Here is a 57,671-nt window from a genome sequence, read left to right on the forward strand (position 1 = left end):
TAGGTCGTCGCCAGTTTTTATCAAAAGCCTCAAGTGAACAACTTGAGGCTTTTTTTGTGGGTATACGTCGCGCTTTAGACTGAACGTTTTAAGCTTTACGCATCTCCAGACTATGTTTTATAAAACAAGAAGCTTCCAATCAGTAAATAAGAGGCTTCTAATTAGTCAACAAGAAGCTTCTTCTTAATAAAAAGAAAGCTTCCTTTTTACAACTAACTCAGAACTTACAACTCATAACTCGATAACACTCCTTTGTAGATTTTTATTGTCAGTCTTAAATCTTATGTCTTATAACTTATTACTCAAAACTCAGAACTTAAAACCCGCGTTAGGGATAGTAGTGTAAATCCTTTTGTAGGAGTTGGATTTTCTGTAATCACTTCTAATCTTCTTTTACAAAAGATTGGAACGGATAGCCCAACCGAGCGATTTGCATTAGCTGTGTTTGTATTATTTTGGTTATTTTATAAATAATATAAATGGAAGGCAAAGAGCGAGGGAACGCCCAAATAATTACAAAAAAAGCCCAACCGAAGTTGAGCTTTTAAAATATAGATGAAAGGGTAATAATTTACTCGCCTAAATATGAAACTGTCTTAGAATCTCCTTCAACAGTAACTTTAGTCAAGTTATATTTTGCTAAATTTTTCATTGATTTGTCCCATTTTTTACCGCTTAAAGCAGCTTGAGATTTTAATTCATTCAAATCAATGTTTTCGTTAGCTTTTAAAATTTCAATAATTTGAGTTTCTTCTTCTGTCAATTCGTAAGCTGGTGCAGCTTTTTCTGGACGCATTTGAGGGAAGAATAAAACTTCTTGAATAGATGGATTATTTGTTAAGAACATAATCAAACGATCCATTCCGATTCCTAAACCTGATGTTGGAGGCATTCCGTATTCTAAAGCACGTAAGAAATCTTGGTCGATAAACATTGCTTCGTCGTCACCTCTATCAGCTAAAGCCATTTGTGCTTCAAAACGCTCACGTTGATCGATTGGGTCATTTAGCTCAGAATATGCGTTAGCAATTTCTTTTCCACAAACCATTAATTCGAAACGCTCAGTTAATTCTGGATTATCACGGTGTTTTTTAGTCAATGGAGACATTTCTTTTGGATAATCTGTAATGAAAGTTGGTTGAATGTAGTTTCCTTCACATTTCTCACCAAAAATTTCATCGATTAATTTTCCTTTACCCATCGTCTCATCAACCTCGATTCCCATTCCTTTAGCAGCCTCAAATAATTCTGCTTCAGATTTTCCATCGATATCAAATCCAGTGAAATCAATAATTGATTGACGCATTGTTACACGTTTGTAAGGCGCTTTGAAATCAATTTTATGTTCTCCAAAAGTTGCTTCAGAAGTTCCATTAACAGCAATTGCACAATGCTCTAATAATCGCTCTGTGAAATCCATCATCCAGTTATAATCTTTGTAAGCAACGTAAATTTCCATTGCTGTAAATTCTGGATTATGCGTACGGTCCATCCCTTCGTTACGGAAGTTTTTAGAAAATTCGTACACACCATCAAAACCACCAACGATTAATCTTTTTAGGTATAATTCGTTCGCGATTCTTAAATATAATGGAATGTCTAATGCATTGTGATGCGTAATAAACGGACGAGCTGCTGCACCTCCAGGAATAGATTGTAAAACTGGAGTTTCGACTTCCATGTATCCACGATCGTTGAAGAAATTACGCATTGCGTTGAATAAACGTGTACGTTTTAAGAAAATTTCTTTCACGTGCGGGTTTACAACCATGTCTACGTAACGCATACGGTAACGCAATTCTGGATCTGTAAAAGCGTCAAATACATGACCTTCGTCGTCAGTTTTTACAATAGGTAATGGACGTAAAGTTTTTGATAACAGCGTTAATTTTGTTACGTGAACAGAAATTTCACCCACTTTAGTTTTGAATTCATATCCTTCAATTCCAATAAAATCTCCGATATCCATCAATTTCTTGAAAATTGTATTGTACTCAATTCCTTCTTCAGACGAAGAAATATCATCTCTCGAGATATAAACCTGTACACGACCTTCGCTATCTTGTAACTCAGCGAAAGAAGCTTTTCCCATTACACGAACACTCATCAATCGTCCGGCAAGCTTGACAACCTTTCCTTCTTCGTACTTTTCCTTAATTTCTTTAGAATTAGAAGTTACCACGAATTCTTCGGCAGGGTAAGGCTCAACGCCTAAGTCTCTTAATTGTTGTAGTTTTTCTCTACGAATAATTTCTTGTTCAGACAATTGCATAGTGAATATAATTTATATAAAATGAATGCAAAATTATGAAAAATAATCTTGATTCACGAAGTTTTTATGATTTAATAATGTAAGAATTATCAGTATTGATGCGAGTTTTAGTCTACTAACTCAAAACGACGCTCTAACGTGTAATCCGTATCTTGAAATTTCACCTTTTTGGTTTCGATACTATATGAAATCCAACCGTTATCTTTGATACGCGAAGTCGTTTTAACGTAATATTTTATGTCGTCTTTCAATCTTTTTTCAGATGGTTGTTCAGAACCTAATTTCGTTGCCAAATCTTTCAAATAGCTGTACCAAGAATTGGCCAACCAATCTTTATTGGCTTCTTGAAAACTTGACATAATGTAATTGGTTTGCGAAACTCCAATCTCATTCAATTTCAATTCTGTTGTCGCTGGAGTAGGAGAAGTGCTGAATAAATTGTCCATGTACGACTGATAAACAAACGGTGCACTTTCTAAAGTAAAATTACTTTTTCCGTAAAAATGATGAAATTGACGAATGTCTTTGTCAAATAATTTAACAATATTTTCTTCTGTAGAATAGTGTTGAAGATTCTTTTTGATTAACGCAATCGCAGTAGGATTATCCAAATATTTATTCTCTAAATCTTCTGATGATAAAACCAATTGTTTGATCGTTTTATCTAAATCTGTATAACCCAAAAATCGTCCGTCTTGGTCTATTTTAAAGGAAATCGAAACATTATTAACTAAAGAAAAAGGATTATTTAAAAATGATTTTGAATTGAATTGTACATTTCTAAAATTCCACTTTACAATGGTTTCATTTTGATAGACATTTTCAACCTGAATAATAACGTTATAAGTATATTGTTCTTGATGCGAAATTGTATCATCTTCCAACTTCACCTCACTTGTTGTTACATTATATCGTTTCTCGTTTCCAATATTCCAATATGTTTTCGGGAAAATAATCGTTTCCTGAGGCGCATTAAAAATGGTGTCATTTTTAACAACCGGCGAAATTGTATCTTGAATAGGATCTTGTGCGAATATTTTTATCGAAAAAAATAAAAAAAACAGATAATATGTAAAGTTAATTTTCATTTATAAGCAATCAAACTAATTCAAAAATAGAGCAAATTATCTAAAATGAAGTTTGAAATTCGTTAAAAAATAAAACTTAGTCATTTAAAAGTTTTATACTTAATTGATTAACTGTTTTCTTAGAACCAATGTTTAAGCTAAATAAATATTCAGATTTGATTAAAATTGAATTCAAATCGTATGTATTTTCATATTTTACTTTTAATTCAACTGTTTCTGAATATTTTTTGATTTCTTTTTTCACCTGTTCTTGCGACAAATTCAGTTTAGCATCATTCAACATATAATACGCCATTTCTTCCCATAATTTTTCAAAATCATCTTTGCTCAAATTTTGGTCAGAAGCAATTGTATACGTACCTTTTTCTTTGTTGATGTCTTTTAGATAAGTATTTGTTGTAGAAGAAATTGGAAACCCAAAAATATTTTCCTGTACCGATTTTCCTTCATATGTTTCACCTAAACGAAAATATTGTCCATTAAAATAATTGAAAACATGAATTTCTTGCTCAAAAACATACGGAACATACGTTTTTGACTTGACCATTTCCTCGATGTACGCAATATTTGCCTTATAATCATCAGATTTTTTGCGTTGTTTGCCAAGTTTATCAGTTATTTTAAGCAATTTTTCTTCAATCTGAGGAACATTTAATAATTCTAAAAATTCTCCAGAAGGATTTGTTGTGAATTCGTATTCTATTCCTTCAGAATTATTGATAAAATCGCGGTAAAATTCATCAGGATCATTGGATTGATTTTTACCATTTACAAATGTATACTTATTGGCAAAATCATTTTTGTCAACCAATTCCATCGATTTATTTGATTGGTTGATGACTTTAGAAACCGTGTCATTTACAGAAATCGAAAAGTTACGATCTGTAAATGAGTAGTTATATACTTTATTTAATTCTAAATTTGGTTTTACCTGTACAGATTTTTCTTCAAAATTCACCTGCGCAAAAATGGCAGGAGAGTATAGTAAAATCAAGGTAAATAGGCTTGTTTTCATTCTCTCTAAAAGTTGTACAAATATAGAATGATTATTGAATATCCAAGTTATTTATTGAACGAATCATTGTATCAATTGGCTTAGTTTCCGAAATTTCTTTTTCCATCAAAGTTCCACCGATTTCTTTCAGCTTTTTAACCTGCGGAATAAAACGATTTTCTAGTGAACCTATAGCTTTATTGTAACTTTGGGTTGCTTGGTTAAGATTATGACCAACAGTTGCCAAATGTTGTATCAAAACATTCACACGATTGTATAATTCTATCCCTGCATCTCGCATTTGATATATATTTTCCGCAACATTTAATTGTTGCCAGCTAAACGCAATTGTGCGAAGCATTGTAATCAAAGTAGTTGGTGTTGCAATAATTATTCTATTGTTTAGTGCATCTTCTATCAAAGTTCGCTCCAATTCTAACGCAGCACCAAAAGAACTTTCAATTTGTAAATACATCACCACATAATCGGGCGCTTCTGTGTATTGATTCCAATAAGCCTTAGAACTCAAATTCTTTAAATGTTCGCGGACAGCTTTTGCGTGCATTTGCAAATGATGTTTTCTTAAATTCTCATCTTCCGTCTCAAATGCAAGCATATATTGGTTTAACGGAACTTTAGAATCGACAATAACTTTTCTATTTCCAGGAAGATTAACGATTAAATCTGGGCGAAGCAAACCATTTTCTGATTGAACAGAAGTTTGTTCTTCAAAATCACAAAAAGACGACATTCCAGCAAATTCAACCACACGACGCAATCCAATTTCTCCGTATTTTCCTCTTGTGTGCGAAGTTTTAAGTGCAGAAACTAATGTATTGGTTTCTTTTTGCAATTTATCGGTTGTGCCACGCATCGAATCTAAGAAAACTTTAATTTCTGAATAAGCGCCTTCTCGCGCTTTTTCAATTTCGGATATTTTTCCGTCAAATTTATTCAAGCTTTCATTTAATGGTTTGATTAACGAATCAATTGCTTGTTGACGTTTTTCTAAATCATTTTGAGAATTAGAAAAATGTTTATCCAATGTTGTTTTCGCTAAATCAAGAAATTGTTCGTTATTACTTTTCAAAACTTGAGCCGAAAGTGCTTCAAATTGTTCTTTTAATCGTTCATTCGTTTCGAGCATAAACGATTTTTGTTCCTCCACAGCTTTCATTGCTTCTTGATGACGAACCGTTAATTCTGTATTTTTTTCGCGCTCTTTTTGCCATTGATCCAAATTGAAATTAGCATCATCTTTTATTTCGATAAACTCATTTTTTAGCGAATCATATTGTTTTTGAAGTTCTTGGTATTTAATTTCATTTCCAATGATTGCAGAATTTGCTTTCGATTTTGAATATAAAAAACTGATAACGACTCCAATGATAAAAAAAAGGATGGACGAAAGTATGATTGCGCTGTTCATAATCTTAAAATTTAAACAAAGGAACGATTTTATACGACACAATACGTCGTTATTAAAAATAAAATCATAAAAAAACGACTCCTAAGAATCGTTTTTCATCTTAAATTAATTGTTTTGATCTCTTTAGATAATTTTTGTGCCTTTTATAAAATTAATGTTAAGAAAAAAGACAGCTTGAAAAAAGCTGTCTTTGTATGATTATAAATGAATAGAATCTTGGGATTCTGTCCTTAAATTATCTTTTGTTTCGAAGATAGAATTTTTGATGATTTGAGAACTTTCGTTCAAAATTGGTAAAATCTGGCTTTCGTCTTTTGTTTCTTTAAATCCTAATTCTAAAATCGGATCGATATAATACAAAATACTTGATGTTAAAAGTAAAGAGATTATTAATCCTAAAGCCGCTCCACCAAATCGATTAATGATTCCTAAACCAACTGCTTCTACCGTTTTTTGTGTTAAACTTGACGCTAATTTTATCGTGAAAAAAGCAATTGCAAATGTAATAACTAACGCAACCAAAGAAGTTAAGCTATCTGCAACAATATTGTACGAGTCGACATAAACTTCGATGATTTGATAAAATTTAAAACTTAACCAAATTGCTACAAAAAAACCGACTAACCCAATTAATTGAGAAATAAAACCTTTGAAAAATCCGTTGATAAAACCAAAAGCTAATGCAATTAAAATCAGAATATCAAGTTGATTGAAATCAGTCATTAAGCGTTTTGTAATTGATGTTTTTCAGAGATTTTTTTCAATGTTCCAACTAAGACATCAATATCTTCTTTAGATGTTTCGTATGAAAAAGATACACGTAAAGGTGTCATTTGATCAATTTCTTCTTCTGTGTACAATGTTTGCATAACTAATGAAACTTTTGCTGCACCAGAACTGCAAGCACTTCCTTGTGAAACAGCGATACCAGCTAATTCTAATTCGAATCCGATTAAGGCATCATGGAATGGTAATTTGATGCTTAATAATGCATACAAACTTTTGTCTAAATCATCTGATAATCCATTGAAAGAAACGCCTGGAATAGCTGCTTTTAATTGATCGATTGTATATTGTTTAATTTCTTTGATGTGATTTACATGAGCATCTAACTCATCAATCGCTAAATCAAAAGCTTTTGAAAGTCCAACAATTCCGTATACGTTTTCGGTACCAGAACGCATTCCTCTTTCTTGTCCTCCTCCAGCAATCAAGGCTTTTAAATGCGAAGCTTTTTTTGCATATAAAAATCCAGCACCTTTTGGTCCATGAATTTTGTGTGCTGAGCAAGAAGCGAAATCCATTCCCAAATCTTGGAAATCTAAATCGTAATGACCAACTGTTTGCACCGTATCTGTGTGGAACAATGTATTATTTTCTTGACACAATTGCGAAATACGTTTAATATCTGTTAAATTTCCAATTTCGTTATTAGCATGCATCAAAGAAACCAATGTTTTTTTAGATTGATCTTTAACTAATTCCTCTAATTGAGCATAATCAATGTCTCCATTTTTTTGAATATTGATGCGGATTACTTCAACTTTTCCACGATATTCTAAATCTTTGATACTTTCTTGTACGCATTTGTGTTCCATATCCGAAGTAATGATACGTGTAACATCTAAATCATTTACACAAGAACGTATAATCGTATTGTTAGATTCTGTCCCACAAGAAGTAAAATAAATTTCGGCAGGAGAAATATTTAAACGCTGCGCAATGTTCTTTCGAGCCATTTCTATAAGTGCCTTGGCTTCTCTACCAAAAACGTGGGTAGAAGATGGATTTCCGAAAACATTTTTCATCACATTTGCCATTTCGTCAACTACTTCTGGACGAATTGCTGTGGTTGCTGCATTGTCTAAATATACTCTTTGCATTATCGATTATTTACTGTATTGTTGTTTACTTTGAGGTTTTGAACAACAAATTTAAGTAAAATGTAAGGATTGAAAAAGTAAAATGTTATTTAAAACGCATCAAGTCCGAAGACAAAAATCTCCACTCAGGTGTAAGAAGTATGCCTTCTTTTGCAATATACCATGGTGAGATTAAATCGTTGCTTGGATTAGAAAGAATATGAATGTCTTGACTTGGATAATAACTTTGAGCCAAAATGAATATATTATTCCCATTTTTATCTTTCGCTAAATCAATTACCATTACAGCATGACTTTTTATATTTCCCTTTTGAAAAAATACATCGCCAATTTGAATCTCTTTGATAGAGATTGGTTTTAATAATTCAGCAATTGTATTTGAATTTGTATTTTCTAAATAATAGATCAAATATTGCATGTATTTCGTATGAGAATAATCTCCTTTTACATAGTCAGTGTAAGGAATTGGCTTTGTAGAAATTTTAGACAATTTATCTATTTCATTGTATTTTTTCGAACGGAAGAAATACTCTAAACGCAAACTCATCATCGCATTTGCATTAAACTGTACATTTTTTTTGGGTTGTTCTAAATCTAAAACTCCTACATATATATTTGGATTAGATTTTTTTTGACCATCAAAAGAATAAACAGCTGTATTATTGTTTTTGAGCGGAAGGTTATTTATCCATTTACCAAAATCTGTATAATTTTGATTCCTTTCATAATTTGGAGGTGTATCAAATTTTTTGAAAATTTTTAATTCACGAGAATGAATGAGACTATACTCCTCATTTTCTATCAATTCATTATTAGTAGAAGATTTTAGAATATGAGTATTACAGGACGATAAAAGAGTAAATAATATTAAAAATGTAAAACTTAAAAATTTCATTAAAACTAAAAAAAAACGTGCTATTCTTTGGTTAAGAGTTGAATTTGATCTCTTAATTCGGCTGCTTTTATAAAATCTAAATTTTTTGCAGCATTTTCCATTTCTTTCTGCAATTTTTGTACCAATTTCTCTTTATCTTCTGTCGAATAATTTTCATTAATCTCTGCTGCTTGTTGAATCAAATGTTTTTGTTCGTAAGGATTTTCTTCAAAATCTGCTGCAGCTAAACTTAGTTTCGTTATTTTTTTGTTTAAAGCTTGAGGAACTTTATTGTGATCTTTGTTGTATTTCATCTGAATTTCACGACGACGATTTGTTTCATCAATCGTTAATTGCATACTATCTGTAATTTTATCTGCGTACATAATCGCCAAACCATTCACGTTACGAGCAGCACGACCAACCGTTTGCGTTAAAGAACGATGACTTCTTAAAAAACCTTCTTTATCAGCATCCAAAATTGCTACTAGAGAAACTTCAGGTAAATCTAAACCTTCTCTCAAAAGATTAACTCCAACCAAAACATCAAATAATCCAGCGCGTAAATCAGCCATAATCTGAACACGTTCTAATGTATCCACATCAGAATGAATATAACGACATCGAACGCCATATTTTGTCAAATATTTCGTTAACTCTTCCGCCATTCGTTTCGTTAAAGTAGTGACCAAAACACGTTCGTCTAACTCTACTCGTTTATTGATTTCTTCCATCAAATCATCGACTTGATTTTGTGTTGGACGAATTTCAATAATTGGATCTAATAATCCAGTTGGACGAATGACTTGCTCTACAACAACTCCTTCCGATTTTTCTAATTCATAATTCGCAGGTGTTGCCGAAACATAAATCACTTGATTTTGTAAAGCTTCAAATTCTTCAAATTTTAACGGACGATTGTCCATTGCGGCAGGAAGTCGAAAACCATATTCCACCAAATTCTCTTTACGCGAGCGGTCCCCACCATACATTGCATGAACTTGAGAAACTGTAACGTGCGACTCATCAATCACCATCAAATAATCTTCTGGGAAATAATCTAATAAACAGAACGGGCGAGTTCCTGGATCGCGACCATCTAAATATCTCGAATAATTCTCGATTCCTGAACAGTAACCTAATTCTTTAATCATTTCCAAATCAAATTCAGTACGTTCTTGCAAACGTTTTGCTTCGAGATGTTTTCCTATTTCATGAAAATACTCAACTTGTTTTCCTAAATCGATCTGAATATCAGCAATTGCGCCATTCAATGTATCTTTAGAAGTCACAAAAAGATTAGCTGGATAAATATTAATTTTATCTAGTTTAGTTGAAGTTTTACCTGTTTCTACATTGAAAACTGAGATTTCTTCGATTTCATCACCAAAGAAATTAATTCTGATTCCATCATCCGCATAAGCAGGGAAAATATCTAATGTATCTCCTTTAATTCTAAAATTTCCGCGTTGAAAAATACCTTCTGTTCTCGAATATAAAGCTTGGACTAATTTATGCAAAAAAGCTGTTCTCGAGATAATTTGCCCCGTTTCAATCTGAATCACATTTTTATGAAATTCTGTTGGATTTCCAATACCATATAAACACGAAACTGAAGCCACAACCAAAATATCGCGACGACCAGAAAGTAGGGAGGAAGTTGTACTTAAACGAAGCTTTTCAATTTCTTCATTAATTGATAAATCTTTCTCAATATAGGTTCCTGATGAAGGAATGTAAGCTTCTGGTTGATAATAATCATAGTAAGAAACGAAATATTCGACTGCATTATTCGGAAAAAATTCTTTGAATTCCATATACAACTGTGCCGCCAACGTTTTGTTATGTGCCAAAACTAAAGTTGGACGTTGCACATCTTGTACAACATTCGCGATTGTAAATGTTTTACCAGAACCTGTAACACCCAAAAGTGTTTGATAACGATCATTATTTAGAATACCATTTGATAATTCTTCAATAGCTTTTGGTTGATCACCAGTTGGCTTGAATTCAGAATTTAATTGAAACTGCATTCTACAAATTTACAAATTATTCAGATAAAAAAGGATTGTTATGAATTGTGATTTTACATAGAAGTTGATAAAAAATAAAAAGGCGACTTTAAGTCACCTTTTCATCAAAACCACAAAAAAATGAGAAAACTGTTTACTTAGTAAACAAACTTCCTTCCATTATTACAAGCTATTGCCCGCTATAACCATTGCAAATATATGTCGGTTTTCTGTGCGTGCACAATAATTTGTAATACTTTGTTTTATTGGTGTCGATAAAAGTTATTTATAATAGTGTTAAAACGTCTGATTACAACGTTTTCGTTGATTTGAATAAACTTTATAGTGTTAAGTTTACACTAGCGAATTTTCGCTAAATTCCATAATTTATCTAATTCGGAAATGGTTAAATCAGCTATGTTTTGACCATTTTCTTTCGCGATTTCTTCTAATTTCTGAAAACGTGCGATAAATTTTTTGTTCGATCTTTCTAAAGCATCTTCAGAATTGATGCCATTAAATCGTCCATAATTAATTAAAGAAAATAAAATGTCACCAAATTCCATCTCTTTATCAGTAGGATTTTGTTCTTCTTTGAATTCATTAATTTCCTCGATAATTTTATCAATAACTTGATCAGAATTTTCAAATTCAAATCCAACACCTTTTACTTTGTCTTGAATTCGGTATGCTTTTACCATTGCTGGGAGAGAAGTAGGAACGCCAGAAAGTACAGATTTATTGCCTTCTTTTAGCTTGATTTGTTCCCAATTTTGAAGCACTTTTTCTTCTGTATTTACTTCTACATCCCCGTAAATATGTGGATGACGATGAATTAATTTGTCACAAATACCATTTAAAACATCAGCAACATCGAAGTTGTTTTGCTCTGATGCGATTTTAGAATAAAAAACTAGGTGAAGAAAAACATCACCTAGTTCTTTTTTTATTTCATCCGAATCTTTTTCGATGATAGCATCCGAAAGTTCATAAATTTCTTCGATAGATAAAGTACGCAATGTTTCCATTGTTTGTTTACGATCCCACGGACATTTTTCACGTAATTCATCCATTATATCCAACAATCTTTCGAAAGCCTGTAATTGATCTTTACGTGTATTCATCTCTAATTATTCAGCGTCTTTATCTTTTTTTGCTGTTGTTTTTTTAGCAGCAGTTTTTTTAGCTGGTTTTTCTTCAGCCTCTTTTTTGTCAGCAGCCTTTTTAGCAGGAGCTTTCTTTTTTGGTTTTTCTTCCACAACAACTTCTTCTGTAGCTTCTACTTCAGCAACAGGAGCTTCTTGTGCTTGTTGAGCAGCCATTGCAGCTTCTACAGCAGCTAAGTCGATGTTTAATAATCCGTTTTTGTGTAAGATATTATACCATTGGAATAATTTTTTCAAATCAGAATCATAAACTCTTGAATCGTCATATTCTGGTAAAACTTCTTCCATATATTTACGCAATTCTGTACCAGAAGTTTTGTAATCGATCGTTTCTCCTCCGTTTTCTTTTTTGTAAATTCTGAAGAAAACTTCAGCCAAAGGAAATTCTTGTGATACTCCGTAAATAGCAACGTTGTCTAATAAACTAACATTGTAGTTAGAAGCGATTGAGATTTTTTTACCTTTTTCTAAATCTTCAACAACAAAACCACCTCTTGTTTGAGAAACTAAACGGTATAATCCTGGTTTTCCTGAAATTGCGATAACTCTTGATAAATCCATATTCTATTATGTTTAAGGGTCTATGAAGGGAATTTCATTTTGTAACTCGTGTTTACTTTCCCTTTTGTTATATTTTTTAATTTATTACTTATTAATTTCTTTTTAAAGCTCGAAATATAGTCAATAAAAAGCTTTCCTTCCAAATGATCGTATTCGTGTTGAATAACTCGAGCGCGAATATCCGAAAAAGTTTCGGTATGTTTCACCCAATTTTCATCAAAATATTCTAAAGTTACCGATTCTGGACGTGTTACATCTTCGTGAATGTGAGGAATACTCAAACATCCTTCTGTAAAAGCCCATTCGTCTCCTTCTGAACTACTGATTTTTTTTGGATTGATGAAAACTCGTTTGAAATCTTTTAATTCATCTTTTACATCATCATAATCTTCATCTTCTTCGAAAGGCGAGCAATCAACAACAAATAAACGTATATCTTTCCCGATCTGAGGCGCTGCGATACCAACTCCGTTAGAGTCATACATTGTATCGAACATATTTTGGATCAGTTCTTGTAAATTTTTATAATCTTGATCGATTTCTTGTGAAACTTTACGCAAGACAGGATCTCCGTAAGCTACAACTGGTAATACCATTTTCTGATCTTTTTTTATTAATTTAACGGCAAAGATACAATTTGTTATAGTTTATGTGATAAAAATGATTGTAAAATTATTACGGCACTCACTTTATCGACCATTCCTTTTTCTTGACGTTTTTTCTTTTTCATTCCTCCAGCAAACATTGCTTGAGAAGCCATTTTTGAGGTAAACATCTCATTTTCACGATGAATTTTGATCAACGGAAATTGTTCAGAAAATTTTTTCAAAAAAGGTTGAATTTGATTTTCAATCTCATTTAATTCTCCTGAAAAACGAACAGATAATCCAACTACAAGGTCAGAAACGTTTTCTTTCTCGATATATTGTTTCAAGAAATCCATCAATTTTGATGTATCAATTGTATCAACTGGCGAAGCTATAATTTGCAATTCATCGGTTACGGCAACGCCTGTTCTTTTTCCTCCGTAATCTAACGCTAATATTCGTGACATTTGGCAAATTTAAAAAAACGATTCAATAATAAATAATCTCTATGAAATCCCTTGATTATAATTTTTATATTTGTGGCTATTATTAATAAAGATGGAGAATTTAAAACAAATCATAGAAAAAGCTTGGGACAATAGAGAATTGTTACAAGAAGAGTCAACACAAATTGCAATTCGTGAAGTAATTGAGTTAATCGATAACGGACAATTACGTTGTGCAGAACCAGTTGGAGAAGATTGGCAAGTAAACGAATGGGTGAAAAAAGCAGTTGTAATGTATTTCCCAATTCAGAAAATGGAAACTTTAGAAGCTGGAATTTTTGAATACCATGATAAAATGGAATTGAAACGTAACTACGCTGAAAAAGGAATTCGTGTTGTTCCAAATGCTGTTGCTCGTTATGGTGCGTATATTTCTTCGGGAGTTATTTTAATGCCTTCTTATGTAAATATTGGTGCTTATGTGGACGAAGGAACAATGGTTGATACATGGGCTACTGTAGGTTCTTGTGCTCAAATTGGGAAAAATGTTCACTTATCTGGTGGTGTAGGAATTGGTGGAGTTTTAGAGCCATTGCAAGCTGCTCCAGTAATTATCGAAGATAATGCATTCATTGGATCTCGTTGTATCGTTGTAGAAGGAGTTCGCGTAGGAAAAGAAGCGGTTTTAGGAGCAAATGTTGTTTTAACAGCATCGACTAAAATTATTGATGTAACAGGTGACGAACCAATTGAAATTAAAGGTTATGTTCCTGCTCGTTCAGTAGTTATTCCAGGTTCTTACACGAAAAAATTTGCTGCAGGTGAATACCAAGTTCCTTGTGCATTAATCATCGGAACTCGTAAAGAATCTACAGATAAAAAAACTTCATTAAACGATGCATTGCGTGAGCATAATGTAGCGGTTTAATTAGAATAAAATTTTATAAAATATAATCCTCAGCAGTTTTGTTGAGGATTTTTTTATTTTCGAATCAAACATATTTTAGTAGTTTTGCTTTATAACTATGTTTTATGAAAATTTTGATTATCCAACACAAGATGATAGGCGATGTTTTAATCACATCATTGTTGTGCGAAAATATCAAAAAAGCTTATCCAAATGCTATTGTTGATTATTTAATCAATAGTAATACTTTGCCTGTTTTAGAGAATAATCCGTACATCGATCATAAAATTGTTTTTGACGAAAAAGAAAACAAAGGCTTGATGAATTTGATTAAATTCTCGAAAAAAGTTAATCAAAATAGATATGATATTGTAATTGATGCTTACTCAAAATTACAGAGTTGGGTGGATGTTTTTATCAATAATGCACCAAAAAAAATATCATATAAAAAGATTGGAAGAACGTTTTTGTATACAGATAATGTAGAAAAACATGACGAACCAAATTCATATTTAGGTTTAGCAATCGAACATCGTTTGTCTTTATTGAAGCCTTTAGGAATTGAAACGCCTTTGGCTACAGAACCAAAATTATATTTAACAGAAGAAGAAATAAACTTTGCGAAAGATTTATTCACAAAACATCAAGTTGATTCTACTCGTAAAACGGTTATGATTAGTTTGCTTGGTTCTGATTCTTCAAAAACTTATCCGTTGAATGAAATGGCAAAAATGGTTGATTTTATTGGTCAACATTATAATGTCAATATTTTATTCAATTATTTTCCGAAACAGTTACCGCAAGCAAAAGAAGTATATAATCAATTATCTGATGAAACCAAATCGAAAGTTTATTTTGAATTGTTGGGTAATGATTTGCGCGAGTTTATTGCAATTGCAAATGAATGTGATGTGATTGTTGGAAATGATGGAGGTGCAATTAATATGTCCAAAGCTTTAGGGAAAAAATCATTTATTATTTTTTCTCCTTGGATTGATAAAAAAGTTTGGGCAACTTTCGAAGATGGAATTAATCACACAAGTGTTCATTTGAAAGATTATTTTCCTGAAAAACTTGGAGATTTAAACAATCGTCAAATAAAAAAACAAGTTGATGAATTTTATTCAATATTTGATTTCGAGTTGTTTAAAGAAAAGTTAGAAAATTTTCTAAACAATAACTCATTGGATAGGCAATTAATAAGTAATAATAACGTTGAAATAGAAACTAAAAAAGAATATTCTATAGAATCAATGTCTACTAAAATTTCAGCTTTACTGATTACTTATAATGAAGAAAAAAATTTACATCGTTATTTAAATGATGTAGATTTTGCTGATGAAATTATTATTATTGATTCTTTTAGTACCGATAAAACAGAAAAAATTGCTCGTCAAAATCCTAAAACTAAATTTGTAAAACGTAAGTTTGATAATTTTACGAATCAACGTAATTATGGACTTTCTTTGGCAAAAAATGATTGGGTTACTTTTTTTGACGCAGATGAAGGAATCCCACTTGAATTAAAAAAAGAAATTGTTTCGGTTTTTAATCAGCAACCTACTTTTGATGCATATTTTGTTTATCGAAAATTTTTTTTTAATAAAAAACATATAAAATATTCGGGCATGCAAAATGATAAAGCTGTTCGAATTTTTAAAAAATCTAAATCTCAATATAAATCAGATAGAATGGTTCATGAGATTATAGAATGTAATGGTAGAACAGGTTATTTAACAAACAAACTTGATCATTTTACATTTGATAATGAACAAGAATATTTAGACAAACTAAATAGCTATTCTCGTTTGCGAGCGCAAGAGCTTCGTCTTAAAAATTTGAAACCAACATTTTATCATTATACTATAAAGCCTGCTTATCGTTTTTTTAATTATTTTGTAATGAGACTTGGTTTTTTAGATGGAAAAGATGGTTATACAATAGCGAAACTACACGCAATTTCTGTTGCTAATCGCTATAAATATTTAGACGAAATTTATAGAAAAGAAAATCAAAACTTAGGTTAAATAAAGAAGTTTAAGATTTTATTATACATTTGTCATACATTAAAAATAATATAATGAAAGCATATGTTTTTCCAGGACAAGGTGCTCAATTCTCTGGAATGGGTAAAGACTTGTACGAAAATTCTGAAATCGCAAAAGAGTTATTTGATAAAGCAAACGAAATCTTAGGATTTGATATAAAATCAATTATGTTTGAAGGTTCTGCAGAAGACCTAAAACAAACAAAAGTTACACAACCAGCAGTTTTTTTACATTCTGTTATTTTAGCGAAAACTTTACCAGATTTTAAACCGGAAATGGTTGCAGGACATTCTTTAGGAGAAATTTCTGCTTTAGTTGCAAATGGAACTTTAGATTTTGAATCTGGATTAAAATTAGTGTACAAGCGTGCTTTAGCAATGCAAGCGGCGTGTGAAGCTAATCCATCAACAATGGCTGCAATTTTAGGATTAGAAGACAAAATTGTTGAAGATGCTTGTGCAGAAATTGATGGCGTTGTAGTGGCTGCAAATTACAATTGTCCAGGTCAGTTAGTGATTTCTGGAGAGATTGAAGCGGTTAATGTAGCATGCGAAAAGTTGAAAGAATTAGGCGCAAAACGTGCTTTAGTTTTACCTGTTGGTGGAGCTTTTCATTCGCCTTTAATGAAACCTGCAGAAGAAGAATTAGCAAAAGCAATTGAAGAAACAACATTCAATACGCCAATTTGTCCAGTATATCAAAATGTAAGTACAACTGCTGTTACAGATCCTGCAGAAATCAAGAAAAACTTGATTGCGCAATTAACTGCTCCTGTAAAATGGACGCAATCTGTACAAAATATGATTGCTGATGGTGCGACTGAATTTATTGAGGTTGGACCAGGAAACACTTTACAAGGTTTAGTGAAAAAAATAAACAGAGAAGTAACGACTTCTTCGGCACAAATCTAAACGAAATGAAAACATACCGTTCCAATGGAAAATTATTCCTTATCGGGGAATATATTGTAATTGATGGAGCGAAAGCATTTGCATTGCCCACGAAATATGGGCAATGTTTGTTTGTAGAAAATTCATCAGAAACAGAAAATTTAATCATTTGGAAAGCAACGAAATTTGATAATTCTATTTGGTTTGAAACTGAAATTAGATTGAATGATTTAGAAATAATTTCTTCTACAAATGATAAATTAAGTCAATCATTACAAAATATTTTAAAACAAGCTAAAACTTTAAATCCTGATTTTTTTAATTCTAATAATAGTTATCAATGTTTAACGAAGTTAGAATATTCGCAAGAATGGGGATTGGGAAGTAGCTCGACTTTGATTGATTTAATTAGTCAATGGATTGAAATAAATCCTTTTGAATTGAATAAATTGACTTTTAATACAAGTGGTTATGATATTGCGTGTGCTCATCATCATCAACCTATTTTATTTTCAAATAATCCTATTGAAGTTGAAGATTTAGAATTGAATTGGAATTTTAAAGATCAACTTTATTTTGTTTATCTTAATCAAAAGCAAGATACGCAAGCTGTTGTTGGAAATCATTATAAAAACAAACCAAAAGATTGGAAAATGATTCAGGATCTTTCTGATTTGGTTGTAAAAGCAACTAAAGTTGAGAATTTAACTGATTTAGAATCTATTTTGGATGAATATCAAGCTCAGTTAAGCAATTTTATGCAAATTCCACAAGTTAAAGAATTGTATTTTCCGGATTATTTAGGAACTGTAAAAAGTCTTGGTGCTTGGGGAGGAGATTTTGTTTTAGTGACGTATAGAGAAGGAATGCACGATTATTTTAAAGAAAAAGGATATGAGATAATTATTCCATTTTCTGAAATGATAAAATAAAAAAAGCAGATTTGATTTCAAATCTGCTTTTTTGTTATTATTTTTTACCAATCATGGCTTTCAATTTCTTTTTTCGAGCTTGTTTTGTTTGAAATTTATGTTGAAATTCTTGTGTTTTATTCCACATTTCTTCAATTACTTCTTGTTCTGGTTTATTAATAAGTTTCGCATATTCTTTTCCCATAATTTCTATCATTTCTTTTTGAGGAGTTAGACGAGAAAAATTTTTAATTCGAATATCAAAACTCATTGAATTGTGAAAATTCATGCGATTTAAATCAACCAAATAAAACTCATATTGATTTTCTCCAACTTGCTTAATTAAAGTATTTCCAGGAGAATGATCTAAAAATTCAATTCCAGCTTCATGCAAATCAAATGTGAATTTTGTAAATTGTTTCAAGATTTCATTTCGATTTTCCCAAATCGGAATTTCGACTAATTCACGATAAGTCAAATCAGCTTCAACTAATTCACAGAAATAGTAACTATCATTAAAATTTATAAGGGTTTTATTTTCTACAAAAGCAATTGGATATGGTGTCAAAAATCCTAAACCAATCAATCGTTTTGCATATTCATAAGATCGTTCAGCTTTTGATTTTCTGAAAAATCGATATACAAATTTATTGACAATATTCGGAATTTTGAATGATTTAATCGTAGCAATTTTACCTGATTCTAATGTCTTTTTTTTGATAGAATTTCTTGTGCCTTTTGCAATATAATCGTCAATCAAGTCAAAATTGTCAAGAATGGATTTGATTTCAGTTTGCGTGGTTTTATAATTATTATTTACGACAATTTTCTGTGTCATTTTTCAAAATATTATAATTAATATAGAAAAAATCTATATTTCATTTTAATCTGTCAAAGATATGTCTATTTTTGTTGAAAATAAGGACAACTTAAAACAAGTTTTTTTAAAATTTTAGAACCTAACTTATGGTAAAAAAAATTCTTTTAGAATCTCATAATCTAAAGAATCGTGCAACTGGTTTCGGAGTTTTTAATTACGAATTGATTAAAGCTCTTTCTAAATTAAATTTTGATGATCAAATTTATTTACTTTACAAAAAACCTGAAGATTTAAGGACTGAATTTGGTACTAAATTTCATTATAAAAAATATTATAGTTTAATGCGCAATCCGTTTTTCAGAACGCGTGAAAAGTATGATGTTTGGCACTCCTTAAATCAAAATATAAAAGTTGAACCTTGTCATAAACCAAAAAAATATGTTTTGACGATTCATGATGTTAATTTTATGGAAGAAAATTCGCTTGATTATAGTCCAAATCACATTAAATATTTTAAAGAAAAGATTAAGCGAGTAGATGTTATCACATTTATTTCTGAATATGCAAAGAAACAAACTATGCAATATTTTGATATTTCGGGAATAGAAAATACAATAATTTATAATGGAAATTCAATTTCAGAAATTATAAATTGTGATGATTTTCAATCTCCATTAGATATTTCAAAACCTTATTTTTATACGATTGGAGCTTTTCTTGAAAAGAAAAATTTTGAATCACTTGTAAAAATGATGAAATTTTTACCAGATTTTAATTTGATTATTTCTGGGAATTGTACGAATGCCTATGGTCAAAAAATAAAAGATTTAATTGCTAAAGAAAAATTAGAAAACCAAGTTTTTTTATCAGGTAAAGTTTCTGAACGAGCAAAGCAATTTTATATGCAAAATTGCGAAGCGTTCTTATTTCCATCAACTGGAGAAGGTTTTGGTTTGCCTCCCTTAGAAGCGATGAGCTTTGGAAAACCAATTATTTTATCTGATAAAACGTCTTTACCAGAAATTGGTGGAAAAGATGCGTTTTATTGGAATGATTTTGAACCAGAATATATGAAAAATGTAGTGGAAGATGCGTTAAATCAATACAATCAAAATTCAGATTATTTTATAGAAGCTTATATCAAAAGAGCTGGAAGTTTTAGTTGGGATAAAGCGGCAAATGAATATCTAAAGGTCTATGAAATCTAAAATCTATTTTGCGATAAATAATATTTCGAAGAAAATCGACTTCATTCAACTTTCCTACAATACCTTTGCACTCAAATTTATAAAACAAATAAAATGTCAGATATAAACGAAATTGTAGCCAAACTAAAACAAGGAGAAACAATGCTTTATCCAACAGATACAATTCTTGGATTGGGTTGTGATGCGAAGAATGAGGCTGCAATCGAAAAAATTTATCAGATAAAAAATCGCCCTTCATCAAAATCGTTGATTATTTTAGTTGACTCACCACGCATGTTACAAAATATTGTTGAGGTGCCAGAATTAGCTTGGGATTTGATTGATTTGAATGAAAAACCTCTTACAATTATTTACGATAATCCAAAAGGTTTACCACAATCGTTAGTTGCAGAAGACAATACAATTGCTATTCGATTAACAGACGATTTGTTTTGTAAGAAAATCATAGGGAAATTAGGTGGACCAATTGTGTCTACATCGGCTAATTTATCAGGAGAACCTTCTCCAAAAGTGTTTTCGGAAGTTAATCCTACTATTTTAGAGCGTGTTGACTTTTATCCAGACGAGACAAAAACCTTTGTGCCTCAGTTTACTGCATCAACGATAATTAAATTAGGTCTAGATAACGAAGTAAAAGTTATTAGAGAGTAGTTTTTTATTTCAAAACATATACTTTTGCAGAATGAAAATCTTAGAAGCCGTATCAAATCCAATTTTTAATAATGTAGCAGAAGTTGCTGATGAAATTAATCAAGAAACTTATGTAGTTGGTGGATTTGTACGCGATTATTTATTGAATCGTGGTCAGAAAAAAGACATCGATTTTGTAACAGTAGGAAATGGAATTTTATTGGCTAAAGAATTAGCTAATAAATTAGGACATACATCACAAGTTTCAGTTTTTAAACGTTTTGGAACAGCAATGTTCAAATATAAAGACACAGATTTGGAATTTGTAGGTGCACGAAAAGAGAGTTATTCAGAAGATAGTCGAAAACCACATGTAGAAGACGGAACGTTGGAAGATGACCAAAAACGTCGTGATTTTACAATCAATACATTGGCAATTTCGATGAATAAAGAGAATTTTGGTGAATTAATTGATCCTTTCAATGGAGTTGAAGATTTGAATAATAAAATCATCAAAACTCCTTTAGAGCCGAATGTTACCTATTCTGATGATCCTTTACGCATGATGCGTGCGATTCGTTTTGCAGCTCAATTGGATTTTGAAATAGAAAAAAAATCTTTTCAGGCAATAATTGATAATGCAGAACGTATTAATATCGTATCTTTTGAACGCGTAATGGATGAGTTTCAGAAAATTATGATGACTGACAAACCTTCGGTCGGATTATTGTTGTTGGAACAATCAGGATTAATGCAACATATTTTACCAGAATTGGTTGCGTTAAAAGGAATCGAAGAGGTTGAAGGTCAGAAACATAAAGATAATTTTTATCATACGTTAGAAGTCGTTGATAATATTTCTGTCAACACAGATAATGTTTGGTTACGTTGGGCAGCGTTGTTGCATGATATTGGAAAAGCTGTAACAAAACGTTTTGATAAAAATGTAGGTTGGACATTTCATTCGCATGAATTTGTTGGATCAAAAATGGTATTAAAATTGTTCAGACGATTAAAATTACCATTAGGACCGCAAGTAAAATATGTTCAGAAGTTAGTCATGATGAGTTCTCGACCAATTGCTGTTGTAACAGACGATGCTACAGATTCGGCATTACGTAGATTATTGTTTGATGCTGGAGAAGATTTCGACGATTTAATTACGCTTTGCAAAGCTGATATTACAACAAAAAATGAACGTAAACAAAAACGTTTCAAACAAAATTTTGAAGTTGTAGAACAAAAAATAAAAGATGTTGAAGAACGTGATAAAGTACGTAATTTTCAACCACCAATTACAGGTGAACAAATAATGAAAATATTTGATATTCAGCCAGGAAAAGAGATTGGAATCTTAAAAAATGCCATCAAAGAAGCAATTTTAGAAGGCGAAGTAGAAAATAATTATAATTCTGCATTAGAATTTGTAATTAATATGGGAAAAGATTTAAATTTGGAACCGAAAAATATTTAGAAAGTGATATATAAAATTCGTGTATTCCTTGATGCAAAAGAGGATGTTTTTAGAGACATAGAAATTAAAGAGAAGCAAACATTATTCACATTGTACAAAGGTATTATTAGTGCTTTTAGTTTACAAGGTGAGGAGTTGGCATCGTTCTATGAAGTAGATGAAGATGGAAACCAAACAAAAGAAATTCCTTTAGAGGATATGTCTGATGATGGAACTGATGAAACAATGGCTGATTTTTATATCAAAGAAGCTTTTGCTAATCAAGGAGATCGTATGGCTTTTGTATATGATTTTATGGAAATGTGGACATTTGTGGCTGAATTAATTTCTGTAGAAGATAAACCAGCTGTTCTTAATTATCCATTAACGGTTTACCGTTTCGGTTCAATGCCTCTTAAAGCGCCTAAAAAAGACATGATGGTTGATTTAGACGATGAAGAAGATATTGATTTTGCAGAAGATGCTGAATTAAATGATTTACAAATCGACGAAGATTTAGACGTAGACGATTTATAAAAACTACAACTAATCAACTTATATATCAAAAAATCTGAATGGCAACATTCAGATTTTTTTTGTGCTATATATAAACCATTTGATAATTTTTTTACTTCCTCAACCAACCATTTTTCCGTAACTTGCATCTACTGATAAAAGAAAGAATCTATGAAACAGCTACTGTTTTTATTATTAATTTTAACCAATTCGATGCTTATGGCTCAATCCCCAACGATTGATCAAAAGTGGAAAGAAATTGACCAACAAATGCAAAATGGTCAATTCAAGTCTATCCAACCAAAAATTGATGAACTAAAAGCTTTATCAAAAAAGCAAAATAATCAACAAAGTTATCTGAAAGCTTTATTTTATGAAGCAAAAATAAAAGTCGCAACTTCTGATGAAACAGATGATGTAAACTTCGTTTTTGATTTGTTTAAAAAGGATTTAGATGAAAAACCAACTGTCAATAATGCGATTGTTTATTCATATTTAGCCGAGTTATATCAATTGTATTACAACGAAAATCGTTGGAAAATCAATAGTCGTACAAATGTCGAAAATCAAGCAACAAATGATGTGAGATTTTGGACAGAAGAAACATTCAATAAAACGATTAACGATTATTTTTCTAAATCAATTCAACCAAAAAATGAATTAATCAATGCAAAATCTCAAGATTATAAAATGATTTTGAATCTTGCTGAGGATAAGAAAAATGCGCAACAACAATTGGATTTAACGCCAACTTTGTATGATGTTTTAGCGAAAAAATATATCAATTATCTGAATCAGAATAATGAAAAAGATAAAGCAAATCAATTGCTTACTGATTTAGTTCAATTGAATACACAAAAAAATAACGAAAATGCTGTTTTGTACAATGAATTGGTTTTAATTGATTCAAAACATGGTTCAACTTCGATTCAAGAAATTATTAAACAAAAAGAATCTTTAGCAACAAAATATCCAAAAGCGTGGTATTCATCTTATGTGTACGCAACTTTAGCAACAGATTATTATGGTTTGCAAGAAGATAAATTGGCTAACGTAAATAAGATTTTTGAGATACAACAAAAAGTTGCGAAGCTTTATCCAAATTCGGAGGAATTAGAGAATATAAATAATTTAGTTTCGAAGATCAAATCGCAAGAATTAAGTGTGCAAGCCGAGAAATATATCAACGAAAATCAGAATACTCCAATTCAATTAACGCATAAAAACTTATCGCAAGTTTTTGTAAAAGTTTTCGCTTATAATGAAGGTTTTGATGGAAAACAGAAAATACAAGCGTTAAACGTTTACAACGAAAATCGAATTTCAGAAGCGCAAAAATTTCTGAATAGTTTAAAAGTTGTTGATCAATATACAATTGATGTCAAATCGTTTGAAGATTATCAAAATCATTCAACAATAGTCAAATTAAATCCACTAAAATCTGGTCGTTATATTGTCCTTTTTTCGAATAATTCTGAATTCAAAATCAACACAAAAGACGATATCGATTATTTGGATATAATGGTTTCGAAATATGCGATAAACTCGCTGAATGAAAAGGTTTCGGTTGTGAATCGTGAAACTGGAAAACCAGAAAGTAATGTTGCGGTTGAGTTTTCTAATTTGTCAGATTATAATAAAAAGGAATTTAAAATTTTAACTTCGAATAAAGATGGAATAATCACTTTTCCTGCGACTTGGAGAAACTTTCAATATCGTGTAAAAGACGAACATACTATTTATTCAACGTATTACTACGATTACGATCGTTATGATGAAGATGATGATTCTTCTGTCAAGATTTTCACAGATCGTGCGATTTATCGTCCTGGACAAACGGTTTATTTCAAAGGAATTTATTATTCATCGAAAGATAAAACCCGAAACGTCATTCCAAATTCTAAATTGACGATTGCTTTGTTTGATGTCAATGACAAAGAACTTTCTAAAATTGATTTAACAACAAACGAGTTTGGATCTGTAAATGGAAGTTTTGTGTTGCCAAGTTCTGCTTTAACAGGGAATTTTTCGATTAGAGCTATTAACGAAGATGGTTATTATTCATTCAAAGTGGAAGAATATAAACGTCCAAAATTCAAAGTTGAAATAGAGAAAAATAAAGGTGTTTATAGTTTAAATGATAACGTAAAAGTAGAAGGAAAGGCGATTGCTTTTTCTGGTGCTAATATAGATAATGCAAAAGTTTCGTATCGTGTTTATCGTCAAGAAATTTTTACGTTTTGGCCTTGGTATCGTTCAATTCCAGCAGGTCGTGGAGAGCGAGAAGAAATTACGTTTGGTGATACAACGACTGATGCAGAAGGAAAATTTAATTTTGAGTTTGTCGCAAAACCAGCTTCGGAGAAAAAGAAAGATGAGGTAAGAACGTACAATTATTTTATCGAAGTAAATGCAACAGATATCAATGGAGAAACGCAGTCTGAGTCTTCTTCGGTAAAAGTTGGTGATACGAGAATGTCGTTGAATGTGGCTGTTTCAGAGAAAATAAAAGCGGACGATTTGAAAGCTTTCAAAGTTGAAGTGAAAAACTTGAATGATGAAAAATTAGATGGAAAAGGTCATCTTGAAATTTATTCGTTAAATGCACCAAAAGAAGTTGTTCGTCGTCAAAAATTCACAACAGATTATAACTTTTATTCGAAAGAAGAATTCAAAAAATTGTTTCCGAATGAGCCTTATGGCGATGAAATGAATCCAAAAACATGGACAACTAATCAAAAGGTTTTCGAAAGTGATTTTGATACAAAAGTTTCTGATGAAATAAAATTCAATCAAGCGTCAAATTTAGAAGAAGGTTATTATGTCATTAAAGGTTTTGTGTTAGATGGAACGCAAAAAGTTGAGGTGGATAAATTGGTTTATGTTTCGAATGAAAAGAAAGCAAATGTAATTAAAACACTTTTAGCAGTTTCGCCAAATCAATCAACTTATCAGCCAAAAGATGTTGCAAAAATTGAATTCAAATCGGGTTCTAAAAATATATTTGTGTATTATGAAGTAGAGGCGAATCAAACAATTATTGAGAAAGGTTTCTTGGATTTGAGCAAAAAATCAATCGTTGAAATTCCTATCAAAGAAGAATATCGTGGTGGAATTTATGTGAATTATGCGATGACGAAATTCAATGATGTGCAAACCGGAAGTCTTAATTTGGCAATTCCATTTACGAATAAAGAACTAAAAGTTACGGCTGAAGTTTTACGTGATAAATTGACGCCAGGCGCAAAAGAAAAATGGCAACTAAAAATTGAAGGGCCAAATAAAGATAAAGTTTCGGCTGAGGTTTTAGCAAGTATGTACGATGCTTCGTTGGATCAATTTGCGTCGAATTCGTTAGATTTTAATGTCTATAATTTTACGAATTCAAGAAGAAATAATCCATTTAATTTGTATCAATTTTATTCAACAAATCCTTCTCGAGCAATTTATTATCGTACAAATTATGATTTTTATGCAAGAGGATATGCAGGATTAGATCTTAATTTATTTGATTTTGGATTTGACCAATATCGTATGAATCGTATGATGAGAAAATCTGTTGCAGCATTAGCAAAGAAAGAATATGAAGAATATTTAAAAATGCCTGCTGCTGAGGCTGATTTAGAAGGAGTTGATGTAGCATTGAAAGGTAAAGTAGCTGGTGTAGTTACAAATTCTGATAATTTTATTCGTGGAGCCTCATCATTACAAGGAAATGAAAATGCACTTTATGTAGTAGATGGAGTTGTGTATGATAAAATGCCAGAACTTAATTCAGATGATATTCAATCAATTAATGTATTGAAAGGAGAAGAGGCGACTGCATTATATGGAGCAAGAGGAGCAAATGGAGTAGTGGTAATTACAACTAAAAAAGGAGCAAACGCAGCTTTAGATAACGTAAAAGCGCGCACAAATCTAAATGAAACAGCTTTCTTTTATCCAAGCTTAAAAACGGATGCAAAAGGAAATGTAATTATAGAATTTACAACGCCAGAAAGTTTAACGGAATGGAAATTCATGGCAATTGCGCATACACCAGACCTTAAAACAGGTTATTTAGAACAAAATGTTCGTACGCAAAAAGACTTGATGGTTGTGCCAAATATGCCACGTTTTTTACGCGAAGGTGATCAAATTTCGGTTTCGTCTAAGATTAATAATTTATCAGATAAGGTATTAAATGGTTCAGCGAAATTGATGTTGTTTGATGCGTTTACTAATCAACCAATTGATGCGCAATTTAAGTTGACAAATGCAGTTCAGAATTTCTCTGTTGCAAAAGGAAGTTCGGATCAAGTAACGTGGACAATTGATGTTCCGAAAAACGTACAAGCGGTTGTTTATCGTGTGGTGGCTTCGGCTGGAGATTTTTCTGATGGAGAGGAATCGGCTTTACCAATTTTGACAAATCGTATGATGATGACAGAAACATTGCCGATTTATGTAAAAGAAGGTCAAAAGAAATCGTTCCAATTTGAGAATATGATCAACAATAAATCGACTTCTTTGGATAATTTCAAATTAACGTTCGAGATGACAACGAATCCAATTTGGTATGCGATTTTCTCGTTGCCTTATTTGCGCGAATATCCTTACGAATGTGCTGAGCAAGTGTTCTCGCGTTTATATGGAAATATGATTTCGGAGAAAGTGATTAATTCGAATCCAAAAATTAAAGCTGTTTTTGATGATTGGAACAAAAAAGGTGAATTGAAATCGAAATTACAATTGAACCAAGACTTAAAAAACATCATTTTAGAAGAAACGCCTTGGGTAAAAAATGCGGAAAGCGAAGAAGAGCAAATGAAACAAATTGCGGTTTTATTCCAATTGAATCAAATGCAAACGGAAATGAAATCGGCTTTCCAAAAATTATCGGATAAACAACAATCAAATGGTGGCTTTGCTTGGTTTGACGGTGGTCGTCCAAACGAATATATCACAACGCATATTGTTTCTGGTTTCGGAAATATGAAGAAAATGGATGTGAATTTCAAAGCGTTTGAAATAGATGTGAATCCATTAATCAGAAAAGCAATTCAGTTTATTGATGATGAGAATTTGAAACGTTTCAAAGAGTTCAAAAAAGATCAAAAATCATTCAAAGATGTTACGTATTCAGACGGTTTACATTATTTATATGCGCGTTCTTTCTTCTTAGAAGATTATCCAATGACGAAAGAGTTAGAAGAAATGAAAACGGCGATGTTAAAGAATTTGAATGATACAAAACTTGATTTATCGTTGCAACAAAAAGTGATGGCTGCAATTGTGATGAATCGTTTCCAGATGCAATCTGCTGCTAAAATTGTTGTGAATTCAATCAAAGAAAAAGCAGTAGAATCGGATGAAATGGGAATGTATTGGAAAGAAAATCAACCTGGTTGGTTTTGGTATCAAGCGCCTGTAGAAACACAATCGTTGTTAATTGAAGCGTTTGATGAAGTGACAAAAGACGAAAAGTCAGTAGAAGAAATGAAAGTTTGGTTATTGAAAAATCGTCAAACAAATCAATGGAATTCGACAAAAGCAACGACAAAAGCGGTTTATGCTTTAATGAATTTTGGGAAATCTTGGATAGATGCTGATAAAGGAATCGAAGTGAAGATTGGAAATCAAAAATTTGATTTAGATAAAAATTCGCAAGCTGGTTCGGGTTATGTAAAAACTTCTTGGAACAAGGAAGAAATTAAACCAGATATGGGCAAAGTTGAGGTTTCAAAAACTTCTCCAGGTGTTGCTTGGGGTGCAATGTATTGGCAATATTTTGAAGATTTGGATAAAATAAAATCTGCTGAAACTGGAATCAAGTTCAACAAGAAATTATTTGTTAAATCGAATTCTGCAAATGGTCCAATTCTGAAAGAAATTACAACGTCAACGCCAATAAAAGTTGGTGATATTGTAACTGTTCGTTTAGAGATTTCGGTTGATCGTAACATGCAATTTGTACACATCAAAGATATGCGAGCAAGTGGTTTCGAGCCTGTGAATGTGCTTTCTGGTTACAAATGGAAAGGAGAATTTGGTTATTACGAAAGCACGCGCGATGCAGCAACCAATTTCTTTTCGGATTATATGAGAAAAGGAACTTACGTTTTCGAATATGATTTGAAAGCGAATAATGCAGGTAATTTCTCAAACGGAATTACATCGATGCAGAATATGTATGCACCAGAATTGAGTGCGCAAAGCGAAGGAATTCGTGTTGAGATTAAATAATCAATTCAAATTAATAAATCTAAAAAGAGCTGAGAGTAATCTTAGCTCTTTTTTTTTGAGTTATGAGAGGTTTATCGTTTAACCGCAAAGAATAAAGGATCATATTGCATAAAGCTTAAAGTGTTCAGCGTATAATAATGAATTATGCGAATTTCGCAAAACGTATCGCTTAAAGCGTTCAGCGTATCACGTTTTTATTTATCTTTAAAATCAAATAACATGAAATGAAGAAAACACTTCTATTCAATATTGTACTCATTCCTTTTATCGGAGTTGCGCAATTGCAAACCATTTTTCAATCTAAAATAGATTCGATTTATGAGAAAAATAAAGACGCTGTAGGAATTATTGTTCATGTTGAAGCGCCAAAACAAAATATTTCGTGGAGTTATGCAAAAGGAGTTTCGGATATTAAAACGAATAAAGTTTTAAATCATCAACAACCGGTTTTAATCGCAAGTAATACCAAACCTTATGTGGCTGTTGCAATTTTGAGATTAGTAGAAAAAGGTCAAGTCACAATCGATCAACCAATCAAGAATTTGTTGTCTAAGAAGACTCTTAAATTGCTCGAAAAAGATGGTTATGATTTGAATACGATTACAGTCAAACATTTGTTGTCACACACTTCTGGAATACAGGATTATGTCGATGATGCGTATTTTGAATTAGTCAATCAGCGTCCGCAATATAAATGGACAAAGGAACAACAGATAAAGCGAGCCATGGAAATTGGCGCTCCACAAAAAGTAGGAGAAAAGTTTAGTTACGGTGATATCAATTATTTGCTTTTAGCAGAAATTATTGAACAAAAAACGCGTCAACCATTTTACAAAGTAATTCGAGATTTGTTAAAGTATAAAGAATTAGGTTTGACACAAACGTGGTTTATCGATTTGGAGAAATATCCTTCGAAAACACTTCCGCTTGCGCATCAATATGCAGATAAATATAATTGGGATTCTGGGATTCGTATGATTTGAATCCATCTTGGGATTTGTACGGAGGTGGTGGGATAGCTTCTACAGCCAAAGAATCGGCTTTATTTTTTCAGTATTTGTTTGAAGGAAAAATTATTCAGAATAAACAAATTTTAGGTTTGATGTCGACGTATGTTTTGCCTTCGGATCAATCTAAATATTGTTTAGGTATTTATCACTTTGATCTAGGTTTTAACGCCTATTATCATGGTGGTTGGTGGGGAACAGATGTTATTTATTGCCAGAAACTAATGCAACAATTACAGTTTTTACTTTGCAAAAAGGCTTTCAGCATATCATCAATCCTTTTATAGGAAAAGAATTTCAGAAGTTGTTNNTAAAGACTCGCTACAAATTGTAACGAGTCTTTTTGATTAAATATAAGTGTATCTTACTTCTTAATATCTTGTGCGCCGAAAACCTGCTGTAACAACGATGTTGTACGCAACGCTTTATTTCCACGAATTCCTTCTTCTTTTTCTGCAACCATGTTAAACACACCATTTATTGTTTGTTGTGTTACATAAGCATTCAGATTTGGATCAATTTGGTTACCAGTTAACGTATTGTATTTTGTAATCAAATTATTCCAAACTTTATCCGCACCAACTTTTCCCAAAGAAGCTTCCACTTTTGGTTGAAAAGCCTTTGTTAAATCAGATGTTGTTTTTAGTTTTAAATAATTTGTAGCCGAATTATTTCCACCTAATAAAATATCTTTTGCATCAGTAATTGTCATTGATGTCACAGCATTTACAAAAATAGGAGCAGCCTCAGAAACAGCATCTTCAGCAGCAGAATTCAATAATTTGATTCCTTTATCCGCCAAACTTCCCATTCCTAAAGAACGCAAAGTTTTTTCAACATTTTGTAATTCTTCTGGCATCAAGATTTTTGCAACCGAATTATTATAAAAACCATTCTTTTGACCCAATGATTTTATTCCGTCGGTTAATCCTAATGACAAAGCTTCTTTCAATCCAGAGGCAACAGTTGCGTTAGATAAACCATTTAACTTTGTTAAGGATTCTGCAGAAATTGTTTTAGATTCTGTTGAACCATTTACAACTTTTATTGAATCAACTTTTACTGTTGAATTATTTTGTGTTGTCGTTTGAGTGTTTACTTTTTCGACTTCTTTTTTTAATGTTCCAAAAATTGATTTCAAATCTTGTGCTTTTGAATTTACTGCAAACGCTGAAATCAATGTTAAACTTAATATGATCTTTTTCATTTAGATTTTTTCTAAAAAATATTTCAGTTGGTTAATTCAATTATCTGACCAAAATTTAAAACTCACTTACAAAATGTAATTTCACTGAAGGAAATTTATCTTGCGTCATTTGAATTGTAAAAGCAGAATCTGCTAAAAATACCAATTGATTGAATTTATCTCTTGCTAAATAACGTTGTTTAACACGTTTGAATTCTAAGAATTCTTCTGATTTTTCATCTTCAACTTCTACCCAACACGCTTTGTGAACAGAGAAAGGTTCGTACGTTGCTTTTGCACCATATTCGTGCTCTAAACGATATTGGATAACCTCATATTGCAGTGCACCAACGGTTCCGATAACTTTACGATTATTCATTTCTAATGTAAATAACTGCGCAACACCTTCGTCCATTAATTGATCAATTCCTTTTTCCAATTGTTTTGCTTTCATTGGATCAGCATTGTTGATGTAACGGAAATGTTCTGGCGAGAAAGCAGGAATTCCTTTGAAAGAAAATTTTTCACCTTCTGTCAACGTATCACCAATTCTAAAGTTTCCTGTATCGTGTAAACCAACGATATCACCCGCAAACGATTCGTCAACCACTTCTTTTTTATCAGCAAAGAAAGCATTTGGCGCAGCGAATTTCATGTTTTTACCTTGGCGAACGTGGAAATAGTTGGTATTACGTTCAAATTTTCCAGAAACAATTTTGATAAACGCTAAACGGTCGCGGTGTTTTGGATCCATATTAGCATGAATTTTGAACACGAAGCCAGAAAATTTATTTTCATAAGGTTCGACAATTCTCAAATCTGTTTCTTTAGATTGTGGAGTTGGTGCAATATCAACGAAAGCGTCTAACAATTCGCGAACACCAAAATTATTAAGAGCAGAACCAAAAAATACAGGTTGTAAATTTCCGTCCATATATTCTTGCATGTCAAATTCTGGATAAACTCCATCAATTAAATCAATCTCATTACGAAGATTTTCGGCGTAAGTTGTTCCAATTAATGTGTCTAAATCTGGACTTGATAAATCCTCAACTTTCGTTGTTTCAGAAATTTTTTGTTTATTATCTCCAGAAAAAATATTGATGTTTTTCTCCCAAATATTATAAATTCCTTTGAAAGTTGCTCCAATACCAATTGGCCAAGAAAGAGGTGTTACTTGTAAGTCTAGTTTTTGTTCTACTTCGTCCATTAAATCAAACGCATCTTTTCCTTCGCGGTCCATTTTGTTAATGAAAACCAACATCGGAATTTTGCGCATACGACAAACTTCTACCAATTTGATTGTTTGTTCCTCAACCCCTTTTGCAACGTCGATTACCACAATTGCAGAATCTACGGCAGTTAGGGTACGGAAAGTGTCTTCGGCGAAATCCTTGTGACCAGGCGTATCTAAGATATTAATCTTTTTTCCTTTGTACTCGAAAGCCAAAACAGAAGTTGCAACAGAGATACCACGTTGACGTTCAATTTCCATGAAATCGGATGTCGCTCCTTTCTTAATTTTGTTACTTTTTACTGCTCCAGCTTCTTGAATTGCACCTCCAAAAAGTAATAACTTCTCTGTTAAAGTTGTTTTACCAGCATCGGGATGGGCGATAATTCCAAAGGTTTTTCTTTTATTTATTTCTTGTTCTAAAGACATCTTAATCAAATTTTCAGGTTGCAAAGATAGTTTATCTCACGAAAATTAGAAACATTATGGTTGATAGAATATTCTAAAGTAAATTGCGTTATTCTAAAAATAGTTGACGAAAGACGTATGAAAAAGATATTTTACTTTTTATTGTTGATGATTAGTTGGGTTGTTTGGGGGCAATATCCGACAATTCATCCATTGACTGGAGGTTTTACTTTTACAGGAGAAAAACTAGAAACTCATTTAACTGAATTTACATCAACTACTTCACAGTGTGGGTTTAATTCTGGGAAAATTTATAAATTCTATTCTTTTGAAGCTAATTTTGATATGGTTTTTGCATTTGATTTAACAGCGAAAAAACCAGATTTTAGATTTTTAGTTTGGAAAATACAAAAAGGTAAATTACCTGAAACAATTTTTTATAATGGAGGAACAATAAATGCAGATAGGTCAGTTCAAGGAGCGTCGTTATTAAAAGGAATGAAAGAAGGTGACCCTGATTTGTGTGAAACGTTTTCGGGAGCTAATGGTTATGCTAAAGCATTTGAAGGATCAGAACTTTTGAAAAGAGGTGAGATTGTTGTAATAGCTGTTTATGGAGGAAGTGATACAGAACCTTTTGATATAAAAGTAAATGTAGCTGAAGAGAGAACGATTACAAACTTTAATAATTTATGTTTTGGTCTATCTTATTCAGCAAGTCAAATTTATAATGCTATACAAAGTGATTCTGGTTTTAATGATATAAAATTATTTACAGATAATACATTTAGTACAGAGATCCCGATAGGGACTAGTATAAGTTCAGATACTACACTATATGCGCAAGTAAGAGATTCTTCTGGAAATCTAAAGTTTATTTATACAATTCCGATTACTTTTATTCCGGAACATCAATTTAATTTTAAAACTAATATTGAAACTGAATATGCGTGTACAATAAGCTACACTATTCCAAGTGAAGCAGATTTATTGAAGAAGCTTTTTATTGTAGTAAATACAGATTATTCAATCTCTTCAATAGTTATCGATGGAACAAATTATACACCAGGTCAAAATGTAAATTTAGCAGTTGGTCTAAACACTTCGATGAAAATAAAAGTTCATTACGGAGGCGGTTGTCCAATCGATTCTAATGAAGTTTCAATTCCTTTAGTTCAGGGAAAACCAATTTTGACTGATGATATTTCTGATGCAACTTGTGATTCTTCTTATAAAATAAATTTTGATCGAATTTATTCTAAGTTAGGAAAAGATAAAAATGCTTTTGACGTAATTGTAACCTTAGGCGGTTTACCTATTTCTGATGGACAATCAACTGTAATTACGACAACTTTAACGTATAAAATTAAAATAAAATCAAGAACAGGAGGAGGTTGCGAAAGTGATGAGGTTGATTTTGTAGTTACTAAAACTTCTCCTGCAAAGATTGTAGATGCTTCAATTAATAGAATTTGTTTAGCAGATTTTAATCAAACAGATTTGGATAAAGCCATTCTTATAATCAATCTAGGGAAAATATATAATCTGAGATTTTATAAACAAGATGGAACAGAAATTTTAGAATCAGAATTATTTAATTACATCAAAACAAATAAAATAGGAAAAATCATTGTAAAAGCATTGGCTGTTGATAATGGAAATACAATTTGTGATACAGATGTTGAGTTAACATTTAAATTAGATGAATCGACATTTCAAACTGTAAGTAATATTCCGACTTTAAATTCTTCTTGTTCAGAAGTTGGCTTAGGACATACTTTTACAATTTCTGAAATCGAAGCTTATTTAAAATCGAAATTTGGCAGAACAGATATTACATTTAATGGAATTTCAGATGAATTTCTTACAGATAATCAATCAAAGACAATCACTTTTCAAGTGAAAATAAATGGAGAAGGTTGTTGGTCAGAGGAAATGATATTGAAATTACAAGTCATTACAAAACCTAATGTAAACAACGCCTTGCATGAATTAAAAGCTGATTGTGATGATAAAATTACAATCGATGCACAAGTTTTGATCAATTTATTTGGGTCAAATTCTATTGTTGATTATCATTATGAAATTTTGCATAATAATTCAACACCATTAACTTTCGATGCAAGTGGAAAAGCCAGTGTAAAAGTTCTTTTCAAAAATAAATTAGACAATTCGTGTTTTATAGAAAAAGAAATTATTATCAATAAAAAACAAGATTTAATTATTGATATAGCTATTTTAGAAACGTATATAAAAGATCATCCTATTATTTATTGTGAAGAAGATGATGTAAATGCAAAAAAACAAATAGAAGATATTTTAGATTACATCAAATCAAAATATCCAATTTTAGTTGCGAAATCTACGGTTGACGAAATTTATACGATGTTCAATTCTAATAATGGGTTTGTTGAGATTGTTTTTGAAGATCCAAATTATTGTGGAACAGAAAAAATAAAATTCTATTATCAAAAAAATGCTTTACCAGACTTTGCTATTCCAGCTTCTGCTGAAATCTGTTCTGCTACAAAATATGAGTTAGATTTTGAACAATTAGCAAAAGAGAAAGGATTGGACGTTACTCAATATGATTTTTCGGTTGTTGGAGAAGATGCTATCAAAGTTTCAACTTATCAATATGAATTAGGAGTTGGAGATTATACGATCACAATTAGTAATAAAGATTCGGGTTGTCCGAAAGTGTTCACTTTAAAATTGACAAACTCAGAAACGCCAATTATCAATAAAATTACTATCAATGAAAAGAGCGTTATTGTTTCTGCAAAAGGAAATGGAAAGTTAGAATATGCGTTGTTTGATTCTGTAGGAAATGTAATCGTAGATTGGCAAACAAAGAATGAATTAATTATTCCAGATAATATCAAAAATAATAATTTTACAGTAAGAGTAAGATTGAATAATTGTGGAGTTTCGGAGCGTAAAAATGTTATTTACCTTGCTATACCAAATGTTGTAACACCAAATAATGATGGTTTTAATGATATTTGGCAACCAATGACAAAAGATGGTAAAGTTACCGATACATCAAATTCGTACAAATTGATTATTTTTGACCGTTACGGAAAACAGATATTGACACAAGAAGGAACAGATATTATAAAATGGGACGGAACGCTAAATGGTAAACCTGTTGCAGATGGGACATATTGGTATTTGTTAGAATTCTCGAAGCAATCAGATGATTTGCAAGTTTTATATTCTGGTAGTATATTAGTTAAACGAAAAATCAATTAATTGATTGAAAAATATTTATGAAAAAAATAACACTATTCATATTAACACTATTTTCACTTTCGAAAATAGAAGCACAACAAGGGTTACCGTTTTACAATCATTATTTGGTGAGCGATAAAATGTTAATTAATCCTTCGTACGCAGGACAAGACCCGAATGTGATTTCTATAACAGGAACGCATCGCAATCAGTGGGACGATTTACCTGAAAGTCCAAGTACACAAACGGTAAGTGCTCACGGAATTATTGTAGATCGTTTGGCGTTGGGAATGCAATTTTTCAACGATAGAAATGGGGCAGTTAAAATGACTGGTTTCGGAATTAATGCAGCATATCACATTCCTATTGATGATAGAAGTTATGATGGAGACGAAATCAATGTTTTCTCTTTCGGTGTTGGCGTTTCTAATGTTTCGCAACGTTTTGATTACTCAAAAATTATTGCAGAAGATCCAAATGATCCTGCTTTACAAGAAGATAAATATTCTACATATTTTGCGAATTTAGGTTTGTCTTTCAAATATGCTGGTTTCTCCGCTGGAGTGTCGGTTTTGGATATTCCGTTAAGCCAAAATGTGTATTATATTAACAATGTAGAACCGTTGCCAACGTGGTATTATTTCAATGTTGGATATAAATGGAACGTTTCCGAAGGAATTGCGTTAGAACCTTCTTTGGTGTATAATTTGAACTCAAATTCGGAGCGTCATTTGGATATCAATTTGATGTCGCATATTGGTTTTGGAGAGAATAATCAAGGTGTGGATATTGGAGTAGGGTACAAGCAAGGAATGGATTCTAAAAATAGCAATCCCTTATTTATTTCTCCAATCCTAAAGTTTAAAGTTGGTTCTTTAAAAGCTGGGATTTCTTACGATATAGGTTTGTCAGATTATCAAGTTGATGGTCGCAAGAACGGAATGTTATTTAGTTTAGGTTTCGATTTGCAAAATCCGTGGGGAGCAAGATTTGATTAATGAAAAGAATTATATAAGAATTTTTCACCATAAATTGATGATTATAAAATTTATAAATTACGATTTTAATATTCGTTTTAATAACAAAAAAACCTTCCATTTCGGAAGGTTTTTTGTTCTATTGTAAAGGTTGTTCTAAATTGTTAATCTGAACTTCACGTTTATAAATATAATAAGGTTGAAGACTTTCGCGCGTTACAATTTTTTGTCCACGCTGCGAACCTGCAAACCTCGTAAAACCAGCTCCAATTCCGAAACCAACTTCATTTTTCAAAATATAAATTTGACGATAAAAAGGATAAACACCATATTTCAAATTCGGGATAGTTGGCAACGCTAAGTTTCCTTTATCATCTGCAATAGATAATACTTTTACCTTTTTAAGATATTCTTCAACTTTCGGATTTCCTTTGTCACTCAAAATATTCAAACCAATAATTCCGATTGCAGTTTTATCTTTTTGTACAAAATCAATCACTTTCTCAGCATCACCCATCGCTGTTACTTTTGCGCCATTTTCTACAGATAATTTTAGTTTATCATTTATTGTATTGAAATTCGCTGAGTTTGGATGATCGTAAACAAACGTTATTTTCGGATCTTTTTTGTATAAATTGTCCTTAATACTATTTACCGTAATAGAATTGATTGGATTATCAACAGAAGTAATAAAAACTGTAGCGTCCAAAGCAATAACAGACGAAATATATTTGGTTGTTGTTTTGTCGAATAAATGTTGTTGTTGTGCTTTTGTAAGCGGTTTACTTACCATCAAAACAGGAATTTTACCTTCGTAAAAATCTTTGATTGCTTTTTCTTCAATTTCTTCGTTAATCGTAATTTTCACATCTGGATAATCAACCATGTACATATCTGCCAACGACTGCGCCAAATTTTTAAAACTTGGATCTACCGTCATTGCCAAATCTCCATATTCGTGCAAAGCGCGCTTTACAGCAGTTTTTTGTTCTGCTTTTGTTGTTTTTTCCTTGTCTTTACAACTAAAAGTAGAAAAAATAAGAAAGGCCGAAAGTGAAAGTAAACTAATTTTTTTGATCATTTTTATAAGATTTTATTCCGCGATAAACACGAAAAGCGCCATAAACAATAAATAAAATACCTAATAACATGGCTTTTGTTTCATCTAATTTGATGATGAAAAACTGATATTTCCAAGTAAAAATTCCAATCAAAAAATAACCGAAACCAATCAATCCGTAAACAATATTCTTATTCATAATTCGCGACGAAGTTACAATTTTATTGTGTTAAGATTGACTTAAAACTTAAATTTTATACGACAAATATGCATTTAAAGGAACTTTTTCTGAATAGATATTCAATTTCTTAAACAATAGAAACCATCACACTCAAAAAAAATGAATGCAATGGTTTCAGAAAGAAAAGTATTATTAATTATTCGTTTGTTTGAAATCTAACCGGAATTGAGAAAATTAAATTTGCATCAGAACCATCTTCTAATTTTGCAGGCGTTATTTTTTTACCTTTTCTTAGAATTTGTTTATTGATACGCTCCAACGCAGATTTAGCTTCTTTCCCTAAATCTTGATTACTTCCGCTTAACGGTTTTACTTGTGAAATTTCTCCATTTTTGTTTACAATAAATTGCATTTTAGCAACGGCTGAACCAATATTATTTCGAGAAGCAGTTTCGGCAAAATCACTTAATTCTCCACCTAACTCTTTCGAGATTTTATCACTCATACATTTTGTCAATGCAGCATTTCCTTTTTTACTTTCGCTTTCACAACCAGGATAAATTGCCATTACCGCAGCATTTTTCGCTGTAATTGCAACATCAGGTTTTACAGGGGCTGGTGTTTTTGGTCCTTCTGGAATGTCTGTATTTTGTTTACCTACTTTATTTCCTTCGTCACTTTCTTTTCCTCCACCAACTTGTCCATTCGATTTATCACCATCTCTATCAAAAGTGCCTAAATCTTTTCCTTTCAGTTCGTCAACAGATTTTATAGTTTCTTCAATTTTCGGACTTTCTGTTGGAGTTGGAATAATATGTTTCGCCTGATCTGTTTTCAATTGAATTGTTTTTTCTTCCATCGGTGGATCTTCTTTTGGAGGAACAACTTCTTCAACTTTTTTATCGGGAGGAGGAGTTACATCATCTAAAATAACAATTACACCATCACCTTTTTTTGTTATTTCATTATTCATTGTTCTATTATTTGCATAAATAGTTCCGCCAGTAATTAATGCAACAATACCAATCCCTACAAAAAGAGATTTCATCAAATCTTGGCTTGCAACTTGTCTTAGTTGATAAGCACCGTATTCTTTGTTTCGATTTTCGAAAAGAATGTCTAAAAAAGCTTTGTTACTCATATCAATATAATTTAAGGTTAATGAATCCTTTTTCTTTATAGATTCATCTTTTTGCAAAAAGGTTGGTTGAGGTTTGAAAAATTTTCGAAAAAAGTTTAATTTTATTGAAAAGTAGATTTTTATGCAGCTACAAATTGATAAAAAATGCAATCAGAATTGGAACGAAATGAAGGATGCGGAGTCACAACAAAAGTTTTGTGATGTTTGTTCGAAATGTGTTCACGATTTAGATCATTATTCATTCAAAGAATTAAAAACTTTTCTGAATGATAATCCTACTGCTTGTGTAAAAATAAAAACCAGAAAATTAGAACAATTTAATTCATATGAAGCTTCAAAATCTATTTCTAATCAATCCAAAAGATGGTTACAACTTTCTTCTTTAGTTGGATTTTTAAGCTTTTCATCAATCACAAAAGCACAAACTGAGAATGATTCGATTGTTGTTCAAGGAATTATTAATGATGGTAATGGTTTTCCAGAATATGATATTCCAGTAAATCTTAAAAATTCGAAAAAGATTGTATATACAAATGAAAATGGTGAGTTTAAAATAAAAGTTCCGATTAATCAAGATTCTTATACTTTAGAATATGATAGTTATGGAATTAAAGAGTTTACTTTTACAAATCCTTCTATATGTCAGAATATAAAAACTGAAACAGGTGATGTTCTTTTAGGTGAAGTAGTTTACTATAGAAAATCACATTTCATCAAAAAAGTGGGTCGCACAATTTCTTGGCCATTTCGACAAATAGGGAAGCTTTTTTAGTTGATCCATATGTTTTTCGTCATTCTTGTCAATTAATTCAAATAAACTTCTCATTACAATTGGTGCATTTCGTTGATTAAGTTTATCTTTGTTCCTTAAATTTTTAAACAAATGCCAAGAATACTTACAGGAGTTCAAGCTACTGGAACTCCGCACTTAGGAAATATTTTAGGAGCAATTTCTCCCGCAATCGAATTAACGGAGAAAGAAGGAAATGACTCTTTCATTTTTATTGCTGATTTACACGCTTTAACGCAAATTAAAGATGCGGAAGTGTTAAAACAAAATACATACGAAGTGGCTGCAACTTGGCTGGCATTAGGTTTAGATCCTTCGAAAGTAGTTTTTTACCGTCAATCTGATGTGACTGAAACAACAGAATTAACATGGTATTTATTGAACTTTTTTCCATTTCAACGTCTTACTTTAGCGCATTCTTTCAAGGATAAAGCAGATTATTTAGCAGATGTAAATGCAGGATTATTTACCTATCCAATTTTGATGGCTGCGGATATTTTATTATATGATGCAGAAGTTGTACCCGTTGGTAAAGATCAATTGCAACATTTGGAAATTACACGTAGTGTTGCCGAAAAATTTAATCATCAAATGGGAGAAACTTTTGTTTTACCACAAGCTGCAATTGACGAAAATATTATGTTGATTCCAGGAACTGATGGAAATAAAATGTCTAAATCAAGAAATAATTTTATCAATATTTTCTTACCAGAGAAACAATTGCGCAAGCAAGTAATGTCGATTGAAACGGATTCAACTCCATTAGAAGATCCTAAAAATCCAGATACAGACAATGTTTTTGCTTTATACAAATTATTGGCAACGCCAGAACAAATAGAGGAAATGCGTCAAAATTATTTGAATGGAGGTTACGGATATGGTCATGCAAAACAGGCTTTATACGAATTGATTTTAGAAAAATATGCAGATGCGCGTACTAAATTTGATGAATTGATGAATGATAAAGCGACTTTGGATGCATTTTTAGAAAATGGAGCATTGAAGGCAAGAGATGTTGCACAAAAAGTATTGAAACGTACACGAAACAAATTGGGATTGAAGTAATTTGATCCAATTGTAAGTTGGCGATAAATAATATAACTTAAGCGATTGTTAATATTTATATAGTTCATTATTTGAAGTCATTTTAAATAAGTATCTTTGCAATATAAAATTAGAATCAAATGATTAAGGTTTCAGAATCAGCAAAAAATAAAATAATTTCACTTTTACAAGAAGAAGGAACTTCTATCGAAGAATCTTTTGTTCGTGTAGGAGTTACGAGTGGAGGATGTTCAGGTTTAAACTATAATTTAGAGTTTACAAAAGAACAAAATGCAGATGACAAATTGTTTGACGACAATGGTGTAAGAATTTTGGTTGACAAAAAATCATTTTTATACCTTGTTGGAATGACATTAGAATATTCGGGAGGATTGAATGGAAAAGGTTTCGTATTCAATAATCCAAATGCATCGCGCACGTGTGGTTGTGGAGAAAGTTTTGCAGTTTAAGATGAAAAAAATAGCTTTATTCGTTACGTTTTTGATTGGTTTCGTCGCTTTTGGACAAAATACAATTGTAGAAAAAGATTTGATGGTTTTTCAACCAACTGAATCTTCAAAAAAGTTGAATAAAGCCTATTCAGAACAACTGTTTTTCGGTTTGTTTAATGTAAAACCTTTTATAAAAGCGTTAGATTTAGACGAATCAAAAATCAAAACAATCACCATTACCAATGCATCAAACAAAAAAGTTGCGTACAAAGCAAATTATGATGTGACAGGAAATCTTCTTGATTTTGAATTGACAGATGAGGTCGCAACACCAACTAAAGTAAGTTATACGTACAAAGATGGTTTAATTTCTGCCGAAACAATAGCAAGAAAAGGAAGTGAAGCAAAAACAAATCAATTCTTTTACGACCAAGAAAATATGTATGTCAAAAACGGAAATAAACTTTTTGATATCATTTGGTTAGAAGGAGATGTGATGTTGAAGAAAACCTATATGGAGCAGAAAATTGGTTTCGAAGACCGATTAATGCATGATTGTAGAATTACAAAATCATTAGGTCAAGACATTAATAAGATTTGTTATAGCAATTCAACATTTAAGGTGCCATTCAAAATAAAAGAATATACGCCAGATGTTGCGCCAAAAACAGAAAGAATTAATTTGGTAGAAGGACCTTGGTCAGAAATTAAATTAATTGCTCAAAATAAATATCAGATTTCGAAAAATAATCAACCACAATTTGAGGTGATTTTAGATCAAAATCAACGATTAAAAGAATTCAAATTTTTAGGAAATAAAGCTGATAAACAGCAACCTTTACAGTTTAATTTTACCTATACATTTTATAAATAATAAGATGAGTAACACAAAATATACAGAAGACGATCTACGTGAAGATCTTGCTAGCCAAAAGCAATATGAGTTTGGTTGGACGACTGAAATGGAATATGAAGAATTCCCAGTTGGATTGAATGAAGATATCGTGCGTGCTATTTCAGCCAAAAAAGAGGAGCCTGAGTGGATGACGGAATGGCGTTTGGAAGCTTACCGCGCTTGGGTTAAAATGGAAGAACCAGAATGGGCAAACGTAACTTACGAAAAGCCAGATTTTCAGGCTATTCAGTATTATGCAGCTCCAAAACCAAAGAAAGAATTAGCAAGTTTAGACGAAGTTGATCCTGAATTATTAAAAACTTTCGAGAAATTAGGAATTTCTTTAGATGAACAAAAACGTTTGTCTGGAGTTGCGATTGATGTGGTTTTTGATTCAGTTTCAGTAAAAACAACTTTCCGCGAAACATTAGCAGAAAAAGGAATTATTTTTATGTCAATTTCGGAAGCAATTAAAGAACATCCAGAATTGGTGAAAAAATACATTGGTAAAGTAGTTCCGCCAACAGATAACTTTTATGCAGCTTTAAACTCGGCAGTTTTCTCGGACGGATCATTCTGTTATATTCCAAAAGGTGTTCGTTGTCCAATGGAATTATCAACGTATTTCCGTATCAACTCTGCAGGAACAGGACAGTTTGAGCGTACTTTATTAATTGCGGACGAAGGTGCTTATGTTTCGTATTTAGAAGGTTGTACAGCGCCAATGCGTGATGAAAACCAATTACACGCTGCTGTGGTTGAGTTAATCATTATGGATGATGCTGAGATCAAATATTCTACTGTACAAAACTGGTATCCTGGTGATGATAAAGGAAAAGGTGGAGTTTTCAACTTTGTAACAAAACGTGCAGTTTGCGAGAAAAATGCAAAAGTATCGTGGACGCAAGTTGAAACAGGTTCTGCGGTAACATGGAAATATCCATCTTGTATCTTAAAAGGAGATAATTCGGTAGGTGAGTTTTACTCAATTGCGGTAACAAATAATTATCAACAAGCGGATACAGGAACAAAAATGATTCACATCGGTAAGAATACGAAATCGACAATTATTTCGAAAGGTATTTCTGCTGGTAAATCTCAAAACTCTTACCGTGGTTTGGTGAAAGTGATGAAAAACGCTGAAGGAGAACGTAACTTCTCTCAATGTGATTCATTGTTGATGGGTAACGAGTGTGGTGCGCATACTTTCCCTTACATCGAAATCGAAAATAAATCGGCTCAATTAGAACACGAAGCAACAACTTCTAAAATTGGTGAAGATCAATTGTTCTATTGTAATCAACGTGGTATCGATACTGAAAAAGCGATTGCATTAATCGTAAACGGATTTAGCCGCGAAGTATTAGACAAATTACCAATGGAGTTTGCCGTTGAAGCGAAAAAATTATTAGAAATCTCATTAGAAGGTTCTGTAGGATAGTTATTAATAATGAGTTGATGTGATAATTTGTTAATGAGTTAATGATGGAAAAAGATAATATCATTTTAAAATTAACTTTAGAATTTTCACTATTAATTATAGAATATTGTGAAGAACTTGAATTGGATAAGAAATTTGTTATTTCAAATCAATTATTAAAATCAGGAACTTCAATAGGAGCAAATATTAGAGAAGCTCAAAACGCTGAAAGCTTGAATGATTTTATTCACAAGTTTAAGATTGCAGCAAAAGAAATTGATGAAACCAAGTATTGGTTAGAATTATGTCAATTATCTAAAAATTATCCAAATACAGAAAGTTTATCTGATAAATTGGTAAACATTTCTAAAATTGTGAATAAAATTATAAGTACATCAAAATCAAGATAATTAAAGAATTATCACATTAACTAATTTACAAATTAGATTATGTTATTAAATATAAAAGACTTACATGCTCGTATCGAAGAGCGCGAAATTTTAAAAGGTTTAAACCTTCAAATTAATCCAGGTGAAGTTCACGCGATTATGGGACCTAATGGTGCTGGAAAATCAACTTTATCTAACGTTATTACAGGTAAAGAAGAATACGAAGTAACGGATGGTGATATCGAGTTTGATAATGAATCAATCTTAGAATTAGCACCAGAAGAAAGAGCACAAAAAGGAATTTTTATGTCTTTCCAATATCCAATCGAAATTCCTGGAGTTTCTGTAACAAACTTCATCAAAACTTCTATCAACGAAACGCGTAAAGCACAAGGTTTAGAAGAAATGGGAGCTTCTGAAATGTTGAAAGAAATTCGTGCAAAAGCAGAATTATTAGGAATCAAAAAAGATTTCTTATCTCGTTCACTTAACGAAGGTTTCTCTGGAGGTGAGAAAAAACGTAACGAAATTTTCCAAATGTTAATGTTAAACCCAAAATTAGCCATCTTAGATGAAACTGATTCTGGTTTAGATATTGATGCTTTACGTATTGTTGCGGATGGTGTAAACGAATTCAAAAATGAAAACAATGGAGTGTTAGTAATTACACACTACCAACGTTTATTAGACTATATCGTTCCTGATTTTGTACACGTTTTAGCAGACGGAAAAATCATTAAATCTGGTGGTAAAGAATTAGCTTTAGAATTAGAAGCAAAAGGTTACGACTGGGTAAAAGAAGAAGCAGGAATCTAATTAATTTAGAAGTTAGATATTAGAAGTTAGATATTAGATATTAGAAGTTAGAAAGTGGTTATAAAATATTTTTAAATCCAGAATCTAAAATCTAAAATCTAAAGTCTGAAATCTAAAATCTGAAATCTAAAATCTAAAATCTTATAAAGATGATTGATTTAAAAGAAAATTTAGTTTCTCGTCATTTAGTGTTCAACGAAAAAAATAAAGTGAATAAAGGAATCGAAGGTTTACGTCAAGAAGCTATCGAAATCTTTAATCAAAAAGGTTTTCCGACACGTAAAGACGAAGAATGGAAATATACAAATCTTGCTCCTTTGTTGAAGGTGGATTACAAATTGTTCCCAGAAGACGAAGTTGCAGTAGAGTACAAAGACATCAAGAAATATTTGATTAATGATATCGATACATATACAATCGTATTCATTAACGGAAAATATTCTTCGTTTTTGTCAAATACAACACATGATGAAGCTGATATTTGTGTCTTGTCAAGCGCAATGCATAAAACAACTCATCAAGCTGTAATTGAGAATTATTATGGAAAAATTGCGAAAAAAGATGAAAGTTTAGTAGCTTTAAACACAGCTTTTGCAAAAGATGGAGCTTATATTTATGTTCCAAATAATGTGATTTTATCTAAGCCAATTCAGATTGTTTATTTCTCAACAGGAGCTTCTCAAGAAGCAATGTATCAACCACGCAATTTGGTTGTAGTTGGAGATAATGCGCAAGTTCAAATTATCGAAAGACATCAAACATTAGACGAAAAAGCGAACTTAACAAATGTTGTTTCGGAGGTGAATGTTGGACGTAATTCTGAAATTCATTGGTACAAATTCCAAAATGATTCTAACGATGCTTCTTTAGTTGACAATACATATATCAATCAAGAAAGAGATTCTCGTGCCAATGTATTTACGTTTGCTTTTGGAGGAAAAATTGTGCGTAACAATTTGAATTTCTTCCAAAATGGAGAAAATTGTAACTCTGTAATGGACGGAATTACGGTGATTGATGGAAAACAACATATCGATCATCATACATTTGTGGAGCATAATTTCCCGAATTGTGAGTCGCACGAATTGTACAAAGGGATTTACGATGAGAAAGCGCAAGGAGTTTTCAATGGTAAAATCTATGTACATAAAGAAGCTCAAAAATTGAATGCATTCCAACAAAATAATAATGTTTTATTATCTGATGGAGCTTCAATTAATACAAAACCTCAATTAGAGATTTTTGCTGACGATGTAAAATGTTCGCACGGATGTACAGTTGGGCAATTAGAAGAAGAATCTTTATTCTACATGCAACAACGTGGTATTCCGAAGAAAGAAGCGAAAGCAATGTTATTGTATGCCTTTGCTGCAGACGCTTTGCGACATGTGCAAATTCCACAAATCTCAAATAGAGTAAACTCTATAATTGCAAAAAAATTAGGAGTTAGTTTAGATTTCGAATTATAAAATATAGTTCTGAGTTATACGTAATAAGTTTTAAGTTGAACTTATTTTGAAATATAAAGTAAGTATTTGAAACTATTTTGAATACTTACTTTTTTATTACACATCACTCATAACTCATTACTCAAAACTTAAAAAAATGTCAATAGATATTCAACAAATAAGAAGTCAATTTCCAATTTTAAATAGAGAAGTCAACGGAAAACCATTGGTTTATTTAGATAATGGTGCAACTTCTCAAAAACCGAAAGTTGTTTTAGATGTTTTAGACGAATATTACGAAAAGTACAACGCAAATGTGCACCGTGGAATTCATACATTAAGTCAAGAAGCAACAGATTTGATGGAAGAATCACGCCGTAAGATTCAGAAATTTATCAATGCGAAACATGATTACGAAATCATTTTCACGCGTGGAACAACGGAAGGAATTAACTTAGTTTCTAATTCACTTCGTAATGTTTTAACAGCAGATGATGAAATTATTATTACCGAAATCGAGCATCATTCTAACATCGTTCCTTGGCAATTGTTGTGTCAGCGAACTGGTGCAAAACTGAAATATATTCCATTAACTGCAGAAGGTATTTTGGATATTGAGAAGTTGGATGATTTATTGACAGATAAAACCAAATTAGTTTGTGTTAATCAAGTTTCGAATGCTTTAGGTGTTGTAAATCCGATCAAAACAATTATTGAAAAAGCGCATGCAAAAGGTGCTTGGGTTTTGATTGATGCGGCACAATCTGCTCCACATACAGTGATCGATGTACAAGCGATGGATTGTGATTTCTTGGTTTTTTCTGGACATAAAATGTACGGTCCAACTGGAATCGGTATTTTGTATGGAAAAGAAGATATCTTGAATGAATTACCACCTTTCCACGGAGGAGGAGAGATGATAAAAGATGTAACGATGGAAGTTTCGACTTACACTTGTTTACCTTTTAAATTTGAGGCTGGTACACCAGATATTGCAGGTATTATTGGACTTGGAGCTGCGGTAGATTTTATCAATTCTATCGGACTGCAAACGATTCACGATTATGAAAAAGAATTGGTAGATTATACCATTCAACGTTTATCAGAATTTGATGAAGTGGAGATTTATGCAAAAGATGCAGAGCATTCTGGTGCTGTTTCTTTTAACTTAAAATTTGATGGTGTTCATTCATCTGATGTCGGGATGATTTTGGACAAAAAAGGAATTGCGGTTCGTACAGGACATCATTGCGCGCAACCAATTATGCATCATTTCAATATTCCGGGAACGGTACGCGCTTCATTCGCTGTTTATAATACAAAAGAAGAAATAGATACATTTATCGAAGGTCTAAAAACCGCGATTAGAATGTTAGGATAATATTAAAAGGATTTCATTTTTTGAAATCCTTTTTTGTTTCAATTAATTTTTTATTTTTGACGTAATTAATACTAAAAACTTATGCAAACTAAAAATAAATTATCAGAACTAACATTAGATGAATTACAGACTAAACATAAAAAAGTTAATAAACTAACAATTACGATTCAAGTTATATTACTTGTAATTTCTATTTCACTTATTCTTGGAGTTTTTGCAAATTATTTAAAACCTTTAAACGTCGTTTTTGTTTCTTTATCTGTCATTTTTATTCCATTTATTACAGGTTTAAATCAAATCAACCAAGAATTAAAAAATAGAAATAATTAATTCTTAAGATTTTTATGAGTGATAAATGTATGACTTGTGGTAATTTGATTACAGAAAATTTCTGTGGAAATTGTGGTCAACGTAAAAATAAGAGAATTAATAAAACTTATATATTGGATGAATTGCAAGATTTGTATGCGCATACAAACAAAGGTTTCTACTATACATTAAAGAAAACAGCAATAAATCCTGGTAAAACAGCAAGGGAATTCATTGAAGGAAGCCGTGTTAATCATTATAAGCCTTTAATGTTTGCTCTAGCACTTTCTGGTATTGCATCATTTTTAAGTTATCAAGTAATTGGTTTAAATGACATTTTTAAAGAGACTTATAAGTCTATGGGACTTAATAATGAGTTTTCAAATGATATAATTGCCTTCTTAGCTAGTAATAATGCATTATTGATGTTAGCATTACTTCCATTTTTTGCTATACTTACAAAAATTGTTTTTAGAAAATGGGGTGAAAATTATTATGAACATGTAGTGATGAATTCATTTATTTTATCGTTTTATACAATAAGTTCAATATTAATAATTTATCCACTAATGTATTTTTTTAAAAATGATTTGGAAATTATTTTTAAAATCACATCATTAAGTTTTTTATTACTTCCATTTATTTTATTCTTCTTTTATAAGAATTATTATCCAACAAAATCAGTAAAATTGATTATATGGAAAATCTTTTTAATTTTTTTGTTAATGATACTTTCATATATCGTTTTAATAATCATATTTAGTCTAATAGTAGGTTTAATGATTGTAATAAATCCAGAGTTTGGAAACTATTTTAGAAAAAGTTAATTAATAAAACAATAAAAGGGAAACGAACTAATCCGTTTCCCTTTTATTTTAAACGCTAAAGAAGTACAATTTCATCAATTATAATTTCTGTAATCGTTTTTTGTTGATCATCTTTATCTTGATAATCTCGGTAAGTCAATTTACCTTCTATAGCAAGTTGTTTTCCTTTTTCTACGTGTTTTTCGATCACATTTACAATTGGTCCGTAAGCAACTAAATTGTGCCACGTCGTTTGCTGCACTTTCTCACCTTTGCTATTTGTGTAGCTTTCGTTTGTTGCTAGACTAAATTTTGCAAGCTTCTTTTCGTTTTCTAATGTTTTAACTTCAGGATTGCTACCAACATTCCCAATTAGCTGAACTTTGTTTCTTAATGTACTCATGGCGATAAATAATTTAAAATTAATGTATAACCAAATTTAAGAAAATGTTTTTAAAATATTCGTTTTTAAGTATTTAACTTTTATAAAACATGTTCTTTAAATAATCGATCCAAGGTTTTATCAAGGTTTGTTGTTTTACCTGGATGCGGACGAGAACTTTGGATAGACGAACTTCTGACAGCCGTTAACCAACGAAAACGTTCAGGCGTTTCGAAATTAGAGACAGCAGATTCGGGATGAATTCCTTCGGCAATTTTAGACAAAGCATTCAAATTACTGTCAATAAAATCAAGGTCTAATTCGTGGCAAAAAGCATTGATTCTATTATCATTAATAAAATATTTTACTTTCAAATAATCTTCTTTTTTAGAAAATATAATCACTCCAACATTGATAAATTCTTCGCGTTCAACTTTCGGAACCAAACGAAGAATCGCATACTCATATAAGATTTTTTCTGGCATTGTTTGCTTCGTTTATAAAAAGTTCGGTATGTTGTAATCGAGTTTTGATAAATGTTTTGTAGACCGTTTTCATTTCTTCGTGAGTAGAATGCGTAACTTCTGTTTCTAACCATTCATCAGGAATCAAATCGACAATTTTATCAATGATTTCATCATTCAAAATCGCTTTAAATTCTGCATCAACTTCTTCAAGTTTTGTCGCATTTTTCAATAAAACATGGTCTTTAATTGGTGTAAAAGGAGCAAGAGCCGCTTTTTCCCAATTGTCCCACGAATGATGAAAATAATAAGATGCACCATGATCTATCAACCACAATTCTTTGTGCCACATCAACATATTTGTATTGCGAAAAGTACGATCAACATTCGTCAAAAATGCATCTAACCAAACGATTTGCGAAGATAATTTATCATCAATTTTCATCACAGCCGGATCATAATTGATTGCGCCAGACAAATAATGCAAAGCCAAATTAGTTCCTTCGCTAAATTTTAACAAATCCTGAATTTCTTCATCAGCTTCGGATTGACCAAAATATTCGTCCAAATTTGCAAAAACTAATTCAGGAACTTTAAATCCTAAAACACGTGCAATTTCTCCTCCTAACAATTCAGAAATCAGCATGCGAGGGCCATGACCAGCACCTTTAAATTTTAAAACATATTTAAAACCGTCATCTGCATCAGCTAGTGCTGGCAAAGAACCACCTTCGCGCAAAGGTTGCAAATAGCGTTCAACGGTAACTGTTCTTAACTCAATCTCATTCATTCTCTAAAATTACGATGAAAAATTTAAAATAATTTTCACATTTATAATTTTTAAATATCACTAAACTTATAGACTTTTGAATGTTAAAATTTTTTAAAACAAAAGATAGTTGAGTAAACTTGTGAAAATAGGAAGATTTGTAATGCGTAAAAGTATGTTTATCGTTGGATTAATAACGGTTTTTACTTTGATCGTTGCATTGATTATTCAGATTTTTACTTCGTATTACATTTACAATTATCAAGGAAATATTCCGTCAGATTATCGTGTAGCAGTTGTCTTTGGTGCAAAAGTGCAAGCTAATGGACAACCAACTCGTTTTTTAAAAGATCGTTTGGATGCTGCAATTCGACTTTACAAAGAAGATCAAGTGGATGTAATTTTACTTTCTGGAGAAAAACTTCACGAGAATTTTAATGAAATTGATGTGATGGAAAAATACTTGTTGGATAGAGGTGTCAAAATTGAAGATACTTATCTCGATGGGGCAGGTTTGGACACGTATAGCACGATTTATAGAACCAAAAATATTTATCAATTTGATAAAGTGATTTTAATTTCTCAATCTTATCATCTCAAAAGAGCGCTTTTCTTAGGAAAAGTTTTCGGATTAGATTGTATTGGATATAATGCAGATAGCGGACCTTATAAAACAGAAGGTAAACAGAGTTTTAGAGAGATTTTAGCGAATATAAAAGCTTTGTTGGATATTGGGAATGAAAGAGCGCCTGAAGTGATTATAGCGCCTAAAAAATAAAAAACTCCGCTCAAAATTTTGAACGGAGTTTTTAGTTTAATATTCTGTTAAAGTAACAATATCAGTTGTAAAAGAAGTTAATTTATCCTTTCCGTTTAAGAAAGTCAAATCAACAATAAATGAAAATTGTGTTGTTTTTCCTCCACATTTTTCTACCAATTTAGCACAAGCTTCGGCAGTTCCACCAGTTGCCAAAACATCATCGTGAATTAAAACTCGCGCACCATCTTTGATGTAATTCGAATTTACTTCTATCGTTGCTTGTCCATATTCCAAATCATACGATTGACTAATTGTTGGAGGAGGTAATTTCCCAGCTTTACGAATTAATACAAAAGGGACTTTTAATTTTTGTGCAATCTGAATTCCGTACAAAAATCCTCGGCTTTCAATTCCACAAACAATATCCACTTTACCTTTTGCTTTTTCTACAAAAGCGTCTACAATTTCGTCCGAAAGTTCAGGATTTAAGAACAATGGAGTAATATCTTTGTAGACAATTCCTTCTTTTGGAAAATCGATAACGTCTACAATCGTTTGATTGATTTTTTCTTGAAGTGTTGACATTCGTTTTTAATAATGTTTTGTTAAGGAACAAATTTAATGAGAAATCATGTGCAAGAATTTGTTTTAACGAATAATTAATCATTCTAAATAATATTATAAACCTAAACTTGTCCAAATACGTTCCGGAATACGAACAAGACGTCGAGTTTCGGCATCAATACAACATAAAATAGTATATCCTTGATTAATTATTTTTCCCGCTTCATTATATATATTGTAATCAAATCGAATGCGAACACCTTTGTCGCGCTCATGAACTGTTGTTTCAATTTCTATTAATTCATCGTACAAAGCGCTACCAATATATTTTGTATGCATTTCGATAATCGGCATCTGAATTCCCATTGCTTCCAATTCGGCATAAGGAAAACCACGTTCACGCATCAATTCTACACGACCAATTTCATAAAACTCTGGATAGTTTCCGTAATAAACCACTTTCATTTGATCGGTGTGTTTATACAGAATACGAGTTTTGGTGCGAAAAACATTTAATTGTTCGGTTTGTTCTATCTTCTCCATAATTTTCTAAAACATCATTTTAATCTTCAAAAGTAGAGAACAAAAAAAAGACTTTATCATTAATTATATAAAAAATGAAAAAGTCTATTCAGTAATTTTTTTGTAATCCATCCAACTAAAAGAAGTTTGTGAAGAATCTTTTTGCTCTTCTTTTAAGAAATCATATTGAATTTGAATAATCGTTTTGAAAGTAGGATTTGCTATTTCATAATAAAAAGTCCTTACATTTTCTTCTTCACCTTGTTCAATTCGTAAAAGAGAAAAATTATTTTTGATGCCCAAATCATTTAAATGATTTTCTACTTTGATAATTGCGAAGTCAATTTTTTCTTGTGTAATTTCCATAGTGATACAAAAATAAGAATTAATAGTTTTATAAGCCAAAATATGTCCGAAAAGATTATCTTTGCATTACTTTTATTTTATCTAAAACTACTTATTGATTATTTTGAATTATACAAAGTATTTTTTAATATATCAATACCTAAATCATTTTTTTTATTCAAAATTTGTTCACAATTTTGTAGAGAAGGGTTGATGAAAATTTAACATTGACTTTCAGTAATTTACATTAAAACTTAAGCACTTTTGGACAATATTATGACGATAACTGCAAATTCTGTGTGGGAAAAATGCTTGTCTTTTATAAAAGACAACATTGCGGAAGATGCCTTCAATACTTGGTTTGTACCGATACGTCCGGGCAAACTAAATAATAATGTTTTAACAATACAAGTACCAAGTAAATTTTTTTACGAATGGTTAGAGGAACATTATATCAAAATTTTAAAAAGTGCCTTACAAAAAGAATTAGGTTCTGATGCAAAATTGGTATACAGTATTTTGATGGATCAAAAGTCGCAAGGACGTGAGCCATTTACGGTACGTATTCCAAGTTCGAACAAAGAAAAACCTCGCCCACAAGAGGTAGAAGCGCCAATTAATTTGCAAGCTGGTAAAATGATGAATCCTTTCGTTATTCCAGGATTGCAAAAATTAAAAATTGATTCGCAATTAAATCATAATTATACATTCAATAATTTTATCGAAGGAGAATCAAATCGATTAGCTCGTGCGGCTGGTCGTGCGATAGCCAAACGCCCAGGAGGGACTTCGTTCAATCCACTATTCATCTATGGTGGAGTAGGATTAGGAAAAACTCATTTGGTGCATGCGATAGGTTTAGAAGTAAAAGATTTACACCCAGAGAAAACTGTTTTGTATGTTTCTACTGAGAAATTTACACAACAATTTATAGAAGCAGTAAAAAATAATAATCAAAATGATTTCATTCACTTTTATCAAATGATTGACGTTTTGATTATGGATGATATTCAGTTTTTATCTGGAAAAGCAAAAACGCAAGAAGTTTTCTTCCATATATTTAACCATTTACATCAAAGAGGAAATCAGATCATTTTGACTTCGGATAAATCTCCAGCAGATATTCAAGATATGGAAGATCGTTTGATTTCTCGTTTCAAATGGGGATTATCAGCCGATTTACAAAATCCTGATTACAATACACGTCTTTCAATTTTGAAACAAAAATTAGAAAACGATGGTATCGAATTTCCTGATGAAGTAATGGATTATATCGCGCAAAATATTGATACAAATGTGCGTGAATTAGAAGGTTCATTAAATTCAATCATTGCGCAAGCAACGTTGAATAAACGTGAAATTACGTTAGATTTAACAGCACGTACGTTATCAAAATTAGTACAAACAGCTCGCAAAGAAATCTCGATTGATTACATTCAGAAAACAGTTTGTGAATACTTCAAAGTGAAGATTGAAGATATTCAGTCAAAAACACGTAAACGTGATGTGGTACAAGCGCGTCAATTAGCGATGTATTTTGCAAAACAATATACAAAAGCGTCTTTGGCAAGTATTGGTACGCAAATCGGTAAACGTGATCACGCAACAGTTTTACATGCTTGTAAAACAGTGAAAAATTTACAAGAAACGGATAAGCAATTCCGTGGTTATATCGAAGATATTTCACGTAAAATTGCAGATTAATCTATAAATACTTTTTTAATGAAAATTTTGATGGTTTGTTTAGGTAATATTTGTCGTTCTCCGTTGGCAGAAGGGATTTTACAAGCAAAGGTTGGCGACAATCATTTGGTAGATTCTGCTGGTACAGGCGATTGGCATGTTGGTGAACAACCAGATAGACGCTCGGTTTCGGTTGCAAAAAAACACGGTGTTGATATTTCTGATCAACGTGCGATGCATTTCAATCCAGTTTTTTTCGATGAGTTTGATTTAATCTTTGCAATGGATGAACAAAATTTAATCGATTTGCAACAATTGGCTCGGAACGAAGAGGTGCAAAGTAAAATCAAATTGATTTTGAAAGATGGAATAGGGCAAACGCAAAATGTGCCTGATCCTTACTACGATGGTGAAGATGCTTTCGAGCATGTTTATCAATTATTAGATGAAGCCACAGACGGAATCATCAAAAAATACAATCTTTAAAATTATACAATGAAAACGGCTAAAGTTTATTTGATTCCTTCACTTTTAGGTGAAAGCGAACACAGTAGAGTATTGCCTTTATACAATCTTGACGTTATTCGAGCAATTGATACGTTTGTGGTAGAAAACGAAAAATCTGCACGTAAATTTATCAAACAAGTTTGCCCCGAAAAAGTTCAAGCCGATTTAGATATTTACATTCTAAACAAAGATACAGAGCCAGAAGAAATGTTAGATTTGATCAAATTATTGGATCAAAACAAAACAATCGGAATTATTTCCGAAGCTGGTTTGCCTGCGGTTGCAGACCCAGGTGCGCAGTTGGTAAAAGTTGCGCAGCAGAAACGCATCCAGGTAGTTCCTTTGATTGGTCCATCGTCGATTTTGTTGGCGTTAATGGCTTCTGGAATGAATGGTCAAAACTTTGCTTTTCACGGTTATTTACCAATCGATAAAACGGAACGTAAAAAGAAATTGGCTCATTTGGAAGCAGAAAGTGCGAAAACCGGAATTGCTCAAATTTTTATGGAGACGCCCTATCGTAACAATCAAATGGTAGATGATTTAACGAAAATTCTTCGTGCCGAAACCAAGATTTGTGTCGCGTGTCACATTACATTAGAGGACGAAGACATCCGCACGTTATCGATCAAAGAGTGGAAAAATGAAAAGTATGATTTTCATAAACGTCCCGCAATTTTTGTCATGCAAGCTTAAAAATTTTATAAAATAGATCAACACTTCGTGTTTCTTTTCGCGAGTCGTTGCTCCAAAGTATACGAGAAAGCCAACATCTATATGTTGGCTTTCTCGTATAATCAGTTTTTGTGGTAAAAATAGTTGAAGTGAATTAAAATATTTTAACGATTAGGTTTTATAATTTCTTAAAATTCAACTTATATTTAATTATAAAATCATCCAAAATGAGAAAAATAGAACAACTTTTTAGTGAATATGGAGAAAGTCATCAAAATGGGATAAACAAAACCATTCATTGGATTTGTGTTCCTTTAATCTTTTGGACGATTCTTGGTTTTATTTCCTACATTCCAGCACCGCACTTTTATATTCCAAGTTTTGGTTATATCAGTATAGCTTCAATCATTGCGTTGGTAATTGTTTCGGTTTTTTATTTTAGATTATCGATTGTCGTTGGTCTAATTATGATTTTTCTAATGTTGATTATGGAATATTTTATTTCGTTGTGCAATCTTCAATTCGGTACAAAATCTTGGATAGTTTATTTGGTGGTATTTATTATCACGTGGATTTTACAATTTGTCGGACACAAAATAGAAGGGAAGAAGCCAAGTTTTCTCAAAGATTTACAATTTTTGTTGGTCGGACCAATTTGGTTGTTGGGTTTTATTTTGAGAAAAGTTGGTATAAAATATTAGTTATTATTTAAAGGTAATTAATTTTTCGTCAGCTATTATACTCAATATTTTAACAAGGAAACCACCAATGCATATTGTATAATTTTCCATTTTTAATGAATATTTTGATATGTCCATCAGAAATATTATGCTCATCTTCTCTTAATTGAATTACTTGTAACTTACCTTCATTATAAACATCTATTGTCCCAATATCATTCATTGCATTTGGAAACAATTTTTTAAGTTCTGTAATAGTTGTTTGTGAGGATAATTTTTTTCCTTTGTATAAGATGTAATTATTCTTTGAGAATCTGAATTCATCAACTGCAAATTCATTTTTAGAATTTTCAAAACGAGAGCCATCTTTATAATAGTATTTATCATCCATGTTTTTGGTTCCATCTTTATTTTCGAAAATATAAGAACAAGGAGCTTCTTCTGACATCAACATTATACTATCAGCTTTACCAAAAACGTTTTCAAAATCTTTTTTAGTAAAAAATCGTTTAAGTTTTCCATTAAAAAGAATGTCATCTGTTTTCATGACTTCATTTTGATTATTATCAGGTTTAGGATTTTCAGTATTTGTATTTTGAACAATATTAACTGAATTATTATTCATCTTTTTACATGAATAAAAAAATAGAATAAGGATGGTAATAGTTAATCTCATAGGTTAGTTGTAATTGTTTAATAATTAGTGATTAAGTTAAGATTTTTATTGATTACATTTTAAAATTATTTTTTGAAAATAATCTATTTCTTACTCAAAATTTCATTTACTTTTTTCTCAATAGCTTCTGATAATCTGCTAAAACCTAAATCATTTGGATGAATTCCGTCTGTAGAACCTTCGTTATCCAAACCAATTAAATTATCACCTTTCAATAAATACAAATCTTTTACACCTTCTTTTATCAATGCATCGTATTGTGTACGATAGGTTTGATTTTGTCTTGTCATATCTTCGTGAGCAGTTAAATCAAATTTACTCATTGGTCGAATCAAACTTTCTACCATCAAGATTGGTGTTTTTGGGTGATATTTTCGGAGTAATTTGACGAACGGAATTGTTCTACTTTTTATTTCTTCGGGCGAACTGTTAGGAACACAATCCAAAATAAACAAATCAACACCTTGAATATCTTTAATCATTTCAGCCAATTCAATTTCAATTTTTGCATTTCCACTCAAGCCAAAATTAATGAATTCGTAACCC

At 31.4% G+C, this 57,671-nt stretch carries 55 protein-coding genes (1 of these 55 running past the window's edge); 29 read left to right on the forward strand and 26 right to left on the reverse strand.

All coding sequences use genetic code 11. The features are described from left to right. Positions 1-571: 571 nt before the first annotated feature. The 12 genes from lysS to ruvX all read right to left on the reverse strand — a co-directional run bounded on the left by lysS (position 572) and on the right by ruvX (position 13,333). Positions 572-2,272: a lysine--tRNA ligase gene (lysS, locus tag B2217_RS05060; RefSeq protein WP_291122168.1), complete on the reverse strand. Its 1,701-nt coding sequence runs from the start codon at positions 2,270-2,272 to the stop codon at positions 572-574. Positions 2,273-2,379: 107 nt separating this feature from the next. Further along, positions 2,380-3,360, reverse strand: coding sequence for a hypothetical protein (locus tag B2217_RS05065; protein WP_291122169.1), 981 nt, complete (start codon positions 3,358-3,360; stop codon positions 2,380-2,382). A 76-nt stretch (positions 3,361-3,436) separates the two neighbouring features. Next, complete coding sequence (locus B2217_RS05070; RefSeq protein ID WP_038333483.1) at positions 3,437-4,375, reverse strand: hypothetical protein; 939 nt, start codon at positions 4,373-4,375, stop codon at positions 3,437-3,439. A gap of 31 nt (positions 4,376-4,406) precedes the next feature. Then, entirely contained in the window at positions 4,407-5,783 is a 1,377-nt protein-coding gene (rmuC, locus tag B2217_RS05075) for a DNA recombination protein RmuC (RefSeq protein ID WP_291122170.1), read from the reverse strand. A 198-nt stretch (positions 5,784-5,981) separates the two neighbouring features. After that, entirely contained in the window at positions 5,982-6,506 is a 525-nt protein-coding gene (locus B2217_RS05080) for a CvpA family protein (RefSeq protein ID WP_114999807.1), read from the reverse strand. Further along, positions 6,506-7,666 carry a cysteine desulfurase family protein gene (locus B2217_RS05085; RefSeq protein WP_180906251.1) on the reverse strand — a complete coding sequence of 387 codons (1,161 nt, stop codon included), beginning with the start codon at positions 7,664-7,666 and terminating at the stop codon, positions 6,506-6,508. Before B2217_RS05085 ends, B2217_RS05080 begins: the two co-directional genes overlap by 1 nt. An 85-nt stretch (positions 7,667-7,751) precedes the next feature. Continuing rightward, entirely contained in the window at positions 7,752-8,471 is a 720-nt protein-coding gene (locus tag B2217_RS05090) for a DUF4846 domain-containing protein (RefSeq protein WP_181816289.1), read from the reverse strand. Positions 8,472-8,581: 110 nt separating this feature from the next. After that, positions 8,582-10,573, reverse strand: a complete 1,992-nt coding sequence (gene uvrB / locus B2217_RS05095; protein WP_125350149.1) for an excinuclease ABC subunit UvrB — start codon at positions 10,571-10,573, stop codon at positions 8,582-8,584. A 338-nt stretch (positions 10,574-10,911) separates the two neighbouring features. Then, the gene (gene mazG, locus B2217_RS05100; RefSeq protein ID WP_291122171.1) at positions 10,912-11,676 is read right to left on the reverse strand and encodes a nucleoside triphosphate pyrophosphohydrolase; all 765 of its coding nucleotides are present in this window, start codon (positions 11,674-11,676) and stop codon (positions 10,912-10,914) included. 6 nt (positions 11,677-11,682) lie between these two features. After that, positions 11,683-12,279, reverse strand: a complete 597-nt coding sequence (locus B2217_RS05105; protein ID WP_291063303.1) for a DUF5606 domain-containing protein — start codon at positions 12,277-12,279, stop codon at positions 11,683-11,685. A 20-nt stretch (positions 12,280-12,299) separates the two neighbouring features. Further along, positions 12,300-12,875: a peptide deformylase gene (def, locus tag B2217_RS05110; protein ID WP_114999818.1), complete on the reverse strand. Its 576-nt coding sequence runs from the start codon at positions 12,873-12,875 to the stop codon at positions 12,300-12,302. A gap of 44 nt (positions 12,876-12,919) precedes the next feature. Further along, positions 12,920-13,333, reverse strand: a complete 414-nt coding sequence (gene ruvX, locus B2217_RS05115; RefSeq protein WP_038333513.1) for a Holliday junction resolvase RuvX — start codon at positions 13,331-13,333, stop codon at positions 12,920-12,922. A gap of 91 nt (positions 13,334-13,424) precedes the next feature. Here ruvX and B2217_RS05120 point away from each other — a divergent pair, with 91 nt between their 5' ends. From B2217_RS05120 to B2217_RS05135, 4 genes are all read left to right on the forward strand, one after another. Beyond that, the gene (locus tag B2217_RS05120; protein WP_114999820.1) at positions 13,425-14,240 is read left to right on the forward strand and encodes a 2,3,4,5-tetrahydropyridine-2,6-dicarboxylate N-succinyltransferase; all 816 of its coding nucleotides are present in this window, start codon (positions 13,425-13,427) and stop codon (positions 14,238-14,240) included. Positions 14,241-14,344: 104 nt separating this feature from the next. Next, complete coding sequence (locus tag B2217_RS05125; protein ID WP_180906256.1) at positions 14,345-16,246, forward strand: glycosyltransferase; 1,902 nt, start codon at positions 14,345-14,347, stop codon at positions 16,244-16,246. A 53-nt stretch (positions 16,247-16,299) separates the two neighbouring features. Beyond that, positions 16,300-17,178 (forward strand): ACP S-malonyltransferase, encoded by an 879-nt coding sequence (gene fabD, locus B2217_RS05130; RefSeq protein ID WP_180906257.1) that lies wholly within the window; start codon positions 16,300-16,302, stop codon positions 17,176-17,178. Between the two features lie 5 nt (positions 17,179-17,183). Then, a complete protein-coding gene (locus tag B2217_RS05135; protein WP_180906258.1) occupies positions 17,184-18,089 on the forward strand; it encodes a GYDIA family GHMP kinase in 906 nt (301 codons plus the stop codon). Positions 18,090-18,126: 37 nt separating this feature from the next. Here B2217_RS05135 and B2217_RS05140 read toward each other — a convergent pair whose 3' ends face one another. After that, positions 18,127-18,906 (reverse strand): lipopolysaccharide kinase InaA family protein, encoded by a 780-nt coding sequence (locus B2217_RS05140; RefSeq protein ID WP_180906259.1) that lies wholly within the window; start codon positions 18,904-18,906, stop codon positions 18,127-18,129. 128 nt (positions 18,907-19,034) lie between these two features. On the opposite strand from B2217_RS05140, the gene B2217_RS05145 reads away from it, so the two are divergent. From B2217_RS05145 to B2217_RS05175, 7 genes are all read left to right on the forward strand, one after another. After that, positions 19,035-20,096 carry a glycosyltransferase family 4 protein gene (locus B2217_RS05145; protein ID WP_125350144.1) on the forward strand — a complete coding sequence of 354 codons (1,062 nt, stop codon included), beginning with the start codon at positions 19,035-19,037 and terminating at the stop codon, positions 20,094-20,096. A gap of 93 nt (positions 20,097-20,189) precedes the next feature. Next, positions 20,190-20,747 (forward strand): L-threonylcarbamoyladenylate synthase, encoded by a 558-nt coding sequence (locus tag B2217_RS05150; RefSeq protein WP_221627900.1) that lies wholly within the window; start codon positions 20,190-20,192, stop codon positions 20,745-20,747. 31 nt (positions 20,748-20,778) lie between these two features. Next, positions 20,779-22,200, forward strand: coding sequence for a CCA tRNA nucleotidyltransferase (locus B2217_RS05155; RefSeq protein WP_180906260.1), 1,422 nt, complete (start codon positions 20,779-20,781; stop codon positions 22,198-22,200). Between the two features lie 3 nt (positions 22,201-22,203). After that, positions 22,204-22,716: an IS1096 element passenger TnpR family protein gene (locus tag B2217_RS05160; RefSeq protein WP_038333549.1), complete on the forward strand. Its 513-nt coding sequence runs from the start codon at positions 22,204-22,206 to the stop codon at positions 22,714-22,716. Between the two features lie 150 nt (positions 22,717-22,866). Continuing rightward, positions 22,867-28,920, forward strand: a complete 6,054-nt coding sequence (locus tag B2217_RS05165) for an alpha-2-macroglobulin family protein (RefSeq protein WP_180906261.1) — start codon at positions 22,867-22,869, stop codon at positions 28,918-28,920. Between the two features lie 224 nt (positions 28,921-29,144). Then, positions 29,145-29,903 (forward strand): serine hydrolase domain-containing protein, encoded by a 759-nt coding sequence (locus tag B2217_RS05170; RefSeq protein ID WP_291122172.1) that lies wholly within the window; start codon positions 29,145-29,147, stop codon positions 29,901-29,903. Continuing rightward, entirely contained in the window at positions 29,876-30,214 is a 339-nt protein-coding gene (locus B2217_RS05175; RefSeq protein ID WP_291074509.1) for a hypothetical protein, read from the forward strand. Before B2217_RS05170 ends, B2217_RS05175 begins: the two co-directional genes overlap by 28 nt. Positions 30,215-30,291: 77 nt before the next feature. On the opposite strand, the gene B2217_RS05180 is transcribed toward B2217_RS05175, so the two are convergent. Together B2217_RS05180 and B2217_RS05185 are read right to left on the reverse strand one after the other, a co-directional pair. Continuing rightward, positions 30,292-31,134 carry a DUF4197 domain-containing protein gene (locus tag B2217_RS05180; RefSeq protein ID WP_291122173.1) on the reverse strand — a complete coding sequence of 281 codons (843 nt, stop codon included), beginning with the start codon at positions 31,132-31,134 and terminating at the stop codon, positions 30,292-30,294. A gap of 55 nt (positions 31,135-31,189) precedes the next feature. Further along, positions 31,190-32,776, reverse strand: coding sequence for a peptide chain release factor 3 (locus B2217_RS05185; protein WP_038333563.1), 1,587 nt, complete (start codon positions 32,774-32,776; stop codon positions 31,190-31,192). A gap of 117 nt (positions 32,777-32,893) precedes the next feature. Between B2217_RS05185 and B2217_RS05190 the strand changes: the two genes are divergently transcribed. Further along, entirely contained in the window at positions 32,894-36,010 is a 3,117-nt protein-coding gene (locus B2217_RS05190; RefSeq protein ID WP_291122174.1) for a T9SS type B sorting domain-containing protein, read from the forward strand. 17 nt (positions 36,011-36,027) lie between these two features. Further along, positions 36,028-36,987: a PorP/SprF family type IX secretion system membrane protein gene (locus B2217_RS05195; protein ID WP_291122175.1), complete on the forward strand. Its 960-nt coding sequence runs from the start codon at positions 36,028-36,030 to the stop codon at positions 36,985-36,987. 118 nt (positions 36,988-37,105) lie between these two features. Here B2217_RS05195 and B2217_RS05200 read toward each other — a convergent pair whose 3' ends face one another. From B2217_RS05200 to B2217_RS05210, 3 genes are all read right to left on the reverse strand, one after another. Then, positions 37,106-38,047, reverse strand: a complete 942-nt coding sequence (locus tag B2217_RS05200) for a PstS family phosphate ABC transporter substrate-binding protein (RefSeq protein ID WP_291122176.1) — start codon at positions 38,045-38,047, stop codon at positions 37,106-37,108. Next, complete coding sequence (locus tag B2217_RS05205; RefSeq protein ID WP_219035204.1) at positions 38,031-38,225, reverse strand: C4-dicarboxylate ABC transporter; 195 nt, start codon at positions 38,223-38,225, stop codon at positions 38,031-38,033. Before B2217_RS05205 ends, B2217_RS05200 begins: the two co-directional genes overlap by 17 nt. Positions 38,226-38,403: 178 nt before the next feature. Further along, positions 38,404-39,348: an energy transducer TonB gene (locus B2217_RS05210; RefSeq protein WP_180906269.1), complete on the reverse strand. Its 945-nt coding sequence runs from the start codon at positions 39,346-39,348 to the stop codon at positions 38,404-38,406. Positions 39,349-39,469: 121 nt separating this feature from the next. On the opposite strand from B2217_RS05210, the gene B2217_RS05215 reads away from it, so the two are divergent. The 11 genes from B2217_RS05215 to B2217_RS05265 all read left to right on the forward strand — a co-directional run bounded on the left by B2217_RS05215 (position 39,470) and on the right by B2217_RS05265 (position 49,119). Beyond that, the gene (locus B2217_RS05215) at positions 39,470-40,120 is read left to right on the forward strand and encodes a hypothetical protein (protein ID WP_291122177.1); all 651 of its coding nucleotides are present in this window, start codon (positions 39,470-39,472) and stop codon (positions 40,118-40,120) included. 111 nt (positions 40,121-40,231) lie between these two features. Beyond that, entirely contained in the window at positions 40,232-41,203 is a 972-nt protein-coding gene (trpS, locus tag B2217_RS05220) for a tryptophan--tRNA ligase (RefSeq protein ID WP_286475531.1), read from the forward strand. A 119-nt stretch (positions 41,204-41,322) separates the two neighbouring features. Further along, on the forward strand, positions 41,323-41,652 hold the full coding sequence (locus B2217_RS05225) for a HesB/IscA family protein (RefSeq protein WP_125349067.1): 330 nt from the start codon (positions 41,323-41,325) through the stop codon (positions 41,650-41,652). 1 nt (position 41,653) lies between these two features. After that, entirely contained in the window at positions 41,654-42,508 is an 855-nt protein-coding gene (locus B2217_RS05230; protein ID WP_219035201.1) for a hypothetical protein, read from the forward strand. Between the two features lie 4 nt (positions 42,509-42,512). Further along, on the forward strand, positions 42,513-43,970 hold the full coding sequence (sufB, locus tag B2217_RS05235) for a Fe-S cluster assembly protein SufB (RefSeq protein WP_291122178.1): 1,458 nt from the start codon (positions 42,513-42,515) through the stop codon (positions 43,968-43,970). Between the two features lie 44 nt (positions 43,971-44,014). After that, positions 44,015-44,359 carry a four helix bundle protein gene (locus B2217_RS05240; protein ID WP_219035200.1) on the forward strand — a complete coding sequence of 115 codons (345 nt, stop codon included), beginning with the start codon at positions 44,015-44,017 and terminating at the stop codon, positions 44,357-44,359. 39 nt (positions 44,360-44,398) lie between these two features. After that, a complete protein-coding gene (gene sufC, locus B2217_RS05245) occupies positions 44,399-45,154 on the forward strand; it encodes a Fe-S cluster assembly ATPase SufC (protein WP_038333580.1) in 756 nt (251 codons plus the stop codon). Between the two features lie 149 nt (positions 45,155-45,303). Beyond that, a complete protein-coding gene (gene sufD, locus B2217_RS05250) occupies positions 45,304-46,623 on the forward strand; it encodes a Fe-S cluster assembly protein SufD (protein WP_185096032.1) in 1,320 nt (439 codons plus the stop codon). A gap of 136 nt (positions 46,624-46,759) precedes the next feature. Next, positions 46,760-47,983: an aminotransferase class V-fold PLP-dependent enzyme gene (locus B2217_RS05255; RefSeq protein ID WP_221627901.1), complete on the forward strand. Its 1,224-nt coding sequence runs from the start codon at positions 46,760-46,762 to the stop codon at positions 47,981-47,983. Positions 47,984-48,064: 81 nt separating this feature from the next. Then, on the forward strand, positions 48,065-48,313 hold the full coding sequence (locus B2217_RS05260) for a hypothetical protein (RefSeq protein WP_291122179.1): 249 nt from the start codon (positions 48,065-48,067) through the stop codon (positions 48,311-48,313). A gap of 14 nt (positions 48,314-48,327) precedes the next feature. Then, positions 48,328-49,119, forward strand: a complete 792-nt coding sequence (locus tag B2217_RS05265) for a DUF3667 domain-containing protein (protein ID WP_180906277.1) — start codon at positions 48,328-48,330, stop codon at positions 49,117-49,119. Between the two features lie 55 nt (positions 49,120-49,174). Here the strand turns inward: B2217_RS05265 and B2217_RS05270 are convergent, their stop codons facing one another. From B2217_RS05270 to B2217_RS05280, 3 genes are all read right to left on the reverse strand, one after another. Beyond that, entirely contained in the window at positions 49,175-49,501 is a 327-nt protein-coding gene (locus B2217_RS05270) for a single-stranded DNA-binding protein (RefSeq protein WP_180906278.1), read from the reverse strand. A gap of 80 nt (positions 49,502-49,581) precedes the next feature. Continuing rightward, positions 49,582-49,965: a DUF3037 domain-containing protein gene (locus tag B2217_RS05275; protein ID WP_180906279.1), complete on the reverse strand. Its 384-nt coding sequence runs from the start codon at positions 49,963-49,965 to the stop codon at positions 49,582-49,584. Continuing rightward, complete coding sequence (locus tag B2217_RS05280; RefSeq protein WP_180906280.1) at positions 49,943-50,734, reverse strand: HipA family kinase; 792 nt, start codon at positions 50,732-50,734, stop codon at positions 49,943-49,945. Before B2217_RS05280 ends, B2217_RS05275 begins: the two co-directional genes overlap by 23 nt. Positions 50,735-50,855: 121 nt before the next feature. Here B2217_RS05280 and B2217_RS05285 point away from each other — a divergent pair, with 121 nt between their 5' ends. After that, complete coding sequence (locus B2217_RS05285; RefSeq protein WP_180906281.1) at positions 50,856-51,491, forward strand: SanA/YdcF family protein; 636 nt, start codon at positions 50,856-50,858, stop codon at positions 51,489-51,491. 36 nt (positions 51,492-51,527) lie between these two features. Here the strand turns inward: B2217_RS05285 and B2217_RS05290 are convergent, their stop codons facing one another. From B2217_RS05290 to B2217_RS05300, 3 genes are all read right to left on the reverse strand, one after another. Further along, complete coding sequence (locus B2217_RS05290) at positions 51,528-52,058, reverse strand: adenine phosphoribosyltransferase (RefSeq protein WP_114999872.1); 531 nt, start codon at positions 52,056-52,058, stop codon at positions 51,528-51,530. Positions 52,059-52,151: 93 nt separating this feature from the next. Beyond that, a complete protein-coding gene (locus tag B2217_RS05295; RefSeq protein ID WP_180906282.1) occupies positions 52,152-52,580 on the reverse strand; it encodes an acyl-CoA thioesterase in 429 nt (142 codons plus the stop codon). Between the two features lie 84 nt (positions 52,581-52,664). Next, positions 52,665-52,925: a hypothetical protein gene (locus B2217_RS05300; RefSeq protein ID WP_114999876.1), complete on the reverse strand. Its 261-nt coding sequence runs from the start codon at positions 52,923-52,925 to the stop codon at positions 52,665-52,667. Between the two features lie 255 nt (positions 52,926-53,180). Here B2217_RS05300 and dnaA point away from each other — a divergent pair, with 255 nt between their 5' ends. The 4 genes from dnaA (at position 53,181) to B2217_RS05320 (ending at position 56,470) form a co-directional block, all read left to right on the forward strand. Further along, on the forward strand, positions 53,181-54,608 hold the full coding sequence (gene dnaA, locus B2217_RS05305; protein WP_038333589.1) for a chromosomal replication initiator protein DnaA: 1,428 nt from the start codon (positions 53,181-53,183) through the stop codon (positions 54,606-54,608). Positions 54,609-54,626: 18 nt separating this feature from the next. Then, positions 54,627-55,073 (forward strand): low molecular weight protein-tyrosine-phosphatase, encoded by a 447-nt coding sequence (locus tag B2217_RS05310; protein WP_180906283.1) that lies wholly within the window; start codon positions 54,627-54,629, stop codon positions 55,071-55,073. Positions 55,074-55,082: 9 nt separating this feature from the next. Next, a complete protein-coding gene (locus B2217_RS05315; RefSeq protein WP_180906284.1) occupies positions 55,083-55,790 on the forward strand; it encodes an SAM-dependent methyltransferase in 708 nt (235 codons plus the stop codon). A 206-nt stretch (positions 55,791-55,996) separates the two neighbouring features. Next, positions 55,997-56,470: a DUF962 domain-containing protein gene (locus tag B2217_RS05320; RefSeq protein WP_180906285.1), complete on the forward strand. Its 474-nt coding sequence runs from the start codon at positions 55,997-55,999 to the stop codon at positions 56,468-56,470. A gap of 49 nt (positions 56,471-56,519) precedes the next feature. Here B2217_RS05320 and B2217_RS05325 read toward each other — a convergent pair whose 3' ends face one another. Together B2217_RS05325 and B2217_RS05330 are read right to left on the reverse strand one after the other, a co-directional pair. Continuing rightward, positions 56,520-57,074 (reverse strand): hypothetical protein, encoded by a 555-nt coding sequence (locus B2217_RS05325; protein ID WP_180906286.1) that lies wholly within the window; start codon positions 57,072-57,074, stop codon positions 56,520-56,522. A gap of 134 nt (positions 57,075-57,208) precedes the next feature. Next, positions 57,209-57,671 carry part of the coding region annotated (locus tag B2217_RS05330; protein WP_291122180.1) for an SGNH/GDSL hydrolase family protein on the reverse strand (this coding region is incomplete at its 5' end). Its footprint extends 91 nt past the window's final position, so 463 of the 554 annotated nt are shown.

It is taken from the genome of Empedobacter sp. UBA7620, from assembly GCF_002484185.1.
Lineage (GTDB): Bacteria > Bacteroidota > Bacteroidia > Flavobacteriales > Weeksellaceae > Empedobacter > Empedobacter falsenii_C.

Coding starts and splice junctions, on each gene's coding strand:
- B2217_RS05200 (WP_291122176.1), bottom strand. CDS start 38,047: ATGATCAAAAAAATTAGTTTACTTTCACTTTCGGCCTTTCTTATTTTT.
- B2217_RS05070 (WP_038333483.1), bottom strand. CDS start 4,375: ATGAAAACAAGCCTATTTACCTTGATTTTACTATACTCTCCTGCCATT.
- B2217_RS05140 (WP_180906259.1), bottom strand. CDS start 18,906: ATGACACAGAAAATTGTCGTAAATAATAATTATAAAACCACGCAAACT.
- ruvX (WP_038333513.1), bottom strand. CDS start 13,333: ATGTCACGAATATTAGCGTTAGATTACGGAGGAAAAAGAACAGGCGTT.
- B2217_RS05155 (WP_180906260.1), top strand. CDS start 20,779: ATGAAAATCTTAGAAGCCGTATCAAATCCAATTTTTAATAATGTAGCA.
- B2217_RS05270 (WP_180906278.1), bottom strand. CDS start 49,501: ATGAGTACATTAAGAAACAAAGTTCAGCTAATTGGGAATGTTGGTAGC.
- B2217_RS05085 (WP_180906251.1), bottom strand. CDS start 7,666: ATGCAAAGAGTATATTTAGACAATGCAGCAACCACAGCAATTCGTCCA.
- B2217_RS05135 (WP_180906258.1), top strand. CDS start 17,184: ATGAAAACATACCGTTCCAATGGAAAATTATTCCTTATCGGGGAATAT.
- B2217_RS05290 (WP_114999872.1), bottom strand. CDS start 52,058: ATGTCAACACTTCAAGAAAAAATCAATCAAACGATTGTAGACGTTATC.
- sufC (WP_038333580.1), top strand. CDS start 44,399: ATGTTATTAAATATAAAAGACTTACATGCTCGTATCGAAGAGCGCGAA.
- B2217_RS05145 (WP_125350144.1), top strand. CDS start 19,035: ATGGTAAAAAAAATTCTTTTAGAATCTCATAATCTAAAGAATCGTGCA.
- B2217_RS05210 (WP_180906269.1), bottom strand. CDS start 39,348: ATGAGTAACAAAGCTTTTTTAGACATTCTTTTCGAAAATCGAAACAAA.
- B2217_RS05190 (WP_291122174.1), top strand. CDS start 32,894: ATGAAAAAGATATTTTACTTTTTATTGTTGATGATTAGTTGGGTTGTT.
- B2217_RS05125 (WP_180906256.1), top strand. CDS start 14,345: ATGAAAATTTTGATTATCCAACACAAGATGATAGGCGATGTTTTAATC.
- B2217_RS05080 (WP_114999807.1), bottom strand. CDS start 6,506: ATGACTGATTTCAATCAACTTGATATTCTGATTTTAATTGCATTAGCT.
- B2217_RS05300 (WP_114999876.1), bottom strand. CDS start 52,925: ATGGAAATTACACAAGAAAAAATTGACTTCGCAATTATCAAAGTAGAA.
- trpS (WP_286475531.1), top strand. CDS start 40,232: ATGCCAAGAATACTTACAGGAGTTCAAGCTACTGGAACTCCGCACTTA.
- B2217_RS05105 (WP_291063303.1), bottom strand. CDS start 12,279: ATGGATTTATCAAGAGTTATCGCAATTTCAGGAAAACCAGGATTATAC.
- mazG (WP_291122171.1), bottom strand. CDS start 11,676: ATGAATACACGTAAAGATCAATTACAGGCTTTCGAAAGATTGTTGGAT.
- B2217_RS05165 (WP_180906261.1), top strand. CDS start 22,867: ATGAAACAGCTACTGTTTTTATTATTAATTTTAACCAATTCGATGCTT.
- B2217_RS05180 (WP_291122173.1), bottom strand. CDS start 31,134: ATGAAAAAGATCATATTAAGTTTAACATTGATTTCAGCGTTTGCAGTA.
- B2217_RS05065 (WP_291122169.1), bottom strand. CDS start 3,360: ATGAAAATTAACTTTACATATTATCTGTTTTTTTTATTTTTTTCGATA.
- B2217_RS05195 (WP_291122175.1), top strand. CDS start 36,028: ATGAAAAAAATAACACTATTCATATTAACACTATTTTCACTTTCGAAA.
- uvrB (WP_125350149.1), bottom strand. CDS start 10,573: ATGCAGTTTCAATTAAATTCTGAATTCAAGCCAACTGGTGATCAACCA.
- B2217_RS05280 (WP_180906280.1), bottom strand. CDS start 50,734: ATGAATGAGATTGAGTTAAGAACAGTTACCGTTGAACGCTATTTGCAA.
- B2217_RS05255 (WP_221627901.1), top strand. CDS start 46,760: ATGTCAATAGATATTCAACAAATAAGAAGTCAATTTCCAATTTTAAAT.
- B2217_RS05230 (WP_219035201.1), top strand. CDS start 41,654: ATGAAAAAAATAGCTTTATTCGTTACGTTTTTGATTGGTTTCGTCGCT.
- sufD (WP_185096032.1), top strand. CDS start 45,304: ATGATTGATTTAAAAGAAAATTTAGTTTCTCGTCATTTAGTGTTCAAC.
- B2217_RS05240 (WP_219035200.1), top strand. CDS start 44,015: ATGGAAAAAGATAATATCATTTTAAAATTAACTTTAGAATTTTCACTA.
- B2217_RS05215 (WP_291122177.1), top strand. CDS start 39,470: ATGCAGCTACAAATTGATAAAAAATGCAATCAGAATTGGAACGAAATG.
- B2217_RS05120 (WP_114999820.1), top strand. CDS start 13,425: ATGGAGAATTTAAAACAAATCATAGAAAAAGCTTGGGACAATAGAGAA.
- fabD (WP_180906257.1), top strand. CDS start 16,300: ATGAAAGCATATGTTTTTCCAGGACAAGGTGCTCAATTCTCTGGAATG.
- B2217_RS05295 (WP_180906282.1), bottom strand. CDS start 52,580: ATGGAGAAGATAGAACAAACCGAACAATTAAATGTTTTTCGCACCAAA.
- def (WP_114999818.1), bottom strand. CDS start 12,875: ATGGTATTACCAGTTGTAGCTTACGGAGATCCTGTCTTGCGTAAAGTT.
- B2217_RS05310 (WP_180906283.1), top strand. CDS start 54,627: ATGAAAATTTTGATGGTTTGTTTAGGTAATATTTGTCGTTCTCCGTTG.
- lysS (WP_291122168.1), bottom strand. CDS start 2,272: ATGCAATTGTCTGAACAAGAAATTATTCGTAGAGAAAAACTACAACAA.
- B2217_RS05265 (WP_180906277.1), top strand. CDS start 48,328: ATGAGTGATAAATGTATGACTTGTGGTAATTTGATTACAGAAAATTTC.
- B2217_RS05225 (WP_125349067.1), top strand. CDS start 41,323: ATGATTAAGGTTTCAGAATCAGCAAAAAATAAAATAATTTCACTTTTA.
- B2217_RS05205 (WP_219035204.1), bottom strand. CDS start 38,225: ATGAATAAGAATATTGTTTACGGATTGATTGGTTTCGGTTATTTTTTG.
- sufB (WP_291122178.1), top strand. CDS start 42,513: ATGAGTAACACAAAATATACAGAAGACGATCTACGTGAAGATCTTGCT.
- dnaA (WP_038333589.1), top strand. CDS start 53,181: ATGACGATAACTGCAAATTCTGTGTGGGAAAAATGCTTGTCTTTTATA.
- B2217_RS05185 (WP_038333563.1), bottom strand. CDS start 32,776: ATGTCTTTAGAACAAGAAATAAATAAAAGAAAAACCTTTGGAATTATC.
- B2217_RS05275 (WP_180906279.1), bottom strand. CDS start 49,965: ATGCCAGAAAAAATCTTATATGAGTATGCGATTCTTCGTTTGGTTCCG.
- rmuC (WP_291122170.1), bottom strand. CDS start 5,783: ATGAACAGCGCAATCATACTTTCGTCCATCCTTTTTTTTATCATTGGA.
- B2217_RS05315 (WP_180906284.1), top strand. CDS start 55,083: ATGAAAACGGCTAAAGTTTATTTGATTCCTTCACTTTTAGGTGAAAGC.
- B2217_RS05150 (WP_221627900.1), top strand. CDS start 20,190: ATGTCAGATATAAACGAAATTGTAGCCAAACTAAAACAAGGAGAAACA.
- B2217_RS05260 (WP_291122179.1), top strand. CDS start 48,065: ATGCAAACTAAAAATAAATTATCAGAACTAACATTAGATGAATTACAG.
- B2217_RS05170 (WP_291122172.1), top strand. CDS start 29,145: ATGAAGAAAACACTTCTATTCAATATTGTACTCATTCCTTTTATCGGA.
- B2217_RS05320 (WP_180906285.1), top strand. CDS start 55,997: ATGAGAAAAATAGAACAACTTTTTAGTGAATATGGAGAAAGTCATCAA.
- B2217_RS05325 (WP_180906286.1), bottom strand. CDS start 57,074: ATGAATAATAATTCAGTTAATATTGTTCAAAATACAAATACTGAAAAT.